Here is a 45,071-nt window from a genome sequence, read left to right as displayed (position 1 = left end):
CGGCGTCGGCATCGTGATCGCCGAGGACGCGATCCCGGTGAAGCCGCAGGTCGCCGCCGCCTGCGAGCTGCTGGGGCTCGAGCCGCTCAACGTGGCGAACGAAGGCAAGCTGGTCGCCGTCGTCGCCCCGGAAGGCGCCGACGCGCTTCTGGCCGCCATGCGGGCGCATCCGCTCGGCGCCGACGCCGTGATCATCGGCACGATCGTCGACGATCCGCACCGCTTCGTCCAGATGACCACGGCCTTCGGCGGCGGCCGCATCGTCGACTGGCTCGCCGGCGAGCAGCTCCCGAGAATCTGCTGAGGACCACCCGGTGTCATGACGATCGCCAACACGGTTCTGGTAGTCGACGACGAGATCCGCTCCGTGGAGGCGATCCGCCGCGTGCTGGCCGGCGAGTTCGAGGTCATCGGCGCGCACAACGCGGCGGAGGCCGAGACCGTGCTGGCCGGCGAGATGGTGCAGGTGATCCTGTGCGACCAGCGGATGCCGGGCGAGAGCGGCGTGTCGTTCCTCAAGCGAGTCCGCGACCAGTGGCCCGATCCGGTCCGCCTGATCATCTCCGGCTACATGGACTCCGAGGACATCATCGCCGGCATCAATGAGGCCGGCATCTATCAGTTCATCACCAAGCCGTGGCAGCCGGACAAGCTGGTGGAGAGCGTGCGCGAGGCCTCCGCGCTGTTCCGGCTGCAGAAGGAGGCGGGTGGTGCCGCCGTCGAGGCGAAGCCCACCGAGGCGCGGCTGCGCAGCGTCGTCGCCGCCAAGCGCGGCGCCGAACGCCTGTGCTACGAGTTCGACGCGATCGTGCATGCGCCGACCAGTCCGATCGCCGAGGTCATCAGCCTCGCCCGCCGCGCGACCGAATACGACATCTCGGTCCTGATCACCGGCGCGTCCGGGACCGGCAAGGAGCTGCTGGCCCGCGCCATTCATCACGGCTCGGGCCGAGCCGGGAAGCCCTTCGTGGTGGAGAACTGCGGCGCGCTGCCGGACCAGCTCCTCGAAAGCGAGCTGTTCGGCTGCAAGAAGGGCGCCTTCACGGGCGCCTATCAGGACCGCATCGGCCTGTTCGAGGTCGCCGACGGCGGCGCGATCTTTCTCGACGAGATCGGCGAGACCTCGCCGTCCTTCCAGGTCAAGCTGCTGCGCGTCCTGCAGGAGGGCGAGATCAGGCCGCTCGGCGCCCAGCGTCCCCGCAAGGTCGACGTCCGGGTGATCTCGGCGACCAACCGGGATCTCGATGCCGAGGTCGCGGCGGGCCGGTTCCGCCGCGATCTCTACTATCGGCTCGCGGCGTTTCCGATTCACGTGCCGGCACTGGCCGACCGCCCGATGGACATTCCGCCGATCGCCACCCGCATCCTGCGGGACGTCAATCACGCCTTCCACCGCGCCGTTCCGGGGTTCCGGCCCGAGACGGTGCGGCGGATGCAGGCCTATGACTGGCCCGGCAATGTTCGCGAGCTGCACAACGAGATCCAGCGCATGGTGGCTCTGTCCGACGCGGACGAGCCGCTCGCGCCGGATCTGCTGTCCGGGCGCATTGCACACCCGCAGCACGCGGCGGCGGCAACGGCGACAGCGACCTTGAGGGACCATATCGAGGCCTTGGAGAAAGCCCAGATCCAGGAGGCGCTCGATCGCTGCAACGGCAACATCAGCCGGGTCGCCGGGAGCCTCGGCCTGTCGCGTGTCGGCCTGCGCGCCAAGATGCAGCGGTTCGGATTGCAGCGCCACGCCGGGAACGGCGGAGCGGCCGATGGCCACTGAGCGCCGGCCGGGTGGATCGACCCACAAGGACACGCCGGCGGACGATCCCTCGCGGCCGAAGAACCTCGTCGCCCACATGACCCGCGACGGCACGATCACGCTCGACGGTGATCAGGAACGCGTCTGGATCGAGGTGATCGACAAGATCGACGAGGTCTATTCCGACCTGCTGCGCTACGAGAGCGACCTGGAGAGCAAGAACACGGCGCTGGAAGAGGCGCAGGCGTTCATTTCCAGCGTTCTCGCCTCGGTCTCCGACATTCTCGTCGTGGTCGACGAGCGCGCCTCGATCGTCCAGGTCAATGCGGCGTTCGAGCGGCTCGTCGGCGAGAGCGAGGACGCCCTGATCGGCCGTGCCCTCGCGTCGGTCGTCGATCGTCACGACCACCACGAGCTCGCCGCCGTTCTGGCCCGTGGCACGGGCAGCCGGGACCTCGAAATCCGGTTCGAGACGGCGGCGGGAACGTCCGACCTGATGGCGGTCGCCGCCTCGGTCCGGCTCGGCCGGAACAAGCGGCCGGCCGGCGCCGTGCTGACCGGACGGCCGGTGGGCGAGCTGCGGCGCGCCTATGTGGCGCTGGACAAGGCGCATCGCGATCTCCAGGACGCCCAGCGCACCCTCGTCGAGCAGGAGAAGATGGCGAGCATCGGCCGGCTCGTGGCCGGCGTGGCGCACGAGCTGAACAACCCGATCAGCTTCGTCTATGCCAATCTCCACACGCTCGCCCGCTATCGCGGATCGCTCGAGCGTTACTTGGAGGACCTCCATGCGCTCGCGCCGGCGGCGGCCTGCGACGGCTTGCGCCGTGAGCACAAGATCGATGCGCTCCTGGCGGATCTCGGTCCGCTGATCGACGGAACCCTGGAAGGCGCCGTCCGGATCAGTGAGATCGTCCGCAATCTGCGGCGGCTGTCGTTCGCGAGCCCGCGGGAGCGGCAGCCGGTGGACCTCGTCGCGACGGTGCGCACCGCGGCCCAATGGGCGCAACGTGCCAAGAACAGCCGAGCGCGGATCCGGCTCGATCTCGACCAGCCGGCTCACGTGATGGGCGACGAGGGCAAGATCCATCAGGTCTTCGTCAACCTGATCGACAATGCGCTCGACGCCGTCTCGACCGTCCCGGACCCCGAGATCATCGTCACGCTCGCGACGCGAGCGGCCGAGACCGTGATCACGGTGGCGGACAACGGCCCGGGTATCGACCCGGCCGTGGCCGACAAGATCTTCGAGCCGTTCTTCACGACCAAGCCGGTTGGAAAGGGGACCGGGCTCGGCCTGTGGATCTCCTATTCGATCGTGAGCGAGCACGGCGGCTCGCTCGTCCTCGGTCCGCGTGCCGGACCGGGCGCCTGCATGGTGGTTCGCCTGCCGGCCCGATCTCCGCGCGACATCTGAGCCGAGGTCGCGAGCCGGAGCATCCCTACCGCCACGCTCGGCAGGTCTACTCCGGGTCGGCGCCGCGCAGCCCGCCGGCGGCCGAGACCTTCAGGGCCTGGAGGTCGTCCAGGAGGCGGTCCAGGGTCTTCGGCGTCAGTCGGCCGAACATCTCGTGGATCCAGGTTTCGTGAGCGGCCGCCATCATCCGGAACATCTTCGATCCGGCGCGGGTGAGCCGCACCGTGATGGCGCGCCGGTCGTCCGGGTCGGCCTCGCGGACCACCAGGCCCTCCTCGGCCAGGCGATCGATCAGGCCCGTGATGTTGCCGTTGGTGACCATCATGCGGCGTGACAGGTCACCCAGCCTCAAGCCGTCCGGCTCGCGGTGCAGCTGCGCCATCACGTCGAACCGGGGCAGCGTCACGTCGAAGTCGACCCGCAGCCTGCGGCGGATTTCGGCACTGATCAGATTCGAGCAGGACAGCAGACGGAGCCACAGCCTGAGCTCCATCTTCGAGCCGGCCGGCTCGTCGCGCACGAGCGCTTCGACGTCGTCGACACTGGAATCGGTCATGATCGAAGAGATATCATGGGATGCGGACATTTCATATGTCAAATGTATTGCCGACCCTCCGGTTCAATGCTGATGTCGCGCAGGAAAGATGCAGTGCGCCGCATCCCGGTGCGTCTGCAGCGGGCACCGGCCGGTGCCGCCGCGCGCTCTGCTCCGCGACCAAAGGCGTCGATCGATCAGGGGGTTCTCCGAAAGGAGTGGGCGGCCTTCGGATCCGGAACACATTGCTTTATGTGCAGAAATTTTATGCTTGAAGGAAAAATCGCCCTATGACAACCTGATGGCCGATAAGCGGACGACGTGCAGCATGTCGGTGGAGGCGTCATCGACATCCGCCCGGCGCAGACGGCCGGGCGCACGATCGTCACCGCGAGAGGGCGACACAGATGCTGGGTCCGTCGGTCCATGTCGACACGTTCACACGGGATCGGCTTCCGCCGGTCGACGCCTGGCCCGACATGCCGCAAGGCGACCTCTCTTATCCCGAGTACATCAATTCCGCCGTCGAGCTGACCGACCGGATGGTCGAGTGCGGCTTCGGCGACAATGTCGCGCTGATCGGCAACGGTCGCCGCCGCACCTACAAGGAGCTGTCCGACTGGACCAACCGGCTCGCGCGCGCGCTGGTCGAGAACTACGGCGTGAAGCCGGGCAACCGGGTGCTGATCCGCTCGGCCAACAATCCGGCCATGATCGCCTGCTGGCTGGCCGCCACCAAGGCCGGCGCCGTGGTGGTCAACACCATGCCGATGCTGCGGGCCGGCGAGCTGGCCAAGATCGTCGACAAGGCCGAGATCACGGTCGCGCTGTGCGACACCCGCATCCTCGACGAGCTGGTCGCCTGCGCCAAGGACAGTGCCTTCCTGAAATTCGTGGTCGGCTTCGACGGTACCGCCAACCACGACGCCGAGCTCGACCGGATCGCGCTCGACAAGCCGGTGCGCTTCGAGGCGGTTCGCACCGGGCGTGACGACGTCGCGCTGCTCGGCTTCACGTCCGGCACCACCGGCGTGCCGAAGGCGACCATGCATTTTCATCGCGACATCCTCGCGATCGCCGACACCTATGCGAGGCACGTGCTGCAGGTCCGGCCGGACGACGTGTTCGTCGGCTCGCCGCCGATCGCCTTCACGTTCGGGCTCGGCGGCCTCGCGGTGTTTCCGCTGCGCTTCGGCGCCGCTGCGGCGCTGCTCGAGGCCGCCACGCCGCCCAATCTCGTGAAGATCATCGACACCTACAAGGCGACGGTCTGCTTCACGGCGCCGACCGCCTACCGCGCCATGCTGTCCGCCATGGACGAGGGCGCGGATCTCTCCTCGCTGCGGATCGCCGTGTCGGCCGGCGAGACGCTGCCGGCGCCCGTGTACGAGGCCTGGACCCGACGCACCGGCACGCCGATCCTCGACGGCATCGGCTCGACCGAGATGCTGCACGTCTTCGTCTCCAACACGCTGGACGATCGCGGCCCCGGCCGTACCGGGCGTCCAGTGCCGGGCTACGAGGCCAAGGTGGTCGACGACGCCATGACCGAGGTGCCGCGCGGCACGGTGGGTCGGCTGGCGGTGCGCGGGCCGACCGGCTGCCGCTATCTCGACGATCCTCGTCAGGCCGACTACGTGAAGGCCGGCTGGAACATCACCGGCGATTCCTTCGTCCAGGACGACGACGGCTACTTCCACTTCGCCGCGCGCAGCGACGACATGATCGTCTCGGCCGGCTACAACATCGCCGGTCCCGAGGTCGAGGCGGCGCTGCTCGCTCACGACGCGGTGGCCGAATGCGCCGTGGTCGGCATGCCCGACGAGGAGCGCGGGCAGATCGTCGCCGCCTATGTGGTGCTGGCGGCCGGACGGATGCCCGACTCCGCCCTGGTGCTGGCCCTGCAGAATCACGTCAAGGCGACCATCGCGCCCTACAAGTATCCGCGCGCGATCACGTTCGTCGACGCGCTGCCGAAGACCTCGACGGGAAAGATCCAGCGCTTCCAGCTCCGTCTCGCCAAGGCGGGGTGAGCCACCATCTTTGGCGGCGCATTCTGATTGAAGAGACGAGAGTCTCGCAGACGGGGCAACCCCCCTCCCTATCCCTCCCCCGCAAGGGGGGAGGGAACGCAAGAGCCGCAGCGCTGTGCTGATCAGAGCTGCTGCGTCTTCGTCTCTGTCGCGATGACATCAATTCACCACTCGCCGCAGTCTGCTCTCTCCCCCCTTGCGGGGGAGGGTCGGGGAGGGGGGTGAGCCCCGGATGCGGAGAATGCCGTCGTGTTCCGGCGGGCTTGCTGATCAGGTTCGCGCGGCCGCGTACATCGGGCCGCCCTTGTGGGCCGGAAAGCCGTAGCCGTTGATCATCACGAGGTCGATGTCGCTCGCCCGCGCCGCGATCTTTTCGTTCAGCAGCGCTTCGCCCTCCGCCGCCATGGCGGCGAGCAGGCGACGGACGATCTCGTCGGCCGGAATGTTTCGCGGAACGATGCCCTTGGCGGCGCGCGCGGCGGTGATCAGGGCGGTCACGTCCGGATCGACCTTTCGCTTGCCCTCACGATAGTCGTACCAGCCGCGGCCGGTCTTCTGGCCGAAGCGTCCGGCCTCGCAGAGGCGGTCCGGAATATCGACATAGCGGGCTGCCCGATCGCGGCTCGCGGCGTCGCGCTTGCGCCGCGCCCAGGCGATCTCCAGGCCGGCCAGATCGAACACGGCGAACGGCCCCATGGCGAAGCCGTACGCCTCCATCGCGGCGTCGATCCCCTCCGGCGCGGCGCCGTCCTCGACCAGAAACTCCGCCTCGCGGCGATAGGCCGAGTAGACGCGGTTGCCGATGAAGCCCTCGGTCACGCCGCAGACGATCGGCAGCTTCCCCAGTTTTCGCGCGACACCGAGACTGGTGGCCAGCACGTCCGGCGCCGTCCGGGCGCAGCGCACCACCTCGGCCAGCCGCATCACGTTCGCCGGCGAGAAGAAGTGCAGCCCGACGACGCGCTCGGGCCGCCGGGTCGCGGCGGCGATGTGGTCCGGATTCAGGTAGCTGGTGTTGGTCGCCAGCATGGCGTCCGGCCTCACGACGGTATCGAGGCGCCTGAAGAGCTCCGTCTTCACGCCGAGATCGTCGAACACAGCCTCGATCACGAGGTCGGCAGCCGCGAGCGGATCGAGCGATCCCGCCGTCACGAGGCGGCCAAGCCTGTCGTCACGCGCCGCGGCCGTGCTCTTGCCGGAGGCCACGGCGCGGTCGAGCAGCGTCGCGATCCGCTCCCGCCCCTTCGCGGCGGCCTCGTCCGTCACGTCGGCGCCGATCACGCGGAAGCCGGCGTCCAGTGCCGCGGTCGCGATGCCGGCGCCCATCAGGCCGAGGCCGACGATACCGAGAGTCTCGACCGGCCGCGGCGTTACGCCGTCGAGGCCTTCCACCTTGGCGGCGGCGCGCTCGGCGAAGAAGACGTGACGCAGCGCGGCCGCCTGGGGGCTTCCACGAAGGCGCAGGAAGGTCGCACGTTCCTCGGCGAGCCCCTCCGATAGCGACAGGTCGGCGGCGGCGCGCACCAGCCGCACGGCTTCGCCCGGCGCCACCTGACCGCGAGCGCGGGCCAGTGCTTTTCCCGCAGCCCCCTCGATCGCATTCCGGTCCGCCGCCGGGACTGCGAGCGCGCCCGTCCGCCGCGGCGCTGTGCCGACGAGACGGCGGGCCGTCGCCTGCGCCTGCGCGATCGCCTCGTCGGCGATGCGATCGACGATGCCGCGCTCGACCGCCTCTTCGGCGCCCATGGTCCTGCCGGTCGCGATCAGCTCGATCGCGGCCGGAATTCCCGCGAGCCGCGGCAGCCGCTGCGTGCCGCCGGCGCCGGGAACGACGCCGAGCTTCACCTCGGGAAGGCCGAGCCTCGCCCCCTTCGATGCGACCCGCACGTGGCAGGCGAGCGCGACCTCGAGGCCGCCGCCGAGCGCCGCGCCGTTCACGGCCGCGACCACCGGCTTTGCCGAGCCTTCGATCGCGGCGACCACGCTCGGCAATGTCGGCTCGCTCGGGGGCGCGTCGAGCTCGCGGATGTCGGCGCCGCCGATGAACGTCTTGCCGGCCCCCGTGATCACGAGCGCGGCGACCTCGCCGTCCGACTGCGCTGCCGTCACGGCGGCGAGCAGGCCGGCGCGCACGTCGGTGCCGGTGGCGTTCACCGGAGGATTGTCGATCGTCACCAGCAGGACGCCGTCGTCCAGAACGCCGCGCACCGTTTCCGAGAACGCCGTGGCGCCCGGCGCCGCGTTCGTGTCGATGTGCAGGGTCATGCGTTCACTCCGGAACGACCGCGGTGGCCTGGATCTCGACCTTGGCGCGGTCCTCCATCAGCGCGACCACCTGGACGGCCGCCATCGCAGGATAATGGCGGCCGATCTCGTCGCGATAGACCGCGCCGATCTCCCTGAGACGTGCGAGGTAGTCCTGCTTGTCGGTGAAGTACCACGTCATCGAGACGATGTGCTGCGGCTCGGCGCCGCCTTCGCGCAGGACCGAGACGATGTTGCGCAATGTCTGCCGAACCTGATCGACCAGATCGTCCGACTCGAACACCTGGTGCGGCGTCCAGCCGATCTGCCCGCCGACATAGATCTGCCGCCCGTGGGCGATCACGCCGTTGGCGTAGCCGACCGGCTTGGACCAGCCCTCAGGCTGCAGGATCTGGTGCATGCTGCTTCTCCAGATGCGCGGCCAAGCCGGCGCGGATGTCGTCGGGCCAGGCGACGGCCCGATGCGTGTCGAGCGAGGTCGCGACCAGCACCTGCCGTGCCGTCCACACCGTTCGGTCGCCGACGACGACGCGGTGCCGCAGATCGGCCGAGCTTCGGCCGAGGGCGGCGACCGCCACGGTGAAGTCGAGCCGGTCGCCGTGGAACGCCGGCGTCGAGAAGTCGACGTCCAGCTTCACGGTCGGCACGCCGATGCGGCGATCGCGGACCATCTCGGGCCACGGCGCGCCGAAATCGGCGAACATCTCCTCGGTCACCGCGACCAGCATGTCCATATAGGCCGGGAAATAGGCGATCCCGGCGGGATCGCAGTCGCCGAAGCCGAGCGGACGTGAGGTCGCGAAGGCCATCGGCGCCGCCTCAGGTCGCGAACGCGGCGATGCCGGTCGCGGCGCGGCCGATGATCAGCGCATGGATGTCGTGCGTGCCCTCGTAGGTGTTGACCACCTCGAGATTCACCAGATGCCGGGCGATGCCGAACTCGTCCGAGATGCCGTTGCCGCCGAGCATGTCGCGGGCGGTACGCGCGATGTCGAGGGCCTTGCCGCAGGAGTTGCGCTTGAGGATCGAGGTGAGCTCGACGGGCGGGTGGCCGTTCTCCTTCATGCGGCCGAGCCGCAGGCAACCCTGCAGGCCGAGCGCGATCTCGGTCACCATGTCGGCGAGCTTCTTCTGGACGAGCTGGTTGGCGGCGAGCGGACGGCCGAACTGCTTGCGGTCGAGCACGTAGCGGCGCGCCGTGGCATAGCAGTCCTCGGCGGCGCCGAGCGCGCCCCACGCGATGCCGAAGCGGGCCGAGTTGAGGCAGGTGAACGGGCCCTTCAAGCCGGTCACGCCGGGCAGAAGGTTCTCCTCCGGCACGAAGACGTCGTCCATCACGATCTCGCCCGTGATCGACGCCTTCAGGCCGACCTTGCCGTGGATCGCGGGAGCAGACAGACCTTTGAAGCCTTTCTCCAGGATGAAGCCGCGGATGAGGCCGTCCCCGGTCTTGGCCCAGACGACGAAGACGTCGGCGATCGGCGCGTTGGTGATCCAGGTCTTGGCGCCCGAGAGGCTGTAGCCGCCCGCGACCTTGACGGCACGCGTCACCATCGAGCCGGGATCCGAGCCGTGGTTCGGCTCGGTGAGGCCGAAGCACCCGATCCAGGCGCCGCTGGCGAGCTTCGGCAGATATCGCTGCTTCTGCTCTTCGGTGCCGAACGCTTCGATCGGCACCATCACGAGCGAGGACTGCACGCTCATCATCGAACGGTAGCCGGAGTCGACCCGCTCGATCTCGCGGGCGATCAGCCCGTAGGCGACGTAGCCGAGGCCGGAGCCGCCATAGGCCGGCGCGACGGTCGGGCCGAGCAGGCCGAGCTCGCCCATCTCGCGAAAGATCGCCGGGTCCGTCGTCTCGTTGCGGAACGCGTCGACGACGCGGGGAACCAGCCTGTCCTGCGCGTAGTCGCGCGCTGTCGTGGCGACCAGGCGCTCCTCCTCGGTGAGCTGCTCCTCGAGCCGGAACGGGTCGGCCCAATCGAAAACTTCGCGGGTGTGCATCATGGGGGTGCCTTTGCGGTCGCTTTCAGGAGGTCCCGGGCGATGATGAGTTTCTGGACCTCGGTCGCGCCCTCGTAGATACGCAACGCGCGGATCTCGCGATAGAGCCGCTCGACGGTTTCGCCGGACCGGACGCCGCGACCCCCGAAGAGCTGCACGGCGCGATCGATGACGGTCTGGGCCGTCTCGGTCGCGGTCATCTTGGCCATGGCGGCCTCGCGGGTGGTCGGCAACCCTTGGACGTCGCGCCGCCATGCGGCCCGGTAGGTGAGGAGGGCGGCCGCGTCGATCCCGGTCGCCATGTCACCGAGCGCGGCCTGTGTGAGCTGAAGGTCGGCGAGCCGGCCGCCCAGCATTTTTCGCCGCGGCGCATAGGCCAGGGCCTCGTCGAGCGCGCGTCGCGCGAAGCCGAGCCCAGCGGCCGCGACCGAGGCGCGAAAAATGTCGAGGGTGCGCATGGCGATCTTGAAGCCTTCGCCCGGTGTGCCGAGCCGCCGCTCCGCCGGTATTCGGCAGCCCTCGAACCGGATCGTCGCCAGCGGATGCGGGGCGATCACGTCGATCCGCTCGGTGACTGAAAAGCCCGGGTCGTCCGGGAAGACCACGAAGGCCGAGATGCCGCGGGTGCCCGGCGCCTCGCCGCTGCGGGCGAACACCGTGTAGACGTCGGCGATGCCGCCGTTCGAGATCCAGGTCTTCTCGCCGTCCAGAACATACGCGTCGCCGTGCGGGCGGGCCGCGCAGGCCATCGCCGCGACGTCGGAGCCGGCATCCGCCTCGGAGAGCGCGAAGGCGGCGAGCCAGTCGCCGCGGCGCGCCTTCGGCAGCACGGTGGCTTTCAGATCCGGCGAGCCGGCGAGCGTGATCGCACCGGTCCCGAGCCCCTGCATCGCGAAGGCGAAATCGGCGAGCCCGTCGTGCCAGGCGAGCGTTTCGCGGGCGAGGCAGATTTTTCGCGACGAGATTGCGCTGCCGTCCTGGTGCGGTTCCGGCACGGCGGCGTCCAGAAGCTCTGCCGCGCCGAGCCGCGCGACGAGCGTGCGGCAGGTGCCGTCGACAGCGGCGTGGTCGAGGCCCGCAAGCCCGCCCGTCGCGGCGAAGCCGTCGAGGCGCTGCGCGTAGTCGCGATGCTCCGGCCCGAAGAACGGCCAGTCGAGATGATCGCGGCTAGGGCCCGGGGTAGGGACTGTGCTCACCGGCTCAGTTCCCCTCGAACACGGGCTTGCGCTTCGCCGCGAACGCCTCGAAGGCGCGGCGGAAGTCCCCGGTCGCCATGCAGAGCGCCTGGGCCTGCGCCTCGGACTCGATCAGCTCGTCGAGCCCCATCGCCCATTCCTGGTTCAGCATCGTCTTGGTGATGCCGTGCGCGAACCACGGGCCGTCGGCGAGCGATCGGGCGAGCTCCACGGCTTTCGCCTCCAGGTCGCCGGCCGGGTGCAGCGCGTTGTAGAAGCCCCACGCCTGTCCCTCGGCGGCCGTCATGGCGCGGCCCGTGTACAAGAGCTCGGCGGCGCGGCCCTGGCCGATGATGCGCGGCAGGATCCCGCAGGCCCCCATGTCGGCCCCGGCGAGGCCGACGCGCGTGAACAGGAACGCGGTCCTTGTGTCCGGCGTCGCCAGCCGGAGATCCGAGGCCATCGCCAAGATCGCGCCGGCGCCGGCGCAGATGCCGTCGACCGCCGCGACGATCGGCTGCGGGCAGCGGCGCATCGCCTTGACGAGATCGCCTGTCATGCGCGTGAAGGCGAGCAGATCCGGGATCGCCATTTTGGTGAGCGGCTCGATGATCTCGAACACGTCGCCGCCGGAGCAGAAGTTGCCGCCCGACCCGGACAGCACGACGGCGCGGACGTCCGACGCGTAGACGAGATCGCGGAACAGATCGCGCAGCTCGGCGTAGCTCTCGAAGGTGAGCGGGTTCTTGCGCTCCGGCCGGTTCAGCCGGATCGTCGCGACGCGGCCGTCCGGGCTCGTCTCCATCAGGAAATGGATCGGCCGATGGTCCTTGAAGGCGCGCTTCATGCCCGCCATGGTCGCTGCGTCGCTCATCCCGCCATCACCTCGCCGCCGGCGATCGCGATCGCCTGTCCGTTGATCGACGCCGCGCCGGGCGACACCAGCCACGACACCGTGTCGGCGACCTCCTCGGGCGCCACCAGCCGCGCTTGCGGATTGCCCGCCGTCATCTCGGCGATCGCTTCGGCCTCGCCGCGGCCGGTCTTCGCCATGATGGTGGCGATCGCGGCGCGGGCGAGCGGCGTGTCGGTGAAGCCGGGGCAGACCGCGTTGGCGGTGACGCCGGTGCTCGCCAGCTCCAGTGCCAGCGCGCGGGTGAGCCCGACGACGCCGTGCTTGGCGGCGCAATAGGCCGCGACATAGCGGTAGCCGACGAGCCCGGCCGTCGAGGCGACATTGACGATCCGGCCGGCCGATCCGGCGGCGATCAGATCCGACAGCACCGCCCGGGTCACCAGGAACACCGAGGTCAGATCGACCGCGATGGTCCGCTGCCACTGGTCGATCGACGTCTTGGCGAAGGGCGCGGACTCCACCGCGCCGGCATTGTTGACCAGGATGACGATGGGCCCGAATGTTTCCCGCGCTGTCACGAGCCCGCGGGCGATCGCGTCCGGATCCGTCACGTCGACGTCGGCGACCACGGCCGCACAGCCCGCCGGCAGCTCCGCCGCGACGGCGCGGAGCGGCGCCTCGCGCCGTCCGGCGAGGGTGACGCGCGCGCCCGCCCGGCCGAGCCGGCGTGCGATCGCGGCACCGATGCCGGAGCCGGCACCGGTGACGAGCGCGTGCCGTCCGGCGAGATCGCCAGTATCGCTCACGGGGTGTTCCTCACTGCGCCGCGGCGCGCTCGAGATTCGCCTCGTACTGCCCCTTGGCGGAGCGGTACTGCTTCGGCCACGGGATCGACCTCAGGCCGATCTTGGCGGCCTCGTGCAGGGCCCATGAGGGATCGGCGAGATGCGGGCGCGCGATGGCGCAGAGATCGGCGCGGCCGGCCGCGATGATCGAGTTGGCGTGGTCGGCCTCCGAGATGGCGCCGACCGCGATGGTCGGAATGTGAACCTCGTTGCGGATCTTGTCGGAGAACGGCGTCTGGAAGAGGCGGCCATAGACCGGCTTCTCCTCCTTCCACACCTGACCCGACGAGCAGTCGATCAGATCGGCGCCCGCCTCCTTGAACATCTGCGCGAAGATCGCTGCGTCGTCGGGCGTGTTGCCGCCCTCGAACCAGTCGTGACAGGACAGGCGCACCGAGATCGGCTTGTCGGCCGGCCACACGGCCCGGATGGCGCGGAACACCTCGAGCGGGAAGCGGGCGCGGTTCTGGTGCGAGCCGCCGTAGTCGTCGTCGCGTCGATTGGTCAGCGGTGAGAGGAAGCTCGACAGCAGATAGCCGTGGGCGCAGTGGAGCTCCAGCCAGTCGACGCCGGCAGCGGCGGCGCGCTTCGTCGCGGCGACGAAGTCCGACAGAACCCGGTCCATGTCGGCGCGATCCATCGCCTTCGGCACCCGGCTCGACGGCAGATAGGGCAGGGGGGAGGCGGAGATCAGCGGCCATTCGCCCTGGTCGAGCGGCTGGTCCATCCCGTCCCAGGCCAGCTTGGTCGCGCCCTTGCGGCCGGCATGGCCGAGCTGGATCGCCACCTTGGCGTCGGTGTTGGTGTGAACGAAATCGGCGAAGCGCGTCCAGCCGGCGGCTTGTGCGTCGTTCCACAGGCCGAGACAGCCGGGTGTGATCCGGGCGTCCGGCGAGACGCAGGTCATCTCGGCGAAGACGAGACCGGCGCCGCCCATCGCGCGGGCGCCGAGGTGGACGAGATGAAAGTCGTCGATCAGCCCATCACGGGCCGAGTACATCGCCATTGGCGAGACGACGATGCGGTTCGGCAGCGTCACGCCGCGCGCCGTGTAGGGCGTGAACATCGGCGGCAGCACGCGCTCGTTTGTGCCGACTGGAACGCCGGCGCGCTTGGCGAACCAGCGCTCGTATCCTTCGAGCCACGCCTTGTCCCGCAGGCGCAGATTCTCGTGGCTGATGCGCTGCGAGCGCGTCAGCATCGAGTACATGAACTGCTCGGGCTCCAGCGTGTCGGCGTAGCGGCGGCCGACCACCTCGAACCACTCCATCGCATTGCGCGCCGCGTTCTGGATTCTCGCCACGTCGACGCGGCGGATGTCTTCGTAGCGGTCCAGGACGGTCGGGATGGTCGCGGCATCGTTGCCGAGCGCCTCGAACTGGCGGGTGAGCTCGATCGCGTCGTCGAGGGCGAGCTTGGTGCCGGAGCCGATGGCGAAATGCGCCGTGTGGGCGGCGTCGCCCATCAGCACGACGTGGCTGCGGCCGTTGAACCGGCTCCACCGTCCGCAAATCAGGCGATTGAAGTTCAGCCAGGCCGAGCCGCGCAGGTGCCGCGCATTGGTCATCAGCGGGGCGCCGTCCAGCACCTCCTCGAAGAGCCTTTCGCAGAAGGCGATCGAGCCGTCCTGGTCGAGCTTGTCGAGGCCGTGCGCCAGAAAGGCCTCTTCCGTGGTCTCGACGATGAAGGTCGAGGTCTCGGCGTCGAACTTGTAGATGTGGGCCTGGAACCAGCCGTGCTCGGTCTTGCGGAAGTCGAACGTGAAGGCGTCGTAGAGCTTCCTGGTGCCGAGCCAGATGTAGCGGTTCGGGCGCACGACCAGGTCCGGCTGGAACGCCTCCGGGGTGCGGTTGCGAATCTTCGAGTTGAAGCCGTCGGACGCGATGATCAGGTCGGCATCGGGGAACTCGAGGTCGCTGTCCACCTCGCGCTCGAAGACGAGCTCGACGCCGAGCGCCTCGCAGCGCCGCTGCAGGATGTTGAGGAGCTGCTTGCGGCCGATGCCGACGAAGCCGTGGCCGGTGGTGCGCTGGCGCGTCCCCTTGAACCACACCTCGATGTCGTCCCAGTGATTGAAGGCGGTCTCGATCTCGGCCGCCGTCTCCGCGTCCCACTGTCGCATCGCCGCCATGGTGGCGTCCGAGAACACGACTCCCCAGCCGAACGTGTCGTAGGGCTTGTTGCGCTCGACCACCGTGATCTCGTGCGCCGGGTGGAGCTTCTTCATCAGGAGGCCGAAATACAGGCCTGCCGGGCCGCCGCCGATGCAGACGATGCGCATGGAGGTCTCCTCGCGCGCCGGGCGGGAACGCCCATATGCTTTATGTCTAAAGTATTCGTGCGAGAACGGCACTGTCAAGCCGATGGTCCGGTCGAGAGCAGTCCCTCGCCGCGGCGCAAGGTCCGCTTCCGCATCGGACGGGGCGGCTGTCCGCGGAGGCACGCGAGCATCGGCGACGGCGTTGCTGCATTGCGCAAATGTTGGGCAAGCAACGTCGAGCCATTATGCTTGACACATAAACTTTTTAGGTATGACCTTGTTGCAGGCCGGATGTCCCGCGGCATGCCCGAGTGCCGGGCGGTCGGGCGCCACGCTTCAGCGACACAGATCCCCGGTGCAGGGGGCGGTGCCCCCGCAACGATGGAAGGACAAGCACGATGCCGCCCGTTCCGAACAGGTTTCTCCTCGCCGCCGCTGCCGCCCTCGCGCTGCCGGCCGCCGCGGTCGCCGACCCGGTCAAGATCGGCTTCGTCTCGACCCTGTCGGGCCCCTCGGCGGCGCTCGGCGTCCACATGCGCGACGGCTTCCTGCTCGCCGTCAAGGAGCTGGGCGGCAAGCTCGGCGGCCAGCCGACCGACGTGATCGTGATCGACGACGAGCTCAAGCCCGACGTCGCCGTGACCAAGGTGCGGGCGCTGCTCGAGCGCGACAAGGTCGACGTCGTCGCCGGCGTCGTGTTCTCCAACGTGATGATGGCGATCCAGAAGCCGGTGCTGGAGAACGAGACCTTCCTGATCTCCGGCAATGCCGGCCCGTCGCCGCTCGCCGGCAAGGGCTGCTCGCCGTTCTTCTTCTCGGCGTCCTACCAGAACGACCAGAACCACGAGGTGATGGGCAAGTACGCGCAGGACAAGGGCTACAAGCGCGTCGTCCTGATGACGCCGAACTACCAGGCCGGCAAGGATTCGATGGCCGGCTTCAAGCGCCACTTCAAGGGCGAGGTGGTGGAGGAGATCTTCACCCAGCTCGGCCAGCTCGACTTCTCGGCCGAGCTCGCCAAGATCGCCGCCGCCAATCCGGACGCGCTGTTCACCTTCATGCCGGGCGGCATGGGCGTGAACCTGACCAAGCAGTATGCGCAGGCCGGTCTCGCCGGCAAGGTGCCGTTCCTGTCGGCCTTCACGGTCGACGAGACGACGCTGCCGGCGACCCAGGACGCCGCCGCCGGGCTGCTGTCGGGCGCCGAATGGGCGCCCAGCATCGACACCCCGGAGAACAAGGCCTTCGTCGCCGCCTACGAGAAGGAATACGGCGTCGTTCCGTCGCTCTATGCGGCGCAAGGCTACGACGCCGCCAAGCTGATCGACGGCGCGCTGCGCCAGACCGGCGGCAAGACCTCCGACAAGCAGGCGTTCCGCAAGGCGCTCGCGAGCGCCCCGTTCAAGTCTGTCCGCGGCACCTTCGCGTTCAACACCAACGGATTCCCGCTGCAGGACTTCTACGTCGTCAAGGCGGTCAAGCGCCCGGACGGCAAGTTCGCGACGGCGGTCGAGACCAAGGTGTTCGAGAAGGCCCCGGACGCCTACGTGGCCGAGTGCCGGCTGAAGTGAGCCGGCAGAGCCCCGTCTGTGGCCCCCGCATCTGAGCGGCGATCGGTGGCTCTGAAGCAATCCGTCACCCTGAGGTGCCCGGCACAGCCGGGCCCCGAAGGGCGACGGCCCGGGCCGATCGTCCTTCGAGGCTCGCTTCACGAGCACCTCGGGACGACGGGGAAGGGGAGAGAAGCCCGATGACCGCGGTTCTGTTCGTCTCACAGCTTCTCAACGGGCTCCAGCTCGGCGTGATCCTGTTCCTGGTCGCCGCCGGGCTGACGCTCGTCTTCGGCGTGATGGACTTCATCAATCTGGCGCACGGCGTCCAGTACATGCTCGGCGCCTATCTGGTCGCCGTGCTGGTCGCGTGGAGCGGCAACTTCGCGGTCGGCCTGCTGCTCGGCCTTCTCGGCGCGCTCGTCCTCGGCTTCGTACTGGAGGTGCTGGTCTTCCGCCATCTCACCCGGCGTGATCATCTCGAGCAGGTGCTCGGGACCTTCGGCGTCATCCTGATCGTCACCGAGCTGGTGCGCATCGTGTTCGGCTCGGCGCCGCTCGCGTTCCCCACTCCGGCGGCGCTGGCCGGCTCCGTCACGCTGATGCCGGGCCTCAACTACCCGGTCTGGCGCCTGGTCATCCTCGGCGTCGGTGTGGGCGTCGCAGCGCTGCTCTGGTATCTGGTGAACCGGACCCGGCTCGGCATGCTGGTGCGGGCCGGCTCGACCCATCCCGAGACGGTCTCGGCGCTCGGCGTCGACATCGACCGGCTGTTCCTGGTGGTGTTCGCCTTCGGCGCCATGCTGGCCGGCCTCGCCGGCGCCATGGCGGGTCCGCTCGTCTCGGTCGAGCCGACCATGGGCGACCGCATCCTCATCGTCGCCTTCGTGGTGGTGGTGATCGGCGGCATCGGCTCGATCAAGGGGGCCTTCGTCTCGGCGCTTCTGGTCGGCCTCGTCGATACGCTCGGCCGGGCCTTCGCGGCCGACCTTCTCAAGGCGCTGATCGGCAAGTCGGCAGCGGCCGCCGCCGGGCCGGCGCTCTCCTCGATGCTCGTCTACCTGCTCATGGCGGTCGTCCTCAGCGTGCGTCCCTCGGGCCTGTTCGGCGGGAGAACCGCGTGACCGTGGCGGAGACCGTGCGGAAGCCGGGCGGATCGGCAGGCCTTCGCCTCGCTCTGCAGCCGACCCTCGTCTGCGTCTTCGCCTTCGCGGCCGCGCTCGCGGTCGCGCACGGTCTCGGCAGCTCCTACGGCGCCACCATGGTGGGCCGCACGGCGGCGTTCGCGCTCGCCGCGGTGTCGCTGTCGTTCCTCATCGGCCAGGGCGGGCTGGTGAGCTTCGGTCATGCGGCGCCCCTCGGCATCGGCGCTTACGCCGTGCTGATCGCCGGCGAGTACGACGTCACCAATCTGCTCGTGGTGCTGCCGCTCGGCTTCGCGTCCGCCGCGCTCTTCTCGGTGGCCACCGGGGCCATCGCGCTGCGGACCCGCGGCGTGTACTTCATCATGATCACGCTCGCCTTCGCCCAGATGATCTTCTACGTCGCGGCGAGCCTGTCGGCCTTCGGCGGCGACGACGGCATGGCGGTCGCGTCGCGGTCGACGCTGTTCGGCATGCGGGTCCTGAAGTCCGACACCAATCTGGCGATCCTCGCCATCGCGCTGCTCGGCGTCGCGCTCTTAGCCCTCGATCGTCTGGTCGCGTCGCGCTACGGGCTGATGCTACGCGCCGGCCGGGCCAACGAGACGAAGCTCCAGGCTCTGGGCCTCGATCCCTATCGGCACCGACTGACCGCGCTGGCGATCGGCGGCGGCCTCGCCGGCCTGGCCGGCGTGCTGCTCGCCAACCAGGTCGAGTACGTCTCCCCCGCCACCATGAACTGGCACGTCTCGGGCGAGCTGATCGTGATGGTCGTGCTCGGCGGCACCGGTCGTCTCGCCGGGGCGGTCCTCGGCGCCGTGGTCGTGACGGTGCTGGACGAGACGCTCGGCCACTTCACCGAGCACTGGAAGCTCGGCCTCGGCCTGGTGATCGTCGCGGTCGTGCTGTTGCGCGGCGCCGATCTCAAGGCCCTGCTGCGCGGGACCTCGGCATGAGCGAGCCGGTCCTCGTCCTCGACACTCTCGACAAGTCCTTCGGCGCGCTGCGCGTCACCCAGGGTGTCTCGCTGGATGTACGGCAGGGCGAGGTGCATGCGCTGATCGGTCCGAACGGTGCCGGCAAGACCACGCTGGTCGCCCAGATCGCCGGTGCGCTGCGCCCCGATTCCGGCCATGTCCGCTTCCTGGGGCGCGACGTCACCAACCTCGGCGTCGCGGCGCGGGCGCGCCTCGGACTCGGCCGTGTGTTCCAGATCTCCAATGTGGTCGGCTCGTTCACAGCGCTGGAGAACGTCGCCGTGGCGGCCGTCGCATCCTCCGGCGACACCTTCGGGATGTGGCGACCGGCCTTGCGCGACCGCGCCCTGCGGGCGAAAGCCGAGGACGCGCTGGAGCGCGTCGGCCTGGTCGAGCGGATGTCCTCCCTCGCCGGCGATCTGGCGCATGGCGAGCGTCGCGCCCTGGAGCTCGCCATGAGCCTCGTCCAGAATCCGAAGCTCCTGCTGCTCGACGAGCCGATGGCGGGCACCGGGCGAGGTGAGGGCGAGCGGCTGACCGAGCTTTTGCTGTCGCTCAAGGGGCAGGTCGCGATCCTTCTGGTCGAGCACGACATGAACACGGTGTTCCGCCTGGCGGATCGCATCACGGTGCTGATCTACGGGGCGGTCGCCGTCACCGGCGCGCCGGAGGATGTGCGCGGCGACCCGATCGTCCGCCGCGCCTATCTGGGCGAGGAGGAGGCGGTCTGATGACGACGCCGCTGGTGTCGCTCGACGGGATCGATTGCGGCTACGGCGGCGCGCGCGTGCTGTTCGGCATGGGCTTCGAGGTGATGCCGGGCGAGGTCGTCACCCTGATGGGCCGCAACGGCATGGGCAAGACGACGACGATCCGCACCCTGTTCGGCCTGCTGCGCCCGACCGCCGGCCGCATCGTCGTGCGCGGCCGCGACCTGACCGGCGCCGCGCCGCACCGCATCGCGAGTGCCGGGCTCGGCTACGTGCCCGAGGGGCGACAGGTGTTTCCGCGCCTGACCGTGGAGGAGAACCTCGTCGCCACCGCGCGCGGCGCCACGCAGGGCGGCTGGACGCTCGACCGCGTCTATGCGGCCTTCCCGCGGCTGAAGGAGCGCCGGGGCAATCTCGGCACGCATCTGTCCGGCGGTGAGCAGCAGATGCTGGCAATCGGCCGCGCGCTGATGACCAACCCCGAGCTCCTGGTGCTCGACGAGGCGACCGAGGGGCTCGCGCCGGTGATCCGCGGCGAGATCTGGGGCGCGATCGAAGCCCTGCGCCGGGAGGGGCTCGCCATCCTGGTGGTCGACAAGAATCTCGAGGCGCTCCTGCGCATCGCCGACCGCCACGTCGTGATCGCCGGCGGCCGTGTCGTCTGGACCGGAACCACGGCGCAACTCGCAGCCGATCGCAGCGAGGCGACCCGCCATCTCGAAGTCTGAACCGCCGGGGGGCGACTGCGGAGGGACCGGACGCCAGCCGGCTCAGGAGGCGGAACGCCGCCGGGATCAGGTCTCGAGGCTGCGTGCCAACCGCACCAGCTCGCCTCGGCTGGAGATCTCGAGCTTCGTGTAGATGTTGTTGAGATGAAGCTTGATGGTTCCCTCGGTCACTCCGATCTGGCCCGCCATCACCTTGTTGGGCAGCCCGGTGGCTGCCAGCGCAAAGATCTCGTACTCCCTCGCGGTGAGAAGCTCTTCCAGCCAACGGTGCCGACGCTGCCGCTCCTCGACGCGCGCCATGGCGGGCCGAAGGAGATTCGGGGGCAGGCACGTCGCACCACCCGCCACGGTCCGGATGCACTTGATCAGATCGCCCGCCACCGCGTCTTTGGGCATGATGCAGCGGGCGCCGAACTGCACGGCTGCGACGATGTCGTCGTCGGAGAAATGGGCAGCCAGCAGGATGATTCTGCAGCTGGAGTTGGTCGCGCGCACACTCTGCAGGACCGAGACGCCGCCCATCGTCGGCATGTTGACGTCGAGCACGGCGACGTCCGGCTGCTGGTCGCGGATGCAGGCGAACGCCTCGGCGCCGTCGGTGAACCCGCCGACCAGCGCGAGGCCCGGATCCGATTCGACGAGACTCCGCAGGCCCATCAGGACCACCGGATGATCGTCCGCCGTTATGACCCGGATGGGATCAGGCACCGAGCCGCACCTTTTGCCGCTGCCAGCGCGCAAGCGGGATCCAAAACCTCGAGGTGAAGCATTCCGCGGTCCGAAAAACGGTGAGGGACCCCTCCAGAAGGGCGAGGCGAGCCTGGAGCGAACGCGGTATGGTCGCGGCGTCCGAATCCACGACTCCCGCGGGCGGGTCGTTGACGACGCTCAGAACGAGCTCGTCCAGGCCGAGCGACGCCTCGATCCGGATCAGCGAGGCGGCGCCGTGCTTGCATGCGTTGGCCACCGCCTCGTTGAGCAGGAACTCGCAGTCGCGACCCAGCCGACGCGGCAGCATCGCATCCCTCGGCTCGATCTCGAGACGAATGCGGCAACTCCACAGATCGGCGGAGCGGCGCGTCACGGTCCCGAGCACGTCGGCCAACGGCACCATCGTGCTGGGATCGTCCGAGGTCGGGACCGGGAGGGCCAGCGCTTCGCGAATTCGATGCTGCTCGTCGGCGACCAGACGAGAGACGTGCGCGAGCGCGCGCGCCGTCTGGTGTTCGGCCGTCAGGGCGATCGTTTCCAGCCGGATCGTGACGGCCGCGAGAACCTGCAGCAGGTCGTCGTGGATGTCGCATTTCACCCGGACCCGCTCCTGCGCCAGCGCCTCGGCCGTTATACGCTGGTCCTGTATCCGCTGGCTCAGCGCGGCAGCGATTCGGGCGCCGGCGATCTGCGACAGCGCCAGCAGATCCTCGCTGGGAGCCCGCAAGTCCGTGAAGAAGACGTAGCCGGAGCACGCCATCGTCGCGAACGGCGCAACCAGCCCGTTCTGTAACCCGTAGGATCCGGCCAGGTCCGGCCCGATGGCCTCGACGGCCGTGTGGAACCAGCCGAGGGAAGGCGCGGGCCCGCGCTCCGTGTCGGCGTCCGGGCGGGGCGGGTGGCGCTCCGCCCGCAGGGGGCCGCCGTCGGACCAGGCCAGGACATTGCGGTGCGGTTCGTCGGGCTGTTCCCAGAACAGCACCACGCGTCGGGCCGTCAGGGCGGTCCCGGCATGCGGAAGAAGACCCCCGACCGCGGTGGGCTCCAATCCGCTCGGCTCCGGCCAGTTCGCCAGTTGCACCAGGCGCGAATGGCTTCGCGCCGAATAGGCGCCGAGCCAGGCGAGCAAGAGGAGAGCGGCCAGAAGATAGAGGCCGCGGAGGACGAGATGGGCCACATTCTCCGACTCCCCCGGGGTCGGCCAGAGCCCAGAGGCCGAGGCCCCCGTACAAGGCTGCGGCCGTCGCCCCGGTGGCGAGCGCTCCGCCCCAGCCCCAGTACGCCAGCGCCGCCGCCAGCGGCAGCGCGACGAGACCGAAGAAGGGGCTGACGGCTCCGCCCGAGACGACGATCAAGCCCAGGATCAGAGCGCATTCGGTCAGGTGGAGGGCGAGGTGTCCGGCAGAGGAGGAAACCCGCCGCTCGGCTGCCAGACAGAGCACGGCAAACATCAGATAAGTCGATATCCAGGTGATGGCTTCCAAGCCGAAGGCGGAGCGCAGCCGGTCGACGTCGAGCAAGCAGGCGACCCAGGCGCCGAGAGCCAACGCGACGCGGGTCATTCCGATCAGTCGCCCGATTGGGAACGCCAGCAATGCCTTCTCCCGACGCCCGACGAGACGATTTCAACAGTATGAAGAGCTTTTGGCAGGAAATAACTTGGGCGTCATTAGCATGGCTCTAAGGATTCCGTAAAGCGTCTCGCAAGGTTCATTACGTCTATACCATTCGGGCGGCGTCGAATGGGAACACAGCACGAGCGGCCTTTGCCGCCGGACCGAGGCTTCCGGCGCGCAGGCAGCTGAAACGCCGTCGCGGACCGCCTCGGCGGCGCCGGATCAGCCCCTCCGGAGCGGATCTTCCAACATGGTTAATCCTCTATAACTCGCGTCATATGGAAAACGAGTTGTAAACGGAGTTGTATCCCGTCGTCGCAGCGTCCGGCTGCTGAGGTCGTCGGGTTGGCACCGGCGGCATGGGCGAGAGGCGGCAGGACCGCAACAGCGGCCAATCACGACGACGGCCGGGCCGGGCGCCCGTTCAGAGGCAGTGAACCGGGGCGCGCGCTCCGAACAGACAGCGGGAGACGAAGATGGCAGAGATCGTTGTGGACGGCGTTACCTACGAGCAGACTGACTACACCGGAGTGACAAACGGCACCTCGTGGAATCAGAACAACGATATCCAGGGCACTGACGGAAACGATTACATCATTGCAGGTCCGGGTACGGCTCCCGCTCCGATTCAGGAGACTAACCCAAAGGGCCAGCCCACTGGCCAGCCCCATGACGTCTCGGACAACGACACGATCACCGAGTCGAGTGGCACTAACCTTCTGACCGGCGGCTACGGCAACGACACCTTCAAGTTCGTCATCAATTTCCAGGAGACGAGCACGATTCAGACCGCCACCTACGACGACATCAAGGAGACGCCGACGCAGATCTCCGGCTCGAACACCAATGGCGTCTGGAACTCCTATCTGAGCAACCTGGCTCAGTGGCGTGCCGACATGGCGGAGCAGCACGGCGCGGACAGCGACACCAGCGCGCAGACGCAAGCCTACACCTACTCGTCGGGCAAGGTCGTGAAGAGCGGCGTGGCGACCTACGACGACAGCTACTCCTGGTACGAGCACACGACTTCCACCAACACCAGCACCAACACGATCACCGACTTCGGCAACGGCCACGATTCGATCGTGCTGGCCGGCATCACGGCGGAGCAGTTCACCGCGAACGCGCATTTCAGCGACGACGGCACCTCGGTGACGATCGGCACGTTCACGATCACGACGCTGGGCCACGCCCTGTCGATCAGCGACTTCAACTTCGTCTGACCACCTCCGGAGCCGCGCGCTTCGGCGCGCGGCTCCGTTCATTGTGCATCCTCCCACGTCGGAACGCGATCGGCATGAGTACGCCGCGGCTGGAGACGTCGAACCGCTTGTCTCTGGCGCTGCGCCGCGCCGGCGGCACCTTTCTTTGGGCGAGCGCCATCGGGTTCTTCATCAACCTGCTGGTGCTCACCCAGCCGATCTACATGATGCAGGTCTTCGACCGCGTCGTGACGTCGAAGAGCCTCGCGTCGCTGGTCTGGCTGACCGTGATCGCGGTCGCGGCCCTGATCCTCTACGGGGTGTTCGAAGCGCTGCGCTCGCGCCTGCTGGTGCGTGCCAGCCTGTGGCTCGACCAGGTGGTCTCGCCGCCGGTGTTCGACCGCGCTCTCGAATCGAGCCTGCGCGGCCATCCCTACCGCACCGAGGCGCTGCGCGACGTCGCCACGGTGCGCCAGTTCCTCGGCGGCAACGGCGCCTTCGCCATCCTCGACGCGCCGTGGATGCCGTTGTTCCTGGCCCTCGTCTTCATGCTGCATCCGGTGCTCGGGCTGATCTCGGTCGTCGGCGGCGTGCTCATCGTGCTTCTCGCGCTGATGAACGAGAAGCTGACCCATCGCGACCTCCACCGCGCCAATGTCGCCAATGTGCGGGCGATGCGAACCGCCGAGATGGCGACCCGCAATGCCGAGGTGATCGACGCCATGGGCATGAACGCGGCGGTCGCCAACCGCTGGGCCCTTGAGAACGTCCGCACCTGCAGCCTCCAGGGCCAGGCCAGCGACCGCTCCGGCATCATCCACTCCGCCTCGAAGTCGCTGCGGATGATCCTGCAGCTCGCCATCCTGGGCGCCGGCGCCTATCTGGTGCTCAACGGCGAGCTGAGCGCCGGCGTCATGATCGCCGCCTCGATCGTGATGGGGCGTGCCCTCGCGCCGGTCGAGATGGCGATCGGGAGCTGGAAGCAGGCGAGCGGCGCTCTCGACGCCTACCGGCGCCTCAACGGCTTCCTCGATGCACCGCGCCTGCGCGACGACGCTCTGGCGATGCCGCGCCCGGCCGCCAGCGTGTCCGTGGAAAGCGTCACCTATCACCCGCAGGGCCAGGCCGAGCCGATCGTGCGCGACGTGTCGTTCCAGATCGGCCCGGGCGAGGCGGTCGGCGTCATCGGCCCGTCGGCGGCCGGCAAGTCGACGCTCGCCCGCATGCTGATCGGCACCCTCAACCCGACCCGCGGCGTGGTGCGGCTCGACGGCGCCGACATCTTTCGCTGGAACCGCGCCGACATCGGCAACTGGGTCGGCTACCTGCCGCAGGACGTCGAGCTGTTCGAGGGCACGGTGCGTGACAACATCGCCCGCATGGGAGAGGTGTCGGCCGAGGCGATCGTCGAGGCCGCCCAGATCGCCGGGGCGCACGAGATGATCCTGCGGCTTCCCAACGGCTACGAGACCGAGATCGGCGAGGCCGGCGCGCGGCTCTCGGGCGGCCAGCGCCAGCGCATCGGGCTCGCGCGGGCGCTGCTGAACAAGCCCGTGCTGGTCGTGCTCGACGAGCCCAACGCCAACCTCGACGCCGACGGCGAATCGGCTCTGAACGAGGCGATCGCCCGGCTCAAGGAGGCCGGCTGTGCGATCGCGATCGTCGGCCACCGGCCGAGCGTCATGGTGCATGTCGACAAGCTGATCGTGATGCGCAGCGGCCGCATGGAGATGTTCGGGCCCAAGCGGGCCGTGCTCGAGCAGATCACCAAGGCCGCGGTCGGCCCCGTCGCGCCGCGCATTCCCCGACCCGAGGCCAGATGATGAGCACAAAGCCGCAGACGATCGACAATGCCGGGCTGCCCGTGCTCCAGGGCAGCATCTTCCAGCTCTCCGATCGCCTGCTGGAGAGCGGCCCGCCCATCCGCAATATCGTCGCCGGGGCCGTCGTCGTCGCGGTGGTCGGCCTCGGCGGGTTCGGCGTTTGGGCCGGAACAGCGCCGCTGGCCGCCGGCGCCGTCGCCGCCGGGACGGTGCGGGTCGACACCAACAAGAAGACGGTGCAGCACCTCGAGGGCGGAATCATCCGCGAAATCCTGGTCCGCGAAGGCGACCGCGTCCGCGCCGGACAGGTGCTGGTGCGGCTCGACCCGGTCGCGGTCAAGGCCGATCGCGGCGTGCTCGAGAACCAGCTTCTGACCGCCACGGCCGAGGAAGCGCGGCTGAGCGCCGAGCGCGACGGCGCCCCGTCCGTGATCTTCCCCGCCGCGCTCGCCTCCAGCCTATGGCGGCCCGAGGTGGCAGCCATCGTCGGCACCCAGCGGGAGATTTTCCAGAGCCAGAGGTCGGCCCTGGCGGCGGACATCGCCGTCCAGCAGAGGAAGGTCGCCCAGCAGCAGGCCCAGATGGAGGCGCTGAGCAAGCAGATCGTCGCGAGCGAGCGACAGATCGCGCTGTTCCAGGAGGAGCTGGATACGGCCCTCGTCCTGCTCGACAAGGGCTACGAGAAGAAGCCCAGGGTGCTCGGCCTGCAGCGGAACATCGCCCAGAGCGAGAGCGAGCTCAGCGCCCTGCGCGGCCGGCTGGACACGGCGCGCGAGACGATCGCCGAGTCGAAGGCGCAGATGGAGAGCCTGCGGAATCAACGAGCCAAGGCGATCTCGGATGATCTCGAGAAAGCCCGCAACAAGCGGGCCGAGGCCGAGAAGCAGCTGCAGAAGACCGCCGACAAGCTCGAGCGGGTGGACGTGGTGGCGCCGCAGGACGGCTACGTCATCGGGCTCAAGCATTTCACGGCCGGTGCCGTCGTCGGCTCCGGGGGGGTCATTCTGGACATCATCCCGGACAACGAAAATCTGGTCCTCTACGTGAAGGTGAACCCGATCGACATCGATGTGGTTCACGAAGGTCTGCCGGCACAGGTCCGCCTGGTCGCCTACAAGCAGCGCATCGTGCCCACCTTGGACGGCGTGGTGACGCAGGTTTCCGCAGACGCGGTCGTCGACGAGCAGTCGAAGGGCCAGTTCTACATGACCCGCATCGAGGTGAAGCCGTCCGACCTGGAGCGTCTGCCCGGCGTGAAGCTCTTTCCCGGCATGCCGGTCGAGGCGATCATCCTGACCGGCGAGCGGACCCTCCTGGATTATCTTCTCCGTCCGGTGCTCGACAGCTTCGCGCACGCTTTCAAGGAACAGTAGTCTTAGCCTGATCGCGCCGGCGGCACGCAGGTCACGGCAGCTCCTTCGGGGACCGACGAGCGACGGCGCCCGACGCGCCGGCGTGTGACCACGCTTAGCCAGCGGCAAGGGTCCGGCAGGGCCCGGCGACGATGTCGAATAGCGTCCGATGATGTGACTTCGTCGAAGAAGAATGGCGCGCCCGGAACGATTCGAACGTCCGACCCCCAGATTCGTAGTCTGAAATTACGAGCATCCAAGCGCACGCGGTAAGCACGAAAGTCCTATTTTTTTGACGTTATTGTCGTGGACCTCCAGACCATTGTCTTCAAGAGAGGTCTCTGGTATCCATGGCGACGCTTACCATCTGCTTATCGAGCCATGCGCCTCACCAGATCCGGTGTCACGAACCTCACCTTAGCACCCGGCCGTCCGTACCAGATTTTCTGGGACGAGGCCCTGCGAGGGTTCGGTGTGCGCGTAAACCCGACCGGCAAGGTCTGGGTGGTCCAGTATCGCATTGACGGCAAGTCCCGGCGCGAGACAATCGGGAGGGTGGATACGGTCCCGCTCGATCTCGCCCGCGAGGAAGCCCGAAAGACGCTTGCGCGGGTCCAACTCGGCGAGAACCCGCGTGAGGAGCGCGCTAGAGCCAAAGCTCAACGTGCGCTTGTGCTGGAGGCTGTGATTGAGCGCTACTTGCAGCAGGCGAAAACGCGATTGAAGTCGCGGTCGTTGCAAGAAGTCGAGCGGCATTTGAGGAAACACTGGCGGCCACTGCACGAAACACCCCTCAGTGCACTCGATCGCCGCGTCCTCGCCCTCCGCCTGGAGGAGATCGCGCGCGACAGCGGCCCGATCGCGTCCAATCGGGCCCGGGCGGCACTCTCGGCTCTTCTAAGCTACGCTCTGAGCATGGGCCTGCTCGAGACCAACCCGTTGGTCGGCACGTTCAAGGCCGGCGAGGAAATCCGGCGCGACCACGTGCTCACGGATCAGGAGTTGCAGGCGGTATGGACCTCTAGCGAGAACTCCGACTACGGCCGCGCCGTAAAACTGCTAACGCTGACCGGGCAGCGGCGCGAAGAGGTCGGCAGTATGCGCTGGGCTGAACTCGATCTCCCCAACGCGTTGTGGACCATTCCGTCGGCCCGCACGAAGAACGGCTTGACCCACGAAGTTCCGCTGTCATCACTCGCGGTCAAACTGCTGTCGAATACACCGCAATTAGTCGGCCGTGATCTCGTCTTCGGGGCGGGTGCTGGCGGCTATTCTGGGTGGTCGAAGGCCAAGCGCGACCTGGACGAGCGGATTGCACGATCAGCCGCGTTGCGACCGTGGCGGCTCCACGACCTCCGACGGACGGTGGCAACCGGCATGGCGAACTTGGGTGTGCAGCCCCACGTGGTCGAGGCGGTGCTCAACCATATCTCTGGCACGCGCGGCGGGGTCGCCGGCATCTATAATCGCGCGACGTATAGAGAAGAGAAAACGCGAGCGCTTGAGGTCTGGTCGGAACATGTCTCGAAACTGACGAACGGCGGGTGACATGGGCGACGTACCGCCAATTGATGAGAAAACTATTGAGCGGATCTGCCGCAAGACTAAGCTCGCCCTCGCACCATCCTGCAGCCCGGAAGATGCTGCATATCAGCTAGATATCTTTCGTGAAACATACCGGCTGAATAAGACGATCGGCCCGAAGCTCACAACCGCCGTATTAAAACGGGAGTTTACCTCCCTCCAGCGCCATATCGATGCGCTCCAACGAATGCTGTCGCAGCCGACCCTTTCGGTCCTCCGCGATGCAATCGTGGCTTCGGGCTTTGACCTACTCGGTAGTCGTGAATACGGCCGCACCGCGATGGATGAGGCACAAAAGGTTCTGTCGGATCTTTCCGGGTGCGTAGACAACTTGAGAAAAAGACGGACCGAGTACGAGGCGCTGTTAAGACGAGATCCAGCGAAGGCACATCAGGCCTTCCTCCTCAAAGGCACTGGCCATCGAGCCGTTCTGCCGTACGTTGGTCATTCCGTTGTCGATCAAAAACGACCAATGTCAGTCGAACGTGAGCTTGCAAAAGCACATATTCCGGCCGTTTACGAATTCATGTTCGGCAGGCGGTTCAATCCGGAGCCAGCCCGCGACGGCAGCTCTACGTTCACAGGGCCGAGCATCCGATTTGTGTGGGCCGTCTTCGAAGAAATGAAGTTGCACGATGGGGCCCTCGATCGTGCGCAATTGTCGATTGCGATCGGAAATGCGTTCAATAATAGGAACAAGAAGAAGTACGCCTGACGGCTCCGTATGCTTGGGCCTATACAATGCGATTCGATATCGCTTCGAGGAGTTCGATCGAGGTGCATCCCTGGCGATCGGCCTCGGCTCGTAACATCTCGTAGGTAATGCTTAGATCTGGCTCCGAGCTGATGAAGGCGCCGGAGATGGGGTTCGGCGCCCCGATTTCCATTCTCCATAGTTCGACCAAAGCCGACTGCAGATACTCCTTCATGTCCCGGTCGAGGACTACGGCTTCCCGCCGTGCGGTTCGATTTGCGCCGATCAGGTCTCGGCAGCGGGTCAGGGCTTCTTGACCCCAACCTAGCCCGAGTGCCTGCTTCGCTTCGGCGATCGTGCCCCATTGGGCCGCTCCGATTTGCTGAACAGCTGCGTAGAGCCGCCCGGGGATGCCCCCTCCGGCCGCGGCTAAGAGGTCGACGATCCCTTCGTCTTGACACGAAACGCGAAGCTCCTCGAAGAACCAGGCCAGGAGCTCACGCGCCTTGTCCGCCGTGAGCGGCTTCAGCGCAAACACCTGCGATCGAGACAGCCCTGCTCCACGCGCGCCTTCCAATGATCGCGTTAGGAAGATGACCGTGGTCGACCGAAGCTGGGCCTCCAGGGTCTTGAGGAACGTGTCCACGATACCCGGCGCACTTTCCGGCCTCTCGACGACGACAACCCGGTGCTCGGCAAATGGATGACTTTGGATGCCTGCAAGATACTCACGGACGTACGCGAGGGCGTTCGGTGCGGCCAGATTCAGAGGAGAATATCCAAAGCCGCCCGCGAGGTCGAAGCCGCGGCATCCGGCGCATTCTCCACACGGAACCAGTCGGTCGTAGGAAATTCGTTCACATAGCAGCGACCGGGCGTACACGCTGGCTATGGTCCGCTTCCCGATGCCGGGCGGGCCGTAAAGCCAGATCGGTGTCGAATGATTGACTGTTCGAAACCGCGCTTGAAGCGCTTGAATGACCTCCTGATGCCCGACGATGTCTCGCATCGCTCGAGCAAGCACTGGAGCTCTGAACGTCGGTGGCTCGACGAGGACGGCGCCGCTCGGACTGCTCGCTGGGTCGAGGAACGCCTGCAAGGTCCCGATCCAGTCGGGACCACCCGGGCAGGCGGACGCGAGCGCCTCCTGTAGCACTTGCCGGAGCCGACACCCGAGTTGATCCTTCTCGCTTAGAACGGAGAGTGCCTCTCGTATCTGCCCAAACAGTAACCTTCGAGGAGCTTCGTCGGCGCAACACGCCTCGAACATCCGGGCAATTTGATCGAGCTGGCAGAAGAACCGATCCACCTCGATTCTGCCCGATCCTGCCGGAAAGGCAGTCTGTGACAATCGCCTTCGCCAGCAGAGAACGGCGGCACCCCACAATAGTGCGCCACTCATGCATCGAGAGGGACCGAGACCGCCCGGTTTTTCGATGAGCGCGATGCTCGACTCGAGCAGAGTCGACACCAGCCGGGCCGTGCTCGCGCCGCTCCGCCGCTGATGTTCAAGGCCTTGCAAGAAATCGATGAAGTCGGATCGGTGTCTGTCGAGGACGTACGCCCGCAGTGGGCGCAGTCGCTCGGCCCGCTGCACTGTCGTCCCTTTCTCGCGGTCCGGGATGGTGAACTGTCCCGTCTCATGGTCCATCCAACGTAGAATGACCGTATCGAACTCCCGCGAAAACTCGGACACGTCGACACCGCCAGGACGATCGACGAACGTACGAAAGTGACCCGTGAACGCGCCGTCCCCAAGAATGCGCCGATCGACGACGAGGTCGCTCGCCCCGACGAAATACTTGAGGGCCGCTTCGACCGTTTCGGACGTGATCTGCCGCTCCTCGACGACTACGGCCTCCGGATCCGCCTCGGCCCAATTCAGGCATTCGCACTGCCCCGTACCGACCTCTGCGAAGATAACCGTAGCGGAGCTACTGTTCGCGACTTCGCGGAGGCACACCGATAGATCTGCAGCTTGGACCGTTCGGAGTTCGGCGCAGTCGAACAATAGAACACCGTCGAACAGCGAGGGCCCGAAGAGCGCATCCTGCCCGCACGCATAGGCGTCTAGCCCCGCTTTCCGGGCAGCGGCTTGAAGCCAGTCAATGACCCGGGACCGCATAACCCCACTGCGGTATTTGTAAAGCAGCACGCGCGGGAGATACGTCGGCTTTGATAAGAGTTCGAGATCCAGCATTGCCACTACCGATTAACCCACCAGCCGTGCCAGCGTCGGCGGCGGTTTTGAGGAGCCACGCGCCATTCGGCCACCAGTGCGTTCAACCGCCTGTCCTGCTCACAGAGGTCTGCATGCCAAATCCGCCTAAGCTCCTCGACATCCTGTTGTCGCTTGGCGATCGTCTTGACTCGATCCACATGCTCCTTTGTCTCCCAACCCTTCCCGATCCAGTCCCATGCTTCGTCATCGAAGGCGGACAGCGGAGCCATCTCGAGTTGGCACGCCTGCGCGACCGCGTCGTCACTCAGTCGTTCCGAGAACCACGTTGGGGCGGTCGGTACTGGACCGGAAGGTCTGCGACCACGCCGCGGGACCCCGAGCTTGTCGAGGAGATCGTGGATTGCGAGTCCGGCGCAGAGGTTTCGGATTTGATCCCAGTGAAAGCGGACCGGATCCGCACCGGAAGAGGACAAGTCGAAGGTCACGGGACCGAAGCGCTCGTGCTGCCAGTCGTTGCACCACTGATTCAGCTCGCCGGCCCAGTCTGGGATTGCGGGTACTCGGACCGCCACGTGCGCGAGCAAGCCGTCCTCGTCTCGATCGAACACGGCGATCACGTCGACCACCTCGTGAGCGCGGGGCGCCCGCTGTCCCAAGTCCCAGCAGAACGCCTTCAGGGCACCCATCCCGTCCGAATCCGATTTCGCGGCCGGACCTGGGCGGACCGTCAGGCCCGCGTTGATCAACACGTCGTAGTGTTGGATCAGAAAGCTCGCGAGGTTCATGACCTTGCGGACGTCCGCCGGCTCCAGGAAATTGATTCCATTCGGCGTGCGGCTGCCCTCTCCGTTGACTATCTCGGAAGCTCCGCAGGGCCTGACCACTCGCGATGGCACTGAGCCGTCCGTGATGATCGCGGACCGGTGCTCATCCTGTGTCCGGCAGTGCTTCAGCCCATTGCCGGCGAGTTCACCGAAGGATGCGAGGCTCAGCCAGCGCTCAGGGTCAGTGCGTAGCTCCCGTCCCGCCCAGTGACTAATCAATTTGTCCCAGTACGGGATCAGCTCCCGCCGTCCCTCAAGACCGAGGCGGAGGCGGAACTTCTCGATTACGGTCGCCCGACCATCTTCGAACGAATCCACGACCGGGTCGATGATCACGTCGCGCCCTCGAAGATCCCGGTAGTAAAGGGACGCCAGATAGGAATAAATCGACTGCACCTTCGCTTTCATGTCGTCCTGCCATCGCTCTAGCGCCAGGAGTTGCCCGCGGACATCGGCATCCGCCAGGGCGAAGAAGTACTCCACGAGGCAGGAGAGCGGCTCCAGACCGAAGGCGCTTTTGACGTTTTCGATCGTGACCGGGCCGAGGCTCGCGACGTGCTCTAGGCCGATGAGCAGGTCTCTCGGGTGTCCTTGCTTGATCGTGCAGAGGGTCTTCAATGCGGCTATACTGTAGGGGATTCCTTCACGTTGGGCGATCTCTTCCATGAACTGGACCGCCTCGGCCAATGCGAGCGCATTGACGTCCAATCGAATTAGCCGGGAATGCAGCGGGAGTTTCAGCGCGTCCGGCTCGGTCGTCGCGAAGCAGAATGAAACCCGATCGCTCCCCCGGTCGATGGCGGTGAGCAATACGTCGACCGCACTAGCCTCAAGAGCGTGAGCTTCGTCGAAGAACAGGGTCCTAGCGTGATGGTCTGCCGGCGCGCTGTTCACAGCCTGGACCCACGGCCCGACCTCCTCTGAAGAACCGCCGCGCAGCGGAACGTCGTACTCGAAGTAGCCAAAAGTCCTCGGATCGCGGCAGCAATCGCAGACGCCGCACGGCGAGCCCTCTGGGGTGAGATGCCGGCAGTTCAACGACATGTGAGTCAGCCGAGCAAGCGTGCTCTTCCCACTTCCGAATGCGCCCGCGAAGAGGAGATTCCGAGCCCTCTTGCCCCGCAAGGCGAGCTGCCGCAGCAACCGCACTGCCTCTCGCTGCCCCCGCACCTCTTCGAAAGTCCGCGGCGCATACTTTTTCGCCAGCGCGACCCCCGGGCTTGTTGAGTTGGTCTCACAGCTCATGTGGTTTAGGTCCGGTATGACGGAAGTGACGGAAGTGATGGAAGTGACGGGTGTGACGGGAGTGACGGGTGTGAGGGACATGATTGGTTCCGGATCGGAGGCGCGCTCGCCGCCGGCATTCTTGGCGGGGCTGCTGCTCACGGTTTTGAAAACCTGTACAATCGGCCCTCATTCATCTTGACGGTGTCGGCGAATGGTACACCGGAGCACCCGAGCCAGCGCCGCATTTCCGCTGAAAAGCGCGGTTCGGAAATCGTTTCGCGTGTGTCTGAGACGAAGAGTTCGTAGAGCCCCCGCGCACGTACGCCGTCTCTCGTGCGGATCCGCTTTACGTCATCGCGAGTGTCATCGAATGTTCGTAGCCACCCAAGGAGCGCGTTTTGCGGCTTCGAGGCGTCCTGATGACGGTACAGATCCCGAAGATGCGGCCCTAACGGAGTTGGCCCGAACGCATCGACAGACCGCCAGAGCAACTTGTAATTCGTATCCCGGACGATTTCCCAGAGTTTCGGGTCCCCTCCCTTTTCTGCGTTGCCATTTCGGAAATTGAGCTGAACGAAACGGCGGTGACCGGTCGGATCATCGACCAGCTTCTCGATGCCGAGATTCGAAGTGGCTATAGGGGTCGTGGCCTGGCGCACGTCCTCGCTCAGGGAGGTTCCGAGGCGGCGGCGTCTCATGGAAGTCGCCGTCAATATCGCTTTGAGCACCGGTGAGGATGCGCCGCTGAGTTTTTCGAGGTCATCGAGAAATAGGACCGGAAACCGAAATATGTCGGAGCTGCGTGGATCCGCGAGATCCGACAGTAGCGCCGCCCCTGTCGCCAACTCGTGCAGCGGGCCGATGAAACAACGACAGAATGTGGTTTTCCCGGATCCCTGAGTTTCACTGAACACGACGGGGACCAGATGGTGGTCGACAGGGCGGCCAAGAACCTTCTGAAATACTTGCCACACGAAGTGACGCAAGATCCCGATCGCAAGGCCTTGCTCCAACTCGAACAAGCCAGCCAGCCTCGCCCATTCGTCGGCGGCCCGATCAGTTTCCGAAGTTCCGGCCAACAGTGGTCTCAGCACGGCCTTTCGTCGCTGCACCTGCCGCGCTTTGACGGCCTGGCGCAGCGCAGAAACGAGATCTCCGACGCTGAGCTGGTGCTGATGACGTCGGGGATGCAGTCGGGCGCCGTCTAGTATATCCTTGAGTGAAATTGTTGGTTGGGTTAGAAAACGTTCCACATCCGCACGAGACTCTGCCTGTGTCGCGTACCCCTTCAGGAGAATCGTATCATCGAAGAGCACCTCGAGTCCGAGCTCATCCAGGTACTCTTCGATGAACCCAATCGCGTCGACTGGACCACGTGAGTCGGTGAAGTCGAAGTTCTCAGGTCCAGCGGCCAGTGACCGAGCATTGTCATCCATGTGCCGGCCCCCTTCGCCCCCTGGTCGGCTCTGCCGACGAATACTCGAGGTTCCGGGCTCCGCCTTGGCGCGCCGATAACCATGACAAAATATCTGCTACACGCCACCCGAGACGGCGCTCGCCGAGTTTGATGGGCGGAGGCAACTGCCCCGCCCAGTGCAATCGCCTGAAGTGGCTCAATGACACCCCGCACAGCCGGGCGGCTTCCCGGGTACGGAGCACCTGCTGTAGGGTCAGCGCGTTGATCGTGTTCATGCCGGGAAGATGCCGGATAAATGAACTCGGCACCTCCCCGTATTTCGTGCGCGGCCGGAAAAGATTTACGGATGCTACTCAGTCGCGTGACGCCTCTGAAACGCGCCGTCCGGTCAGGACCGGTTATCGTTTCGCAAGTGACCCAGCTCTGCCGCCGGCAACGAATTTCCGAGGGAGCGAGACGGCTGCGGGAGACCGAGGCTGATTCTGTTTGCGCAGATAGTTGGTGCGATCGCGTCTCGGCGCCGACCGCCGATGCCAGCGCACCGATCGAGCTTTTGCGAGGAAAGTGGCCTGCGGCCTCTCCGAAGCAGGGACACCTGGTCCGCCCGCTGACGGGGCTCACGGCTCGGGTGCAAATTCCGCTGTCACGACGGCATCTGTGGTTGTGGCTATGACGATGGGGCGGCGGTCATCTGATGCCTGCCGAATGACCGCTTCCAAATCGACAGTGACAGCATACCAACTGTTGAACTCGACGAACGAGACGAGGACTGTGCCCTCACGGACGATCACCTTTCGGACCTCGGCGAGGATTGGTGCGGTCTTTCTCATGGGTCGATGTTGCTCGTAATTCAGATCAATATCCACTACACCTCGTCCAGCGTTAGATCGTCATTGCGGTGATCGTGCGCTTCTGCTTGCGCGCCTTGCCGACTTCCACGCGCAACATCGCCGACAGCTTGTCGGCATAGGGATCGAGCTTGCTGGGACCGTCGGAAACTGTGAACCGCGGTTCGACGCCGTCCGATCGCAGATATTTGCGGACAGTGTTCCGCGAAAGTCCGGTGCGCCGAGCTATCTCCCGGATCGAGTAATGGTTCCGGTGGTGCCACCGACGGATGACGCTCAATAACTCCATGTCGATCACTCCGCTGTCCCCGAACGAATCGCGTCCGGGGAGGGTCGAACATGGGTCAATTCTCGGTGGAAAAATCCCCGCTGCCTGGGTCACTTCTCAGTGGAAATCAACATCTCCTAGTCGGGGACGGCTCGCCTGAGCCGGTTTCGGCTTAGGCGAACGGCCAGCCCTTGCCGCGTCGGGACGGCCGGGTCAAGGCCGCGCTAGCGCCCGAAGGGCTTGGCCTTGAGGCGGACGGCTCGGCGTGGCCCAGGCACGCAGGTGCCGAGGGCCTTGATCGTAAAACCGAAATCCGTCGGCAGGAGCCCGCCGTCTTCGCTTTCTGGCCGCGGCGCGGTCGCGTATCTCGTCGAAAGCCTGAGTCTTTTAAGTCAAGGCAAAAATTCGTTCTTTCCTCAGCGCAATTAGTGTACTTCCGTTCGTACGGCCCTTGCGGCCGTGAGCGACTAACTCCATTTTTCAGCAACCGGTTCTATTCAAGTCTTTAGGATTTGGCGATCCGACGGGATCGACGAGCGCTACCGGCCGTAGATGGTCCGGGCCTCTCCTTCGTGGACTTAATCATCAGCGTGGCGCGCGTCCGAGCCCGCGGTGTTTAGCGTAACAACGAACAGTGAATCCGAAGCTGGGCTTAGGCACGATCGTGACAACCGAGACCCAAAATGTACGACCCGAAGCAGGGTCGGAGATCAAGCCATACCGAGTGTTGAGCCTCGACGGCGGCGGCATGCGCGGTATCTACACCGCCGCTTTCCTCGACCGCCTCGTAACCCAGTTCGCGCGTACACGCGGCGTCGAAAGCCTCGATCTGGGCAAGGGTTTCGAACTTATCACTGGCACCAGCACTGGGGCGATGGTCGGCTGTGCTTTGGCGGTCGGTCGGCCGATGAGTGAGATCATCAAGATGTATCGCGACCATGGTCGCCAGATCTTTCCTCATCGGATTAAAGGCACCACCAGCGCGATCTGGCGCATGTTCGTGGGCGGTCGCTACGTCCGCAAGGGTGACAAGGTCCTGCGGACGGCTCTGACCGACGTACTCCGGGAGACGACCATGCTGGACGTCTTTCAGAAGCGCGGTCTGTCCCTCTCAATTCCTGCCGTCCTGATGAGCAGCCATCGGTCCTGGGTCTTCAAGAAGACGCCTATGAGCGGCGTGCGTGACGACCACTACAAGCTGGTCGATGTGTGCATGGCTTCCAGCGCGGCCCCAATCTTCCGGTCGCTAGCGGCCGTGGATGATCCTAACGGCGACCATGGCGTCGAGCAGATCTTCGCTGACGGCGGGCTGTGGGCGAACAATCCGATCATGGTCGGCCTGGCCGATGCCCTTGCGTGCGCCCCCCCGAAGACGCCCATCGAGATCTTCTCGCTAGGCACCTGCTCGCGACCGGAAGGCGAACTCATCCCTCCGTGGAAGGTCCACCGATCCATTTTGGGCTGGAAGATGGGGGCCGAGGCCGCCGGCCTCAGCATCACGGCCCAGGAGTTCGCTTTCGACAACATGGCCCGCTTTATCGGCAACAAGCTCACAGCGTTGGGGCAACCCGTCACCAGGCTACGCTTTCCGAACAAGGACCTGCCCGCAGAGATGATGAAATACCTCGCGCTCGACGATGCGCGCCCGGAAGCGTTGAAGCGTCTGATCCAGCAGGCGAGCAACGACGCGGATCTCGCTAAGAGCGCCTGCGACGACCCGAACAATCCCGACGGACGGATGGTGAAGGCCTTGATGATGAGTCTTCCGGCGATGCCGAAGACCGGCGTGGAGATGGAGACGGCAGCGTGAAAGATTGCGATGAACAGGTGAGAGGCTTCGAACGTGCTGAGGTGCGCATGTCGAGAGACGACCGCGCCGACATCTTTGGCAAGGCCAAGATCAACCGCGATCGGCTTCGCAACGGGCTCGATCGCAACGGCAGCCCCAAGGCCATCGGTTCGCGGACACAGGGCTCCTACGCGATGAAGACCATGATCCAGCACGACCGCAACGACTACGACGTTGACGACGGTGTCTACTTTAAACGAGACAAGCTTAAGGACGACAAAGGCCAGGACAAGGCCGCTGAGGACGCGAGGAAAATGGTTAGTGACGCGCTGCAGGACAAGCGCTTCGCGGACCAGCCGGAGCCGCGCAACAACTGCGTGCGAGTGTATTACAAGTCCGAAGGTTACCACGTCGACGTGCCCGTCTACAGAGAGAACCGCGAGACGGATCCGTTCACTGGCGTTGAGAAGAAGTCGTTCGAGATCGCCGCGGGCGACACCTGGAGAGTGTCGGATCCGCTGGCGAACACACAGTGGTTTAAGGAAGCGAATGCGAGCAAATCGCCCGATGCTTCCACCGACGGCAACGATGGTCAGTTCGTGCGCGTTGTCCGCCTGGCGAAAGCGTTCGCGCGCAGTCGTTATGGCTGGACGGATAAGATCGCGAGCGGCTTCACTATTTCTAAGCTGTGCTGCGACAACTTTGCGCGCGACGACGGCCGCGACGACAGGTCGTTCCGGCAGACGTTGCGCGGGATCAGTCTGCAACTCGCGCTCGGCATCGCCGTGCGCCACCCGGTGCTGAACGAGAACCTTGCCGAACCCGACGACGCCAAGACCGCCTTTCTGAAGGAAAAGATTGACGAGAACCTCAAGCACCTTGAGGTGCTCGATAAGCTCGATTGTACCCACGACGAAGCGATGAAGGCTTGGGACGCGCTGTTTTTTACCGACTGGTTCTCCAAACAGCCAGACCCTTCCAAGAAATCAAAGATCGAAAAGGCCAGCGGACCCGCGGTGATCAAGCAGGGCGAGAGCCGCTATGCGACGGAGCGCCGCCACGCGTGAACCTTCCGCTTGATGCGACGCCCGTGACCGACTCCGGCGTTTTCGGATTAGATGCCTGGTTCACCGGACTTGGCGACGAATATCTCGGGCGCATGCCGGTCGGCTCGCTGCGGCCCGGCATGGTCGAAGGCTGGCGGTTACGTTGGCGGGGCCGCGAATTTGAGATCCAGGTCGACGCTGATTTTCCCTTCAGCGTCGCTCGGCTCTACCTCGTGGGGTATTCGCGCGCGAGCGCGGAGCCGCACGTCGAAAAGGACGGCAAGCTCTGTCTTGCGACCAAGGCGGTGCCAGGCGACCGACTACGGACCGTCCAGGCGGCGCTCGCAGACGCCCTTCAGCTGCTGAAGGACAACGAGATCGGAAAGCACGACGACGACTTCCGCGACGATTTCGGTCTCTACTGGCTTTCATGGGCGACGCGCGGCGACCTCCGCGTCCAGGTCATGCCAGGCTCTGGCGGAGCGAGTAAGACCGTCGTCGCCCGGGCGGTAATGACGGACCGCGGACTACTGGTCTTTCCCGGCAAGGCTGAGGCCGCCAAGGTCATGAACAACCTGACCGGAGCGAGGCCGAAGTCGCTCAAGGAAACCCCAGTGATCGTCATCGATCCTCTTCCCGCTCCCGATCGCTATCCGGAAACCGCGGAAGAACTGTGGGCTCTTGTCGAAGCGCGATCGAACGACGGAGTCAATTTGCTGAAACGGCTGATGAGCAACACGCCAATGGAGGCTTTTGTTATTCTTGCGGGAAAGTCTCCGTCTGGACGCGAGCACTACGCAGCAACGTACCTCCGCAGGCCCTCGGACAGGGTCGGCAAGCCGCTGAAGCGGCGCGCCATGCGCAAGAGCATCGATCCGTCCAATGAGACAGCCAGGAGTGTATTCGGTCGCTTCAGGCTCGATCGCATCGTCACACAGCGGATGGATGCGGCGATCTCTCGCCTGCCCGAAGGCGTGCAGCAACAGTTAGCCGAAGCCAAGGTGATCGTTGCAGGCTGCGGCGCACTGGGATCCGGCGTAGCGCGGATGCTCGCGCAGGCGGGCGTCGCGCACTTATGGCTCGTCGACCCCGAGGAACTCGGCTGGGAAAACATCCGCCGACACGAACTCGGCGCCCTGGCCGTCAATACGGGCAAGGCGAAATCGCTGGCCAGCAGCATCCGTGCAAGTTTGCCGACGATCAGCTTGGTGGAAGGTCACCTCTCGACGTTCGCAGCATTCGCGCGTGAACACGCCGAAGTCCTCAAGGCCGCCAACCTGGTCGTCTCCTGCACAGGCGACTGGGCCGCCGACGCGTCCGTGGAAAACGCGCTCTCGCAATCCGGACAGAAGGCCGTGGCAGTCTACGGCTGGATGGAACCGCACGCGCTTGCGACCCATGCCGTTCTGATCGGAAATTCCGCAGCAAAACTCGCTGACGGCTTCAGCGATTATGGGCAATTCCGACTGCCCGTCGTCGCTGGCGGAAAGCCACCGCCCGCCGAATGCGGCGGCGCCTCCACTCCCTTCGGGGCTATCGAACTCGCCCATGCACAGGCCTTGGTCGCGCGGCTCGCCATCGACGCCTTGCGCGGCTTAGCGAGCGCGCCTGTCTGGCGAACCTGGCTCGCGGATGCGGCGGCATTCCAGGAAGCCGACGCATCCGTCACGTCCGGCTGGGCTGCGGCACGCGGACAACCGGACGAAGTCGGCGGCCCGTACGAAGGCGATTGGACGTTTCCGTGAGCGCGCAGGTTGTGACATTTGAGGTCCGCCATATCGTGGTTCGAATCGGCTCCCTGGCACTTGCTACGTTCGACGCTCACCGGCAACGCCGCTTCTATCAACGCGAGGCCGGCGGCCAGCTTTTCGCGCGCGTCCGCGCCGACGAATGGGAAATCGTCGCAGCGACCGGACCGAGGTCTCGGGACCGCCGCGGGCGCTTCTCGTTCCGGCCTCATCGCGCCTCCGAACAAGAGGAGATCTTCCAGCATCACGAACTGGGTCTGGATTATGTCGGCGACTGGCACACCCATCCCGAAGACGTGCCGAGGCCCTCTTTCGACGATCTTTCGAGCATCGCCAAGGTGGTCCGGCGATCCACGCATCACCTGCCGGGCTTCCTGCTTCTTATCGTCGGGCGGGATTCGTTTCCGGGCGGCCTCTGGGCCTCGTTCCATTCGATCGACGGCTTACGGTCAGACGCTAGAGCGGTTCCCGATCTGAGTGAATCGCGAGGGATTCCCAAGTCGGCGCGGAGGTGATTCAAGCTGTCTACCGGAGAGGGAGGCCGGCAGGCATGTCGCGAGCCCTTTCTCTCGATCTGCGGACGCGGGTTCTGAAGGCGGTCGCCGATGGAATGTCGCACCGGCAGGCTGGTGAGCGGTTCGGCGTCAGCGCCGCGAGTGTCAGTCGGTGGAGACGGCGCGTCGAGGTGCAGGGTGACGCCCGGCCGAAGGCGCTCGGGGGCGATCGACGGTCCGGCCGGATCGAGGCCTGCAAGGACCTGATCCTGGGCGTGCTCGCCGAGACACCCGACATCACCATCGAGGAGCTCCGCCGGACCCTCGCGGGCCAGGGGCACACGTTCGGTTTCGGCACGATCCAACGGTTCTTCGAGCGTCACCGGATCACGCGCAAAAAAAGACCGGGCATGCCAGCGAGCAGGATCGTCCCGACATCGTGAGGCGTCGGCAGGCCTGGTTCGACGGCCAGCTCGACCTCGACCCCGAGCGGCTGGTGTTCATCGACGAGACCTGGGCCTCCACCAACATGGCCCGGCGCTACGGCCGAGCGCCGCGAGGCGAGCGCCTGCGGGTCGGCATTCCGCATGGACACTGGAAGACGACCACGTTCGTGGCCGGGCTCACCTGCCGAGGGATGATAGCCCCGTTCGTCCTCGACGGCGCGATCAACCGCGAGGCTTTCGAGACCTATGTCGAGCACGTTCTCGTTCCCGCGCTCGCGCCCGGCGACATCGTCATCATGGACAATCTTTCGAGCCACAAGGGCCCCGCGGTCCGCGCCATGATCGAGGCGGCCGGCGCGAGCCTCCTCTACCTGCCGCCCTACAGTCCCGACTTCAATCCGATCGAGAACGCCTTCTCCAAGCTGAAGGCCCATCTCCGCAAGGCCGCCGAGCGAACCGTCGAAGGCCTATGGGCCGCGATCGGCGGCCTCGTCCGAACCTTCACCCCGACCGAATGCGCCAATTACTTCGCCGCCGCAGGATACGATGCAGCCTGATCGGATTCCGCTCTAAGGGCCCGTGGGGGAATTCTCGAATCTGTTGATGGGGTGGGGATTCCGCCGGTGACTCGGGCTCCCTAAATCCCGAGTATGGTGGACGATAGAGCGATCAGGATGCGGTATTTGGCGGTGAAGCCCGTGCTCGACGAGCGCGGGCGGCGCCGGTTCGCGGCGGCCGAGGCGATGGCGGCCGGTCGGGGTGGGATCGCGACGGTGTCGCGAATCACCGGGATCGCGCGCAGCACCATCGGGCGCGGGCTGGCGGAACTGCGCGGCACGTCGCCGCCCGAGGCGACGCCGGGCCGGGTGCGGCGGAAGGGCGCCGGGCGGCCGGCGCTGGTCGACAGCGATTCGACGCTGCTCGAGGACCTCGTCGCCCTGGTGGAGCCTTCGACCCGCGGCGACCCGATGGCGCCGCTGAAGTGGACCGCCAAGAGCTTGCGCCGGCTTTCGGCCGAACTCGGCCGGCTCGGCCACCGCATCTCGCCCAACGTGGTCGGCGAGGTGCTGCACGGGCTCGGCTACAGCCTGCAGGCCAACCGCAAGACCAAGGAAGGGGCGGACCATCCCGACCGCGACGCCCAGTTCACCTACATCAACGAGCAGGTTCAGGCGGCCATCACGGCCGGCGAGCCGGCGATCTCGGTCGACACCAAGAAGAAGGAGCTGGTCGGAGACTTCAAGAACGGCGGGCGCGAATGGTGTCCGAAGGGCCGGCCCGAACGCGTTCGCGTGCACGACTTCCTCGTCCCGGAACTCGGGCGCGCCTCGCCCTACGGGGTCTACGACATCGCCGACAATGCCGGCTGGGTGAGCGTCGGCATCGACAACGACACCGCGAGCTTCGCGGTCAATTCGATCCGGCGCTGGTGGAAGACCATGGGCCGCACCCGACACCCGCACGCGACCAAGCTGCTGATCACCGCCGATGCCGGTGGCAGCAACGGCGCACGGGTCCGCCTGTGGAAGCGCGAGCTGCAAACGCTCGCCACCGAGCTCGGCATCCCGATCACGGTCTGCCACCTGCCGCCCGGACCAGCAAGTGGAACCGGATCGAGCACCGTCTCTTCTCGGTCATCACCCAGAACTGGCGCGGCAAGCCGCTGGTCAGCCTGCAGACCATCGTCCAGTTGATCGCCGCCACCACCACCGATACCGGCCTGAAGGTCCGCTGCGAGATCGATCCGAACACCTATCCGGCCGGCGTGAAGATCTCCGATCAGGTGATGGACTCCATCGCCCTCGAACGCCACCCATTCCACGGCGACTGGAATTACACCATCCGGCCCAAAACCCCAGTCCCGAAGCGGTAATTTCCCCACGGGCCCTAAGGAGATGACCGTCCTCGCCTGCAGTGACCCCACGTCCCCTAGCGGCTGCTGTTGACGGCCGTTGAAATCGGTCGAGAACAGCGGCGCCGCCGCGTCGGAAACCGAACCTAGGCGGAACGCCCTCGCAAATCCCCAGACCAGCGTGGTGTCCGGATGACCGTCCGCAACAGCTTGCTCAGCCATCGCGTCTGATTCAGCAGGACGGGCGAAGAAAGCTTCCTTGGGCGCTGCCCTCGGAGTTGTTGTAGCCCCGTCGTTTCTTCGCATGCCACAGCTGTATACGGACTGCTTCTGCCTCGCTGATAGTACCGAATGACGTGATGCGAACGGTCCCGGGGCGGCCAATTCGGCCCCACTCGCGAACCAAGCTCCAACCGCCGAAAAGATCGGGTTGAACATCGAGCCTGTAGAAGCGCTCCAGGTTCTGCGCCAAGTCAATACGGGTGAGGTGGACAACGGTCATGTCCCCACCCTTGAAATCGTTGAACGGCTCACACCATAGCTGTCGCCGAGATCACGGGTCCCTTCCCCGTTCGCCAAGCGTTGGCGGATTTCCGTGACCTGCTTCGCGTTAAGCTTCGGTTTCCGCCCCATCTTCACGCCACGCTCACGGGCCACCTGGCGGCCCTCCTGGGTGCGCTTGATGATCCGCTGACGCTCATCCTCTGCCATCGAGCCCCGGTAATGTCTTAGGGGAAAGCGTGATGCCGTACTCCGGGGCGCTCTTAAGGCCGTCGTAGTTGCGGTCGACGAAAATACCATCCGGTTTGTTCCACCTCGCGGCAGGGATCAGGAACATGTCGGGCTCATGTCCATCACGGAACAGCGCGAGGGCGGCCAACAGGTTCGGCCGAATTTGGAACTTCGTCTTTCGGAAGAAGATGTAACCGGAGTTCCGGATGGACTTGACCTGCACGTCCCAATAACGGTCGGGCTCAAGCCGAATGACGAAATCGATGCCGCGGTCATCGACCTCGGCGGAGTACACGTCGAATCCGAACAGCGTAAACTGCATCTTGAAATAGTACTCGGCGTAGCGACCGACCTGAAGGTGGTTCAGCCGGCTCCATTGAAGTGCGCGCGCCTGGTGTGGAGGGCGAACCAAGTCGCTCATGGGTCAAATCCTCGCAGCCGACCTGGCGTCGACGATCCGGAGCAGATGGGTTGGCCAGCATAATCGTTTCGATTGCCTCGGCCGGATCACCAAAGCTGACGTCGCGGTGTGAGTGCAATTTCTTGTAGGAGCCGATTGCACCGGCAAACAGGCGCGGAACGCGCCTGGTGCTCCACGGGCTCGCTCTGCATATCGGTCAGCGGGCCTGTCCCGATGTCCTTCGCAGTCAGGCCAGCCGCCTCCCGGACGGTGACCTCGACGGCCTTCATGGCCTGAAACACGGCGACGTCGTACTCTGCCCGCATGAAGGCCTGCCAGCCAGTATCGGCGATGTCCAACCCAGGCCCCTTTTGATTCCGACGGGGGCCGGGCCGGAAGCAGACTCTCTTCGAGAGGCGAGCAGTTGTTGGCGGCGATACAAAATCCCTCGTCGGGTCTGTGACCAGGCAGACGGCTCCTAAACGAATCGTAGTTGCTCAGGGGTATGGCGGCGCGATGTCTCTGAGCAGGTTTTGACAAACTGGTACGTCGCTGATTCAACACTG

General features: G+C 66.1%; 40 protein-coding genes, 1 tRNA gene and 1 pseudogene. 20 read left to right on the top strand and 22 right to left on the bottom strand.

The genetic code is table 11. The features are described 5' to 3' along the window. The 3 genes from CH341_RS04615 to CH341_RS04605 form a co-directional block, all read left to right on the top strand. The coding region (locus tag CH341_RS04615) for an AIR synthase-related protein (protein WP_245430879.1) at positions 1 to 304 on the top strand (304 nt) is incomplete at its 5' end. A 15-nt stretch (positions 305 to 319) separates the two neighbouring features. After that, positions 320 to 1,774 (top strand): sigma-54-dependent transcriptional regulator, encoded by a 1,455-nt coding sequence (locus CH341_RS04610; RefSeq protein WP_111417855.1) that lies wholly within the window; start codon positions 320 to 322, stop codon positions 1,772 to 1,774. Further along, positions 1,764 to 3,170 (top strand): sensor histidine kinase, encoded by a 1,407-nt coding sequence (locus CH341_RS04605; RefSeq protein ID WP_245430878.1) that lies wholly within the window; start codon positions 1,764 to 1,766, stop codon positions 3,168 to 3,170. Before CH341_RS04610 ends, CH341_RS04605 begins: the two co-directional genes overlap by 11 nt. A 46-nt stretch (positions 3,171 to 3,216) precedes the next feature. Here CH341_RS04605 and CH341_RS04600 read toward each other — a convergent pair whose 3' ends face one another. Then, on the bottom strand, positions 3,217 to 3,726 hold the full coding sequence (locus tag CH341_RS04600; RefSeq protein WP_111417854.1) for a MarR family winged helix-turn-helix transcriptional regulator: 510 nt from the start codon (positions 3,724 to 3,726) through the stop codon (positions 3,217 to 3,219). A 386-nt stretch (positions 3,727 to 4,112) separates the two neighbouring features. Between CH341_RS04600 and CH341_RS04595 the strand changes: the two genes are divergently transcribed. Further along, a complete protein-coding gene (locus CH341_RS04595) occupies positions 4,113 to 5,738 on the top strand; it encodes a benzoate-CoA ligase family protein (RefSeq protein WP_111417853.1) in 1,626 nt (541 codons plus the stop codon). 270 nt (positions 5,739 to 6,008) lie between these two features. On the opposite strand, the gene CH341_RS04590 is transcribed toward CH341_RS04595, so the two are convergent. The 8 genes from CH341_RS04590 to CH341_RS04555 are packed head-to-tail and all read right to left on the bottom strand — an operon-like array spanning position 6,009 to position 15,164. Continuing rightward, positions 6,009 to 8,003, bottom strand: coding sequence for a 3-hydroxyacyl-CoA dehydrogenase NAD-binding domain-containing protein (locus CH341_RS04590; RefSeq protein ID WP_111417852.1), 1,995 nt, complete (start codon positions 8,001 to 8,003; stop codon positions 6,009 to 6,011). 4 nt (positions 8,004 to 8,007) lie between these two features. Then, positions 8,008 to 8,403, bottom strand: coding sequence for a RidA family protein (locus CH341_RS04585; protein ID WP_111417851.1), 396 nt, complete (start codon positions 8,401 to 8,403; stop codon positions 8,008 to 8,010). Beyond that, on the bottom strand, positions 8,381 to 8,812 hold the full coding sequence (locus CH341_RS04580) for an acyl-CoA thioesterase (protein ID WP_111417850.1): 432 nt from the start codon (positions 8,810 to 8,812) through the stop codon (positions 8,381 to 8,383). Before CH341_RS04580 ends, CH341_RS04585 begins: the two co-directional genes overlap by 23 nt. 10 nt (positions 8,813 to 8,822) lie before the next feature. After that, positions 8,823 to 10,010, bottom strand: coding sequence for an acyl-CoA dehydrogenase (locus CH341_RS04575; protein WP_111417849.1), 1,188 nt, complete (start codon positions 10,008 to 10,010; stop codon positions 8,823 to 8,825). Then, positions 10,007 to 11,203: an acyl-CoA dehydrogenase family protein gene (locus tag CH341_RS04570; RefSeq protein WP_111417848.1), complete on the bottom strand. Its 1,197-nt coding sequence runs from the start codon at positions 11,201 to 11,203 to the stop codon at positions 10,007 to 10,009. Before CH341_RS04570 ends, CH341_RS04575 begins: the two co-directional genes overlap by 4 nt. Positions 11,204 to 11,207: 4 nt before the next feature. Then, positions 11,208 to 12,056 (bottom strand): enoyl-CoA hydratase family protein, encoded by an 849-nt coding sequence (locus CH341_RS04565; RefSeq protein ID WP_111417847.1) that lies wholly within the window; start codon positions 12,054 to 12,056, stop codon positions 11,208 to 11,210. Beyond that, complete coding sequence (locus tag CH341_RS04560; protein ID WP_111417846.1) at positions 12,053 to 12,844, bottom strand: SDR family NAD(P)-dependent oxidoreductase; 792 nt, start codon at positions 12,842 to 12,844, stop codon at positions 12,053 to 12,055. Before CH341_RS04560 ends, CH341_RS04565 begins: the two co-directional genes overlap by 4 nt. 10 nt (positions 12,845 to 12,854) lie before the next feature. After that, positions 12,855 to 15,164 carry a bifunctional salicylyl-CoA 5-hydroxylase/oxidoreductase gene (locus CH341_RS04555; RefSeq protein ID WP_111417845.1) on the bottom strand — a complete coding sequence of 770 codons (2,310 nt, stop codon included), beginning with the start codon at positions 15,162 to 15,164 and terminating at the stop codon, positions 12,855 to 12,857. Between the two features lie 377 nt (positions 15,165 to 15,541). Between CH341_RS04555 and CH341_RS04550 the strand changes: the two genes are divergently transcribed. The 5 genes from CH341_RS04550 (at position 15,542) to CH341_RS04530 (ending at position 20,250) form a co-directional block, all read left to right on the top strand. Continuing rightward, positions 15,542 to 16,714: an ABC transporter substrate-binding protein gene (locus CH341_RS04550; protein ID WP_111417844.1), complete on the top strand. Its 1,173-nt coding sequence runs from the start codon at positions 15,542 to 15,544 to the stop codon at positions 16,712 to 16,714. A gap of 179 nt (positions 16,715 to 16,893) precedes the next feature. Continuing rightward, positions 16,894 to 17,817: a branched-chain amino acid ABC transporter permease gene (locus CH341_RS04545; RefSeq protein WP_111417843.1), complete on the top strand. Its 924-nt coding sequence runs from the start codon at positions 16,894 to 16,896 to the stop codon at positions 17,815 to 17,817. Continuing rightward, a complete protein-coding gene (locus CH341_RS04540) occupies positions 17,814 to 18,791 on the top strand; it encodes a branched-chain amino acid ABC transporter permease (RefSeq protein WP_111417842.1) in 978 nt (325 codons plus the stop codon). Before CH341_RS04545 ends, CH341_RS04540 begins: the two co-directional genes overlap by 4 nt. Beyond that, positions 18,788 to 19,543 carry an ABC transporter ATP-binding protein gene (locus CH341_RS04535; RefSeq protein ID WP_111417841.1) on the top strand — a complete coding sequence of 252 codons (756 nt, stop codon included), beginning with the start codon at positions 18,788 to 18,790 and terminating at the stop codon, positions 19,541 to 19,543. Before CH341_RS04540 ends, CH341_RS04535 begins: the two co-directional genes overlap by 4 nt. Before the next feature lie 11 nt (positions 19,544 to 19,554). Continuing rightward, positions 19,555 to 20,250 carry an ABC transporter ATP-binding protein gene (locus CH341_RS04530; RefSeq protein WP_111417857.1) on the top strand — a complete coding sequence of 232 codons (696 nt, stop codon included), beginning with the start codon at positions 19,555 to 19,557 and terminating at the stop codon, positions 20,248 to 20,250. Between the two features lie 66 nt (positions 20,251 to 20,316). On the opposite strand, the gene CH341_RS04525 is transcribed toward CH341_RS04530, so the two are convergent. Both CH341_RS04525 and CH341_RS04520 read right to left on the bottom strand, forming a co-directional pair. Beyond that, positions 20,317 to 20,958: a response regulator gene (locus CH341_RS04525; RefSeq protein WP_146604373.1), complete on the bottom strand. Its 642-nt coding sequence runs from the start codon at positions 20,956 to 20,958 to the stop codon at positions 20,317 to 20,319. Continuing rightward, positions 20,951 to 22,138: a sensor histidine kinase gene (locus CH341_RS04520; protein ID WP_111417839.1), complete on the bottom strand. Its 1,188-nt coding sequence runs from the start codon at positions 22,136 to 22,138 to the stop codon at positions 20,951 to 20,953. Before CH341_RS04520 ends, CH341_RS04525 begins: the two co-directional genes overlap by 8 nt. Before the next feature lie 915 nt (positions 22,139 to 23,053). On the opposite strand from CH341_RS04520, the gene CH341_RS04515 reads away from it, so the two are divergent. The 3 genes from CH341_RS04515 (at position 23,054) to CH341_RS04505 (ending at position 26,975) form a co-directional block, all read left to right on the top strand. Continuing rightward, positions 23,054 to 23,800: a hypothetical protein gene (locus CH341_RS04515; protein ID WP_111417838.1), complete on the top strand. Its 747-nt coding sequence runs from the start codon at positions 23,054 to 23,056 to the stop codon at positions 23,798 to 23,800. Between the two features lie 74 nt (positions 23,801 to 23,874). Further along, positions 23,875 to 25,602, top strand: coding sequence for a type I secretion system permease/ATPase (locus CH341_RS04510; protein WP_111417837.1), 1,728 nt, complete (start codon positions 23,875 to 23,877; stop codon positions 25,600 to 25,602). Continuing rightward, positions 25,599 to 26,975 carry an HlyD family type I secretion periplasmic adaptor subunit gene (locus CH341_RS04505; RefSeq protein ID WP_111417836.1) on the top strand — a complete coding sequence of 459 codons (1,377 nt, stop codon included), beginning with the start codon at positions 25,599 to 25,601 and terminating at the stop codon, positions 26,973 to 26,975. The genes CH341_RS04510 and CH341_RS04505 overlap by 4 nt, the downstream gene beginning before the upstream one ends. Before the next feature lie 173 nt (positions 26,976 to 27,148). On the opposite strand, the gene CH341_RS34055 is transcribed toward CH341_RS04505, so the two are convergent. Further along, positions 27,149 to 27,218 (bottom strand) — tRNA-OTHER (locus CH341_RS34055). A 42-nt stretch (positions 27,219 to 27,260) separates the two neighbouring features. Here CH341_RS34055 and CH341_RS04500 point away from each other — a divergent pair. After that, a complete protein-coding gene (locus CH341_RS04500) occupies positions 27,261 to 28,502 on the top strand; it encodes a tyrosine-type recombinase/integrase (RefSeq protein ID WP_245430877.1) in 1,242 nt (413 codons plus the stop codon). Position 28,503: 1 nt separating this feature from the next. After that, positions 28,504 to 29,253, top strand: coding sequence for a hypothetical protein (locus tag CH341_RS33595; RefSeq protein WP_146604372.1), 750 nt, complete (start codon positions 28,504 to 28,506; stop codon positions 29,251 to 29,253). A gap of 19 nt (positions 29,254 to 29,272) precedes the next feature. On the opposite strand, the gene CH341_RS04495 is transcribed toward CH341_RS33595, so the two are convergent. The 6 genes and pseudogenes from CH341_RS04495 to CH341_RS04470 all read right to left on the bottom strand — a co-directional run. Further along, positions 29,273 to 31,432, bottom strand: a complete 2,160-nt coding sequence (locus CH341_RS04495; RefSeq protein ID WP_111417834.1) for a hypothetical protein — start codon at positions 31,430 to 31,432, stop codon at positions 29,273 to 29,275. A 5-nt stretch (positions 31,433 to 31,437) separates the two neighbouring features. Next, a complete protein-coding gene (locus CH341_RS04490) occupies positions 31,438 to 33,624 on the bottom strand; it encodes an AAA family ATPase (RefSeq protein WP_146604371.1) in 2,187 nt (728 codons plus the stop codon). Beyond that, positions 33,621 to 34,901 carry a VapE domain-containing protein gene (locus CH341_RS33590; protein ID WP_146604370.1) on the bottom strand — a complete coding sequence of 427 codons (1,281 nt, stop codon included), beginning with the start codon at positions 34,899 to 34,901 and terminating at the stop codon, positions 33,621 to 33,623. The genes CH341_RS04490 and CH341_RS33590 overlap by 4 nt, the downstream gene beginning before the upstream one ends. Further along, positions 34,894 to 35,157 carry a helix-turn-helix transcriptional regulator gene (locus CH341_RS36365; protein ID WP_111417831.1) on the bottom strand — a complete coding sequence of 88 codons (264 nt, stop codon included), beginning with the start codon at positions 35,155 to 35,157 and terminating at the stop codon, positions 34,894 to 34,896. Before CH341_RS36365 ends, CH341_RS33590 begins: the two co-directional genes overlap by 8 nt. A gap of 342 nt (positions 35,158 to 35,499) precedes the next feature. Beyond that, positions 35,500 to 35,712 (bottom strand): hypothetical protein, encoded by a 213-nt coding sequence (locus CH341_RS04475; RefSeq protein WP_111417830.1) that lies wholly within the window; start codon positions 35,710 to 35,712, stop codon positions 35,500 to 35,502. 73 nt (positions 35,713 to 35,785) lie between these two features. Next, positions 35,786 to 36,019: pseudogene (locus CH341_RS04470) on the bottom strand (helix-turn-helix domain-containing protein); the annotation flags it as partial. Positions 36,020 to 36,722: 703 nt separating this feature from the next. On the opposite strand from CH341_RS04470, the gene CH341_RS04465 reads away from it, so the two are divergent. The 6 genes from CH341_RS04465 to CH341_RS04440 all read left to right on the top strand — a co-directional run bounded on the left by CH341_RS04465 (position 36,723) and on the right by CH341_RS04440 (position 43,394). Further along, a complete protein-coding gene (locus tag CH341_RS04465; protein ID WP_245430876.1) occupies positions 36,723 to 37,808 on the top strand; it encodes a patatin-like phospholipase family protein in 1,086 nt (361 codons plus the stop codon). After that, positions 37,805 to 38,854, top strand: a complete 1,050-nt coding sequence (locus CH341_RS04460; protein WP_146604369.1) for a nucleotidyltransferase domain-containing protein — start codon at positions 37,805 to 37,807, stop codon at positions 38,852 to 38,854. Before CH341_RS04465 ends, CH341_RS04460 begins: the two co-directional genes overlap by 4 nt. Further along, on the top strand, positions 38,851 to 40,578 hold the full coding sequence (locus CH341_RS04455; protein ID WP_111417828.1) for a ThiF family adenylyltransferase: 1,728 nt from the start codon (positions 38,851 to 38,853) through the stop codon (positions 40,576 to 40,578). The genes CH341_RS04460 and CH341_RS04455 overlap by 4 nt, the downstream gene beginning before the upstream one ends. Continuing rightward, entirely contained in the window at positions 40,575 to 41,096 is a 522-nt protein-coding gene (locus tag CH341_RS04450; protein ID WP_170149468.1) for a Mov34/MPN/PAD-1 family protein, read from the top strand. The genes CH341_RS04455 and CH341_RS04450 overlap by 4 nt, the downstream gene beginning before the upstream one ends. Positions 41,097 to 41,131: 35 nt before the next feature. Then, positions 41,132 to 42,078, top strand: a protein-coding gene (locus CH341_RS04445; RefSeq protein ID WP_111417826.1) for an IS630 family transposase whose coding sequence is annotated in 2 segments (ribosomal slippage) — positions 41,132 to 41,480 and positions 41,480 to 42,078 — 948 coding nt in all. Because the reading frame shifts where the segments join, the coding sequence is not laid out codon by codon here. Positions 42,079 to 42,171: 93 nt separating this feature from the next. Next, positions 42,172 to 43,394 (top strand): ISAzo13 family transposase gene (locus CH341_RS04440; protein WP_111417825.1). Its coding sequence is split into 2 segments (ribosomal slippage): positions 42,172 to 43,117 and positions 43,117 to 43,394, totalling 1,224 coding nucleotides; the frame shifts between segments, so codons are not numbered across the junction. A 211-nt stretch (positions 43,395 to 43,605) separates the two neighbouring features. Here CH341_RS04440 and CH341_RS04435 read toward each other — a convergent pair. The 4 genes from CH341_RS04435 to CH341_RS04420 all read right to left on the bottom strand — a co-directional run bounded on the left by CH341_RS04435 (position 43,606) and on the right by CH341_RS04420 (position 44,864). Next, the gene (locus tag CH341_RS04435) at positions 43,606 to 43,875 is read right to left on the bottom strand and encodes a WGR domain-containing protein (protein ID WP_111417824.1); all 270 of its coding nucleotides are present in this window, start codon (positions 43,873 to 43,875) and stop codon (positions 43,606 to 43,608) included. Next, the gene (locus CH341_RS36360; protein WP_425376148.1) at positions 43,872 to 44,006 is read right to left on the bottom strand and encodes a helix-turn-helix domain-containing protein; all 135 of its coding nucleotides are present in this window, start codon (positions 44,004 to 44,006) and stop codon (positions 43,872 to 43,874) included. The genes CH341_RS04435 and CH341_RS36360 overlap by 4 nt, the downstream gene beginning before the upstream one ends. A 64-nt stretch (positions 44,007 to 44,070) precedes the next feature. Then, positions 44,071 to 44,526 (bottom strand): DUF4365 domain-containing protein, encoded by a 456-nt coding sequence (locus CH341_RS04425; protein WP_111417822.1) that lies wholly within the window; start codon positions 44,524 to 44,526, stop codon positions 44,071 to 44,073. Positions 44,527 to 44,612: 86 nt separating this feature from the next. Beyond that, a complete protein-coding gene (locus CH341_RS04420) occupies positions 44,613 to 44,864 on the bottom strand; it encodes a TIGR02391 family protein (RefSeq protein ID WP_111417821.1) in 252 nt (83 codons plus the stop codon). Positions 44,865 to 45,071 lie beyond the last annotated feature (207 nt).

The sequence above is a fragment of the Rhodoplanes roseus genome (assembly GCF_003258865.1).
GTDB lineage: Bacteria > Pseudomonadota > Alphaproteobacteria > Rhizobiales > Xanthobacteraceae > Rhodoplanes > Rhodoplanes roseus.
The sequence above is the reverse complement of the archived record's forward strand: the minus strand, read 5'-3'. Positions and strand labels throughout refer to the sequence as shown.

Bases quoted from the DNA above. Each gene is read 5' to 3' on its own strand.
- CH341_RS04610 (WP_111417855.1), top strand. From the start codon at position 320: ATGACGATCGCCAACACGGTTCTGGTAGTCGACGACGAGATCCGCTCC.
- CH341_RS04605 (WP_245430878.1), top strand. From the start codon at position 1,764: ATGGCCACTGAGCGCCGGCCGGGTGGATCGACCCACAAGGACACGCCG.
- CH341_RS04600 (WP_111417854.1), bottom strand. From the start codon at position 3,726: ATGACCGATTCCAGTGTCGACGACGTCGAAGCGCTCGTGCGCGACGAG.
- CH341_RS04595 (WP_111417853.1), top strand. From the start codon at position 4,113: ATGCTGGGTCCGTCGGTCCATGTCGACACGTTCACACGGGATCGGCTT.
- CH341_RS04590 (WP_111417852.1), bottom strand. From the start codon at position 8,003: ATGACCCTGCACATCGACACGAACGCGGCGCCGGGCGCCACGGCGTTC.
- CH341_RS04585 (WP_111417851.1), bottom strand. From the start codon at position 8,403: ATGCACCAGATCCTGCAGCCTGAGGGCTGGTCCAAGCCGGTCGGCTAC.
- CH341_RS04580 (WP_111417850.1), bottom strand. From the start codon at position 8,812: ATGGCCTTCGCGACCTCACGTCCGCTCGGCTTCGGCGACTGCGATCCC.
- CH341_RS04575 (WP_111417849.1), bottom strand. From the start codon at position 10,010: ATGATGCACACCCGCGAAGTTTTCGATTGGGCCGACCCGTTCCGGCTC.
- CH341_RS04565 (WP_111417847.1), bottom strand. From the start codon at position 12,056: ATGAGCGACGCAGCGACCATGGCGGGCATGAAGCGCGCCTTCAAGGAC.
- CH341_RS04555 (WP_111417845.1), bottom strand. From the start codon at position 15,164: ATGCGCATCGTCTGCATCGGCGGCGGCCCGGCAGGCCTGTATTTCGGC.
- CH341_RS04550 (WP_111417844.1), top strand. From the start codon at position 15,542: ATGCCGCCCGTTCCGAACAGGTTTCTCCTCGCCGCCGCTGCCGCCCTC.
- CH341_RS04545 (WP_111417843.1), top strand. From the start codon at position 16,894: ATGACCGCGGTTCTGTTCGTCTCACAGCTTCTCAACGGGCTCCAGCTC.
- CH341_RS04535 (WP_111417841.1), top strand. From the start codon at position 18,788: ATGAGCGAGCCGGTCCTCGTCCTCGACACTCTCGACAAGTCCTTCGGC.
- CH341_RS04515 (WP_111417838.1), top strand. From the start codon at position 23,054: ATGGCAGAGATCGTTGTGGACGGCGTTACCTACGAGCAGACTGACTAC.
- CH341_RS04510 (WP_111417837.1), top strand. From the start codon at position 23,875: ATGAGTACGCCGCGGCTGGAGACGTCGAACCGCTTGTCTCTGGCGCTG.
- CH341_RS04505 (WP_111417836.1), top strand. From the start codon at position 25,599: ATGATGAGCACAAAGCCGCAGACGATCGACAATGCCGGGCTGCCCGTG.
- CH341_RS33595 (WP_146604372.1), top strand. From the start codon at position 28,504: ATGGGCGACGTACCGCCAATTGATGAGAAAACTATTGAGCGGATCTGC.
- CH341_RS04495 (WP_111417834.1), bottom strand. From the start codon at position 31,432: ATGCTGGATCTCGAACTCTTATCAAAGCCGACGTATCTCCCGCGCGTG.
- CH341_RS33590 (WP_146604370.1), bottom strand. From the start codon at position 34,901: ATGGATGACAATGCTCGGTCACTGGCCGCTGGACCTGAGAACTTCGAC.
- CH341_RS36365 (WP_111417831.1), bottom strand. From the start codon at position 35,157: ATGAACACGATCAACGCGCTGACCCTACAGCAGGTGCTCCGTACCCGG.
- CH341_RS04475 (WP_111417830.1), bottom strand. From the start codon at position 35,712: ATGAGAAAGACCGCACCAATCCTCGCCGAGGTCCGAAAGGTGATCGTC.
- CH341_RS04435 (WP_111417824.1), bottom strand. From the start codon at position 43,875: ATGACCGTTGTCCACCTCACCCGTATTGACTTGGCGCAGAACCTGGAG.
- CH341_RS36360 (WP_425376148.1), bottom strand. From the start codon at position 44,006: ATGGGGCGGAAACCGAAGCTTAACGCGAAGCAGGTCACGGAAATCCGC.
- CH341_RS04425 (WP_111417822.1), bottom strand. From the start codon at position 44,526: ATGAGCGACTTGGTTCGCCCTCCACACCAGGCGCGCGCACTTCAATGG.